Below are 57,671 nucleotides of genomic sequence, written 5' to 3'. Positions count from 1 at the left end.
CCACGGATGAAGGAAGATCTTGCCTGCCTTGTACGCCACAAAGTCGAAATTGCGATAACCAGCGTGGGCTCGTCGGCCCCGACAATCGAACCGCTCCACGAAATCGGATGTTTCGTGTTTGCCGTCGTTGCATCGCTACAACATGCGGAGAAAGCCATCGAGACCGGTGCCGACGGTTTGGTCCTGCTTAGTGCAGGAGCTGGAGGTCATACGGGCTGGGCCAATCCGTTCGCGTTTGCTCGCACAATTCGTACGTGGTTTGACGGTCCTATCGCACTTGGGGGCGGAATCGTCGATGGCGTCTCTGTCGCCGCGGCACGTCTGCTTGGATGTGATCTCGCCTACATGGGCACGCGCTTCATCGCGACCCAGGAGAGTATGGCAAGCGATGCGTACCGGCAAATGTTGGTCGATAGCTCGATCGATGACGTCGTTCTAACTAGGGCCTTTACTGGGCTCAATGCCAATATGCTCCGCCCTTCGATAGTAGCCGCAGGTCTCGACCCGGCCAAACTCGACGAGGCAGTTTCAGCATCGCGTGCGACGGAGATGTATGGCGGGGGAAATTGTCGCAACGCACCGCGCCGCTGGATCGACATCTGGAGTGCTGGCCATTCCGCCTCAGGTGTGCGCACGGTTCTGGGTGCCGCCGAACTAGTGCGGGAAGTGGCCGATGGATACGAAGCGGCTTTGGCGGTCAAGATCCAATGAGTGCTGCGAGGGCGAGTGACATTGCACTCTGCAGGTACTATAGCGCGACAGTCTGGATGGGAAGCCGCATTGCCTGGCCGGAGATCTTCCTGAATGCTGAGTTGTTGCCTCACGTAATTGAGTATGGCGACGCGCAAGGAACTGACGTCTGCTTTGGCACGGCGCTACAGGATGTCGAGCGGCGTCGAAAAGGGCCGCATCTTCGACGAGTTCGTTGCGATCACGGGCTTCCATCTGAAGCATGGGATGCGGTTGCCGCGCTGCGAGTCCGAGGACCAGACAGAGCGTCGCCGCAATCGTTCGCGGATTTAACAAGACGCGGAGCGAATGCGCTGATACTGCTTTGGGAGGCTGCAGACCGGGGGTGCGGGAAGCGTCTGAAGCCCCTGCTGCCGTTCTTGATTGAATCGATGGAGCGGCACGGCCACATCGACCTGGCGTCAGAAATTCGGGCTAAATTATTGTCGATGAGTGCGGCGACGATCGACCGGGCACTTCGATGCGTTCGTGAGCAAAGTGGTCGGCCGCGTCGTCGCTCTGTAGCAAGTGCTCTGCGATGGGCATCCCTATTCGTACTTCAGCGATTGGGGGCTCCGGCGCCTGGATTCGTCGAGGCCGATCTTGTTGCCCACAGCGGCCCTTTGGCGCGCGGCAGTTTCGTCCACAGGCTCGTTCTCACGGACATCGCCACCGGCTGGACAGAATGCGCGCCACTTCTGGTCGTGAGCAGAAGCTGTTGAGCACCGTTTCAGACCGAACTTCGTAAACAGCTACCGTTTGCGCTCCTGCGTCTGGACACCGACACGACTCTGTGATCATCAATGAGACCTTGAAGGTCTATTGGGGACACGCTGGTATCGTCTTCACGCGCTGTCGCCCCTATCGCAAGAGCGATCAGGCCTTCGTCGAGCAGAAGAAGGGCGCGGTGGTCCGACGAATGGTCGGCCACCGTCGAGTCGAGGGGCTCGAAGCGGCTGCTTTGCTGGCTCAGTTCGGCCCGGCTTGTTCGTGAACGTTTTCCAGCCGTCGTTCAAATTGATACGAAAGGAGCGCGACAGAGCACGTGTCCACAAAACGTATAGCGCACCGGCGACCCCACATCAGCGGCTGATTGCCGAAGCAAGAACACCTGATGCCATCCGCGCAAGCGTCAATGAAATGTATGCCCGCCAGGATCCGGTCGCCTTACTGCGCAATATCCGAGCCGTGCAGGAGAAGTTGGCCAGTCTCACCGCCGCCGCCCAACCGCGGCGCCACCGATCGAACAGTGTTTTGTCGAGCTTGCGAATCGCGTGGAAAGAAGGTCGGTCCGCCCGACCGACAGAAATTGCGAAGCCGAAGCGTGAGCGACGACGCCCTGATCCGCTCCCAAGGCTACGCCACAGCTGCGCGAATGGTTCGAGGCCGAGCCGTGGCGAACCGGCAGCGAACTCCTTTGCAAGCTTCAGGCAGAATCCCCCGGGCTTTACCCGAGCAAAGTACTCGGAACTCTTCAACGTCGTCTCAATTCGTGGCGCAGCGAGCAAGCAAGCGCACTGTTGTTTAGCTCCCGTGAAAACGTCGCACAAACCGAGGTGACCGACACATCACCGGAAGGCCCGTCGCTGCTGGATGAAGGACCGGCGGTGTGAAGTAGGACCGGTGATCGACTGTGCTCAAGGCTGGCGCGTTGCGCCACCGTCTTCGGCGGCTCGCGGCCTTGACCACGCCCGATCACCGGTCTGTTGGCTCTGCAAGCGCCCGGTCGAGGACCGAGCTCGACATCGGCGCGCTCGTGAGATGACTACCAGTTGTGGACCGGCTTCCGTCGCTCCGCTGGCCAGCGAGCAAAATAGATGAGGCAATAATAGGTTTACCGGCAACATCGCCACATGCGGCAATACGGCTTCCGATCCAGATTGTCGCGCTATATCTGTTCGCAAAACACGAGGGAATCCTCACGGGGTCCCGAGCCGCGCGACGAAGGCTTCGATGCAGGCGATGCCGCTATATCCATGTCCCGCCTCGGTATGAGGACAGGACATGGCTCGACTAAACGATCTTGCGAGCGCATCACGTGCTGCTTGAGTGCAGTGGGTAGGGAGTACGCGATCGCGAGCTACCGATGCACCCAAGGCGGCCGAACACGAAGAGCGGCAGGGAGCCGTGATAGACAGCGTGTAGATTGGCGGTGGAGCCAGTCCAGACGACGAAAGTCGTCCCGTCAATGACAGAGTGACAAGCGAACTACAAGATAACTCCGCGGCAACGAAAAAAGAGAGGAGCGATCCTATCGGGCCATAGGTGTCGCGCGCCATGGAAAACTGCCCCCTCGGCGCCATGAGGAATTGCCCCCTCCTTGGGTAGCCAAGGAGAGAGCAAATGAACGAGGAGCGAATCACTAGAGGCTCGTCGTGGAGTGATCCACGGGGGCAGGTAATGAAGACGCCGGATGACGTGGCGGAGATGTTGCGCCTGAGGGCGTGCGGATGGGGGCTGAAGCGGATTGCGCGCGAGCTGGGCTGCAGCCATCACACGGTGAAGGGTTATGTGGCGGCGGGCGGGGTGAAGCCGTTTAAGTCGCCCGATAGGCCGCAACGGCTCCATGGCCTTGAGGGCTGGCTGCGTGAGAGGTTCATTCGCCATCGTGGCAATGCGGACGTGGTGCGCCAGGATCTATTGAATGAGAAAGGCGTGACCGTCAGCCGGCGAACGCTGCAGCGCACGGTGCAGCCTTATCGGCAGGCGCTGAAGGCGGAGGCGCTTGCGACGACGCGGTTCGAGACACCTCCGGGTCGCCAGCTGCAAATCGACTTCGGGGAGCGTCTGGTCGAGATCGGCGGAACGAAGGTCAAGGCATTCGTGTTCGTGGCGACGCTCGGACATTCGCGACGGCTCCATGTGCGAGCGTTCCGGGCCGAAAAGCAAGAACACTGGTTTGCCGGGCTCGAGAGCACATTCACCACCTTCAGCGGTGTACCCGAGGAAGTGCTGATGGATAACCCACGCGCACTTGTGGTGCGCCACGACGCGGTGAGCCGGCGGTTCAGTTCAACGACAGGCTGATTGCCTTCTCGAAGCACTGGGGCTTCCGTCCTCGCGCCTGCGCACCATATCGGGCACGCACAAAGGGCAAGACGGAGAATGGCGTTGGCTATGTGAAGAAGAACGCGATCGCAGGTCATTCCTTTCCAAGTTGGGACGCATTTGAGGCCCATCTCGCCAGGTGGGAGCGAGAGGTTGCGAACGTCCGTATCCACGGCACGACCGGCGAAGCACCGATCATCCGCTTCGCACGAGACGAGGCCCACCGGTTAAAACCGCTCGGCGGGCGGCCCTCGTTCGGATCATTGCGCGAGCTAACCCGGATCGTCGGCAATGATTGTGCCATCGAGATCGACACCAATAGTTACTCGGTACCGTGGCGCCTTATTGGTGAGCGGGTCGCGGTGACCGTCGCGGCCGGCGAGGTGCGGATCCGCCATGGCGTGCACCAGGTCGCGGTTCACGAGCAATCGAAGGGGCGCCGGCTGCGGGTCGTCGATCCGATCCATCTCGATGGTGTTGCCGGGCGCAATGGCGCGGTCCGCCGCCCGGAGATTGCAGCGGCGGTGCAGGAATCGTCTCCCCCGCATTCATTGTTGCGTCCGCTTGCCGAATACGAAGCGGTGATCGGGGGAAGCTTCTGATGACGCGCGCAAAGAAGGCAACCGAAGCACCGACTGATCCCCTTGATGCCATGCTGGCGCGATTGCAGCTCTCCGGCATCCGCGATCAGCTTGATAGTTTGCTCGACGAGGCTGCGCGCGCGAACCTGTCGGCGCGTGAGACGCTGATCCTGCTGTGCGAACGTGAGATCGCGCGCAAGGATCATCGTCGCATCGATATGGCGCTGAAGCTTGCACACTTCCCGGCCGTAAAGGAGCTCGCAGGCTTCGACTTCGAGGCGCAGCCCTCGATCGATCCCAAGCAGATCCGCGACTTGGCCGCGTCACGTGGGATCGCCAACGGCGAGAATGTGCTGCTGCTCGGCCCGCCGGGCGTCGGTAAGACGCACTTGTCGATCGCACTCGGGCGAGAAGCGATCCTGGCCGGTTACACCGTGCAGTTCACCACGGCGACGACGCTCGTCGCGGGCCTGGCCAAGGCGCATGGCGAGCGGCGCCTGACGAGAAGCTGCTCGCGCTGGCGAAGCCAAAGCTGCTTATCGTTGACGAGCTCGGCTATCTGCCGCTGGAGCCGGACGCCGCGCATCTGTTCTTCCAACTGGTCAGCCGCCGTTACGAAAGCGGTGCCATGCTGATCACGTCGAACCGCAGCGTTGCCGAATGGGGCACCGTGTTCGCCGATCCCGTGGTCGCCACCGCGATCCTCGACCGGCTCCTGCACCACAGCCACGTGCTGACGATCCGCGGCGACAGCTACCGGCTCCGCGCCAAACGGAAGAGCGGCCTCATCAAGGCGCCGCCCGCCGGTGACGGCCCTCCGGTCGGCTCCGCCTCCCTCCGTCCCGTCACCGGCGGAAACAACCATCAAACGACATCATGAAACCGAGGGTGGGGGCAGTTCTTCATGACGCAAAGGGGGCAGTTCCGGATGGCGTTTGACACATAGGAAAGGCTAGTCGAAGAAACAGAGCCGCAAAGACCGGAAGCGCGGACGTAAACGTCAAGTGTCGCGATTGTTGCGAGTGTTCTGTCGCATTGACGACGCATGTCGCGATGGCCGCGATAGCAGTTGCTGCTGCCGTTGAACTGGCAGTCTTCCAAGGTTCTATCGATAATTTCTCGGGGTCTTGCGATACCGGTTTTTGCCACCCGCGTGGTACGGAATTTGCTGAACTCGTTCCTAGGTCGTCTCGGCTCCGGGAGAAACACATGGTCGATGTGCAAGACATTGTGCTGTCCGCACGAGAAAAACAGTGCTTGCGGTGGGTAGAGGAGGGCAAATCATCCTGGGCAATCGGAGTCATACTCGAAGTTAGCGAGAATACTGTCAATTTTCACCTTAAGAACGCGATGCGAAAGCTGGAAACAACCAGCCGCACTCAGTGCGTTGTCAAGGCGCGCCGCCTCAGGCTTATCTGAGTTATGCGCAGCCCTGCTCCCATTCAGTCCGCGCCGGGCGGCGCCTATCGTAGGGTACCGGAACGAATCCGTTACAATCCGTTCTCGTCTCCTGAGAGCAGCGGGTTGTGCGACCCACGATCATTCCGGGGCGAAATTGCACCAATTCATTGCTGTGCCTTCTGGCGTCGTATCCCTGCGGTTAGACCCAGGTGCGGGCCGAGGAAGCCGCCCGAGAATGATTGGCCGGATCGACCAGTGGGTCTTCCGCAAGAAACACAGCTAGGGGACGATCGCTTACGACTTGGAGAGCAGCGGTAGACCGTCCTTTCGGATTGGACGCTGCGGGTCTGACTTTCCGGAACATCCGACGGTGCCGCTGCCATGATGGTGGGTACTGACAAGGACGCCGCCCCTATCGTCCAGGCCGCCAGGCCGCCGAGCGTTCGCGCTTCATGGAGCAAGCGAGCTCAGCTTTCGCCAATGACATGCGCCATTCCTTGCGGCGGGTTCAAATTGTGTTTGGTGCGCCGCGGATCCGAAACTGCTAGTTGGGGGGGGGAAATGCGCACTTTCCAGCGCAAGCAGACCGGACACCGCCCTTATCGAGCTCGTCAGGACCGCGTGAGCAGTCAGATCGGACACAATCGGAACGTCATTCCGATTCGCGGCGAGAGGGCACGGCGAACCAGATTCTCCGGTCCTCCATTATGTTGTCGCCATGAAGCAAGTTTATGGAGTGTGGCGCTTTGCCAGTTCAAAAGCGTAGAGTTCTTATCGCGCCGTTTGCAAGACGCAGCACATCCCGCTCGCCGGTCTTGGCCGAGCACACCAAACGAGTTCGTAAGCAATCATAGAGCAAGATCCGAGGATTATGTGCCAGGATCGGGTCTGTGTCGACGAAGCGCCAGGCCTTGATAAATGCGGCGCTGACAAGAGCCTCATGGGCCGGGATACGTTCGGGTTGGATTGGAGCCATGATGAAAAACGTCCCAGAGTAGGCTCACACAGAGCGCAACAGTTATTCGGGCGGGAACTCGGGTTCTTTAGAAGTGTAAACGCGATCCGTACCCTAAAACCCTCACAGCATGATGCAGCAATAGTTATAGAGGCGTTCCTTAAACTTATAATGACGGACGTACGGCTTTGAAGAGGGTCCAGCTAGTTTGCCCCCCAGTTTCGCGTCATAACCTCTGTGAGAACCTCATTGTCGATTGTCCCTAGTTCGACGACTCCTCCTCGGGCTCGAACATTAGGTGTGCCGGGTAGCGCCTTGCACCAAACACCTGGTCATCAGTCATGAATCTGGTGTGGACGAGCTTATCGAGAACCAGGCTTGCACGCTGACGCGCATTCCGAAGACCAATGTGCGAAGCTACATCGAGCGGCTCATTTAGCAAGCCAGCAAGCATGGCCGCTTCGCTCAAGTCGATATCCTGAGCGCGTTTGTCGAAATAGAGCCGTGCCGCCTCACTCACCCCGAAGATGCCAGCTCCGATCTGCACACGGTTTAGATAGATCTTTAGGAGTTCATCCTTGGCGAGCCGCCATTCGAGCCAAATCGCGACAAGTGCCTCGTGAATCCTGTCCTCGACAGTGCCTCCATTTGACGGGAATAGAATGCTCGCAACCTGCTGCTAACTGTCGAGTGTACGCCGTCTATGCCCGAATTAGCATGGAATGAGCGGGCGATAGCGGCAAGGTCAATCCCGAAATGGCTGTAGAAGCGGCGGTCCTCGGTCGCAAGCGTCGCCTTGACTAAGACCTCCGGAACCTCTTGCAGTGCAATCGAGCTATACGTAGCGCAAGCGCTGGTCTGACCCGCGCGGCAGTCCGGCAGACACACTGTGGGGTCAGAGTCCTCGCCCCCATTCTGACCCGCGGTCTCATGAAAAACCGGGATTGTCACGATGAATGACAGTATCAGACTAATGATCCCGAACGTGAGAGTCTCCGAAAGCGGCTCGACGATTACCCAGCGTAACCATCGGCCAACACGCCGCGCACCCCGCATCAGCTCCGCAACCATAGAGGCAATTGAACAGATACGCCTGGCTATTCCAACTATAGGCTGTTGGAGCGCGGCGGTCCGACTTCGCGGCATCATCTAATTCACTTGCTTCTTTCAACTATCTGGAGTTCGCGTGTCGAAAGGCGTGCCGCTGTCGGTATGCCGCTGGGCTTCCTTCAGAGTTCCCATGGTGTTTCATGAAAGCGCCGAAGAAAAGCTCGTGTGGAGCAATCAGACAATTCGGGAGCAGCGACACGCTACGGCTATAACGACACAACGCACCGTGCAAATCGTACGTCAGCTCTGAGGCGATGAGGCCACTACGCTTCCAGTTATCAGGGGGGCGTGAATCGTTTCAGCCGTCACGCTGTATCCTCGATGCCATCTAGTCTAGAGCATTCGATGGTGGTTCGCGCCAAGCAAGTCGCCTGGGGAGCTTCGCTAGTCGGCATCACGGCTGAAGCTGTCACTTTGGTTTATCATTGCTCGCGCGTCCGGGAACTGTGAGCAGTTGTTTACCAGGAGCAGCGGAGTGGGCATAAGCCATATACAGCCGCGCGCGCTCTCGCCGCCTGCGAGAATGCCAGCTGCGGACGGCATAGCCGGCGCCAGACCCGGCAACAAAGACCAGAGCGAGAAAAGCAAATGCCACCATCAAGATATATCCATCTCCAGCGCCGCCTCGCAGATCGCCAATGTGCTGTGCCGTCGTCGTGAGGCGGCTAATGTCTCAGTTGTGCGAATCGAACCGCTAGTTGGTACAACTTGACGCTAGGTACGATTCAAGTCTTTAAGCGGTCTTGGGCGGCATGGTTGCTGGATCACTAAGGACACTGTGTAAGACCAACTCTCCATTCGCCAGCTGTTCGGCTGTTGCACGTTGTACGCTCTCGCGTAGTGCCCTAGCATATGTCCGTTACGCCAGAGAGGTTGACGTCGTCGCCGCCGCGGTGATCGTTCCTCATCTGCGCAAATCCATGCTAGCTTTCGATCTGAACACTCTGCGAGTGCACGTGACTGACAGCACTCGATGCGGATCTGCGTATTTGCAAAAGCAAAGGCTCTCCGGCAGGCTCCCAAGAAAGGCGCTTGTCGAGACGCATGAGTATGGTAGTCGGGAATCTATTTCGGCTTGGCGAATTGCGCAGATGGCGCGTCTGTTGTCGGGCAAGAAGTGTTCGATCGTGCCTAGGCAACCGGGTCGTGCGGGGTGATCCGTCTGAAGCGCGCAACCTGCGCATCTGTGCCAGCCTTTGCTCTAATGACGGAGCAGCGCTGGCTCACTAGAACATGCACCAAAACTGTTCACCGAACGTTCCGGAGCGCTGTCCGGAACGACCTCACTCTGCACTCGGCCCTGCTTTGAAACTGCGAAGCTTATGTGAACTTTCGGGCTCGGGTTGCGACGAGCTACTAGCCCACGGTAATCCCAGATTCGAGCTTGAGCCGAAGCCAACGTCCGTGCCGATATAGTAGCCGAGTCGTAGATCGCTGCCCCGACAGGCTGCGGAGCTTTGGTGTAGAGGGGCTGGACGGCCTGCGCAAGCAGATCTGCGCCGCACGCGGGCGCCACCGCGTCAAGCGCCACAATGCTCACGTTCGCAAGCAACGACTTCTTCATTTCTGCTCTGATGTCTTGAGTGCCACCGAGCCTCTTGCGGTTTAACAACTTCCGCGCGAATTGCTGGAACAGCTTCGCACCCTTTGCCCTAAAGCAATGTTCGAACCGAACGGTGCGTCGGGTTGCGGGTTGTCAGGTCATTTCCACGCGCCCCAATGCTCGGTCGCATGGGGGCACAGCTAGCCTACCTGTGGACGAACGGTGAGCTGCCGATATCAGCGGCTAAAGCACACCGCAAGCCAAATGATGCCCGACCAAACCGCAACGGAGAAGAGCAAGGCGCCTTGCAACGTCCTCGCGCGTATCTCGTGACGCCATCGAAGGAGCTGCGACGAGCAACCGGTGAAGCGCCGACCGCGTACAACAGCTATCACTTCATCGTAATCTGCAAACCGAAAGCGAGAGCGATGCTTGCGAATATACGCCAGCCGCTCAGTGGGTGAGAGGCACTGTGCCCACACCTCCCGCGCCTCATCATCAAGACATGCGCTATTCTCAACGACATCGGAGAGGCGCTCGTCAGGCTTCATGATGCATCCGCTGTATTGCCCGTCGCGGATCGAGTTCTAGGAAAGACGCCGCACCTTCGAAACTCTCAATTTTGGTAGGTTGTTTCCGGAAATCTAGCTCGGCCAGGAGCCGCGAGCTTGATCCTGACGCGAGATCAAATCCGAGTTCGCACTCATTACCGTTCAGTCGTCTCGGGTGAAATCGGTGAGTCACACGTTACGGCCTGCTGTCGGGCTGACTCCACGTGAGCACGCGCGTGGCCTCCATGCGCATCTGTGCTCGATGAACTGGTGGCGGAGCGCGTTCGGCCGCCGCGTGGCGGGCGGGTAATTTCCTTGTTCGCCTCGATACAGTGGACCGTTGAGGTGATCAGAGAAGTATGACTCGGGATGCACGAGCTAAATCCGAGCCTGCAGCATTTCGGCAGGTCTCCTACCAAGCTCTGCCGGCGCCCGGGAAGGACTAGATTCATCAAGTAGAGAGGTTCTGTCGGTCCATTTCATCAGCTTGATGGCTGCTCAGGAGCTCAATCGAAGCGCCGCCTCGGCTAACATCAACCGTGCACAACGAAGTGTCGCGGCAGGCGATCGATGGAGTGGGGCATGCATCAATGGGTCTTGCGATGAGCGCTGCAGACACCGATCTTGCTAATGGGATCCTGACTGGGGCGCGGTTCGCTGGCCATAAACATTCTCATTGCAAAGTCGAGCGAGTTGTATGCTCGGTCGCGGACTTCCTGCGGGAAATCAGGAGCTGCGTCGATCGCAGCGCGCGCGTCGCTCATTATCTTACCTTTTGCGGCAAGTAGCTTAGCGTCTAAAATCAAATGAAGCGTCTCTCGAAGGTCAGGTAAGATTGAGCTGTCGCCATCGATCAATTCTCGAAGCTTCCAAAACATACGCTCGACTGCTACCATCGACGCTAGTGCTGACATCAGTGTTGGTGACATCTAGGCTATCTCCTTCTCCAGCCGGATTCTGGGGACTCTTCCAGCGGAAACGGATCCGTCCCTGGTTGACGCCCGCGCGCGAGGTGACCCTGAACAGGCGAATGCCGGCGGTTTACTTTTCCGCTGCTACGCCCCAGCGGGCGCGAGGCGGACCTTAAAGAGTTACTCAGTGGAACGCGCAAAGATTGCGATTTGTGAGCAAGGCGGCTATTTTTCCTGTGCTCCACGCTGCAACCCAGGATGCGTGCGGTGGCGTGCAAAACCGATAGGATGAGTGCCGTTTTCGGTTTGCCATACGCTGCCAGAGGTATTGGAGGTGGACTTCTACTGCCAAGCGTCTGTGCTCTTTCGCTTGTTCACTTGGATCCCTCTGTTAACGACGCCAAATCGGCTGAGTGATCCCGCTCAAGCAAAGCTGGTCAGCCGATATCCCGTTGCTCGGAGCACCGACGCATTTTGTGATTGCGTGGATGCATCGGATCGAGCTTTCCGATCTGCCGACGGTGTCTGTTGGTCGTGCGCCACGTTGAACACGATCAATCTGTTGATTCTCCATCGACCGCCGGTCGAGCCCAGCAGTGATAGGAAGTTATGTGCGCAGATCGTTTCCATGTGACGGAGTCCGTATCTCGGATTGATTCACTTCGTCTGTCTTACTGTCCTCGCCACTGCACGGCTATGCTGTGCAAACCGTGCATTTCACCCACCAGCGGCCCCCGCGTTTCTCCGCGCGCAACTTGCCGCGGCGGATCCGAGAGAGCACTGCTTCAGGGCTTATGTGATTCATTGCTGCGAACCGCTGAACCGTGAGGTAGTCCTCATGGAGAGGTGGAGGGGTGCTAATGCCGTGCGCAGCCAGCAAAATGCGCAGCGCAGCCAGCTCCGCCAGCACGATCTCGAGCTTGCGTTCGATCTCCTCCGTCCGCTCGGAGCGCTGCCGGGACCGCGTCACGACAGGCTCGCTCTGGCGACAGGCCAGACCTTGGCTTCGTCTGGAATGCGATCGAAGAGCCGGCGCGCCAATGCGCGATCGATGTGAGCCAACTCGGCTGTCCACGCAAACCAATGCTCGGGCAATCTCAACGCACGCAAAATGAGAGATAAGCCATTGATTCCTGTTAAGCCTTCTGTTTGCAGATGCAGCCGAAAGGGTCGCGTGCGCGTAAAAGCCACTTGAACGAGGGGAAGGTTTGGTCGAACCATTCGGCTGCGGCGCTCATCGACGTCGCTATTGCCATTTATTATCAGCGTCATTGGCGAACTTATTGGAGTTCGCTATTGGTCATGGCCCGCGCTCTGCGGCTATGAGCTCGGAGTGAATCGCAGTTGCGGTGTTGAGGCAGGCCTCCAGTGGCAGAGATCCGAAGGCGAGCTGGCAGAGAAGATAGTTGACGCCCGCCTCTTCAACGTGATCGAGAAGAGTTTGGCGCACCGAACCGCGCGTTCCGACAACGCACAGTTCACTCTCAATTGCGGTATCCAAGTTCAGGGGCAGGTTTGACGGAGGCGGGATGTCATTGAGCTCGTACAGGAACTTGAAACTTTTGAGCCATGTTTCGTAGGCAGGCGCGGCGAGGGAACGAGCCGCTGCTTCAGAGCTGGCAATCACGACCATGCGGAGCAACGCGAGAAATGGTGCTAAGCTGTTGGCGTCGCTTTTTGCGTTTCGATTTGCGCGATAGACATCGGTTATTCTGCGAACGGCAGAGGATGGGCCCATGCATGCGAGATTGGCGCCATTTGTCGCCGCCCAGCGGGCGGAGTCTGGCCGATTTGTCGCAATCCATGTCGGGGGACAAGGACGCTGGTAAGGCGAAAGCGTCAAAGGGACGTCGCGCAGCGCAAAATGCTGCCCTTCGTATGAGAGCAGGCCCCCATTCATCGCGCCGACGAAGATTTGGGAAGCTTCCTCGTAACGGCTCGAGGCCACATCGGCTCCAACACCAAAATAGCTCAGTTCGATCGGCAGAGAGCCGCGACCAAGGCCGACCTCAACCCTGCCGCCGCTCAGGTGATCCAACATGCAGATCTCCTCGAATGCACGCAGCGGGTGATAGAGATTGAGCAGCATGACCAAAGGACCGACGCGAAGTCGCCGTGTGCGTTGTATGACGCTTGACAGAAACAAATTCGGCGACGGACCCAGTCCATGCGGAGTGCAATGATGCTCCGCCAGATGATAGGCATAGAAACCGAGCCGGTCGTAGGCCTCCGCTAGGATAAGGCGGTCAGCGTATTGCCGGGTGATATTGCGGCCGTCGTCGTCAAGATGATCAAAGATGCCGCAGGTCAGATTTGAGGGAACATCGTTTCTCACTCAGTTATCTCCTATATAGAGAGGACCGGAGTCCGCGGGTTTCGGGAGTGCAAGAGGCGCTCGCTGGCAATGCGCTGTATTATTGCGAAGCCGTTCACAAAGTTCGTAATGCGGCGACTGGAGAACAACTGACCGAGGGCTGTGTCGCGGAGCTGCATCATGTGTGGGTCCGGATCGATTACGACGGAGATCTGTGAGATGAGTGGAAGGGACCCCTAGCCACGACATCCCACTTTCCTAAGAACGCTGCCGACGGCCGCAAGAAACGCATCCATCTGACGCTTTGTACCGATGCTAACCCGAATGCACTCTTCCAGGCCGGCATCCGGAAAGAAGGCAACAAGGACTCTCTGGTCTTGCAACGCCGCCTGCCACCATCTGCCACCCTGGCCTACCGGCACACGGGCGAGGAGGAAGTTCGCGTGGGAAGGCGTTACAGAGAACCCAAATTCAGAGAGGGCGGCGGCTACGCGCTGGCGCTCAAGCCTGACGTGGCGATGGTTCTCCTCATAGGCGTCGCGATGCGCAAGGACGCTCATCCCCACGGCGTGAGCGACCACATTCATGTTGAAAACATTCTGCATGTTGCGAAGCCGCCCGATCAGCTCGTGATGGCCGAAACCGAAGCCGACGCGAATGCCAGCGGCCGAATAACTCTTGGAAAATGTGCGCAGGACCAGAAGATTCGAATGGCACTCAACGAGGCGTAGGCCGTCCTCAGGTGCGAAATCGACGTAAGCTTCGTCCAGTACGATCAATCGGTCAGATCGTGCAACGAGGCGTTCGATCTCAGCGAGCGGAATAAAGGTTCCGGTCGGATTGTTCGGATTGGCCAGCAGAATGAACTTGGCCTGTTTAGCCGCACCGAAAAGCAGCTCGTCCATCGGCAAGCAGTCCGGTTCAGACCAGGGAATTTCAATGAAGCGGGCCCCTTGCAACATGGCAAGCTTGCGATTGAATGAAAAACCCGGCGACATCATTGCAACGTGGTCGCCCGGGGCAAGAAAGGCTCTGTAAATCAGGCTGAGGAGTTCAGACGATCCATTGCCAGCGATCACGCGATCAGTTGCTATGCCATACGCAGCTGCGGCCGCTTGCCTCAAGCTGACATTGTCGTCTTCTGGATAGCGGTATTGCAGCTCGAGAGCTGCAATTGCGCTTCGCATCACGACGCCTGGCAAAGGAAAGGGGTTCTCGTTCGTGTTTAGTTTCACGCAATTGTTGTCGGTGGTGGGCCGCCCGGACGGTAGAGCATTCAATTCCCGAGCCACCGGCGAGAGCGCGGAAAGCATAGTCTGCAACTTTGCATCCAAAGTGGTGTCTCCCTTTTTGTCGACGAGAGTAGTTGAGGGCGTTCGGCGAGCCTACGTGGGTGCGTGCGCTTTGTTCGGACCCGAGAAGCGCGAGGCCCGCGTGAATGTGAGTGTTGGGAGGCGGACTTGGCTCTAAGGGCCGTACCGGATCAGACTCCGTCTCAAGGTCCGAAAGCGATCAGCACGGATCAGGCGTCGCACGGCGTTTTCCGAGCCAATACCTGCTTCCAGGAAAGGGATGGAAGGCCACGTCCCTCGACCGAACAGCGCAGCTAACGATTGGCTCGAACTCGCGCAATCCGCAGACGGACTGCGCGTGACTGACATCGTTTCACGACGTACGTTCGTTCTAAAGAGGTCCTGACAGCTCTCTCCCGAGAGCGAGGCGGGCATCAAGTTCACTGGCTGGAAAAGGACACCGGTCTTCGTCGGCCTTACGAATGTGGATGTGATGCTCACTGCAGTGGCACCAGACGAATGGGAACGTACTCTTCGGGCGGCCCTGCGGGCGCGCACGATAGCTGTGATAGCATTGCTGCGAGGGTGAGAAATGCTGCGACTGCGGCGATTGCGAGGCACGTGAGCAGCGCGTAATCGATATATCGAGGATGGTTCATCATTCGAACGCTTCGTACGGTGTTGGCACGGGCGGTCAGTTCTGCTCGACCGCTTCGACGGTATTGTCGCGCCAGCGGTAAACGATGAGGTCAGGAGAGGCATTGTCTCCCCTGGGGTCGAATCTAACAGTGCCAATAGCCGTATCGATTGACTCGGAGCGGAGGGCCACAGCAACCCGCATAGCATCGAAGGTGCCGGCCCGTTTGACGAAGTCGGCCCATGCTTGAACCGCGGCATAAGCGTAGAGCGTGTAACCTGCGGCGGTTAGGCTCGAACCCTTGAGCTTGGCGACAGCAGCTGCGCCTGCAGCATTCTTCGTCGGGTCCGGCATAAAGGTAAAGAGCGTGCCGTTCGCGGCCTCGCCGGCAATGGCCCAAAAGTCGGTTGTCATCAGCGGATCGTTGGCGATCACGGTCAGACGTGCGCCCGCCTCCGCGGCTTGACGCACGATCAGGCCGATCTCGTTGTAATAGCCGCCGATATAGACGAGCTGGAGTCCCTCTCGCTTCAGTCGCGAAACGAGAGCGGTATAATCCTTCTCGCCTGCAACATAGCTTTGTCGAACGGGATGCTCGCCGGCTACACGAAGGCGCGATTCAACGATATCGGCGATACCCCTGCCTGCTGTGCTCTTGTCGTCGAGGACTGCGAGCTTTGCACCTTGGTGATGCCGCGCGATGTATTCGGCGGCAACTCTGCCTTGCTGGTCATCGCGGCCGCAAATCCGAAACAGGGTCGTTAGGCCACGCTCTGTCAGACGGGGATTGGTGGACCCAGGTGAAATCTGAATTACCTCGGCTTCGGCGTATATGTCTGAAGCCGGAATCGACGAAGATGAACAGAAGTGACCAACGACGAGCTTGATTCCGTCAGTTGTCAGGCGATTGGCAACAGCGACAGCCTGCTTGGGATCGCATGCGTCGTCGGCGATTCTCAATATGAGCCTTGTGTCAGGCAGCAGACCCGAAGCATTTATCGAATCCACAGCTGCGGCCGCTCCATCGCGTATCTGCGCGCCGAGCGCCGCAGTGCTTCCCGTCATCGGACCCGCTATGGCAATGTAAACATCTTTTGCCCTGGCGCTCGAGCTCAGGGCCACGGAAAGGAGCGCAGCAGCTGCAAGCCTGTGAATGCGAAGGATCGTCATATATGACTCCCGGTGTCTCGCGAGACGACTTGGTCTGCTTCGCCATTCTGGTGTGACGCGGCGGCCAACAATCTGGCGCAATGATGTTTGGAGCGAACTCAGGTTGCGTACGAATAGGCTCAGGTTGTTGCCAGGTTGGGCCATAAGCTTCGGGCGGCCACGGACGAGCAGACGCTCCGACACTGGTCAGGAGAAGGGGTCGTCTAGGGGCTGACAGGACCAATATCGAACATTCTGCTGATACCCGGTAGATTCGCCAGTCTCCCGTGCTCGACAGGCGTGTGCCGAGCAGGCGCTTGGAAGGCGCGTACGACCATCCATCGACTTGTTCTCGTCGAGAACTCTCACCGAGAACTTCCGAAACTAATGCCGATCAAAGGAGTCTCCCTCGGTTCAACCGGCGCTCTGTCTGTCGCCCCGTCGCTGCGTCGATGCTTTAGAAGGTACAATGTGACGCTACGTACGAATCAAGTACTTCGAAGCGTGCTCGTTGGGGTTGATTGCCAAGATCGACAGAGCGAAAGACCCAACCGACAACGCAGAGTCCGAGGCGACTGCTAGGGACAAACCATCCGCGGTCAGACAGGATCACCATCACCTCATCCGGTCTAGAGACATTTCAGTAATAGGGCGTCGCAACGGGTGCGCTCAACTCTTTCCCAGCTGGTCCTCCAGCGCGGCGAGGGCGAGATCGAGGTATCGCATGAGGCTCGCATCCCAGCCGGCGAGATTGTGTGGTTCGGTCAATCGCGTCAGCACCTTAAGTATCATCGAGACAGTCGAATCAACCCCTGCGATCTCAGTCAGCAGCGAACGGGCCTGACGCGCGATTGCATTTGCCCGCTCGCAGCACGGAGGCTCACCCTGGTCCATGCAGCTTCGTAGCTCGTCCCGAATCTTTCGCCACCGATCTTCGCGGCTAGCGTTAGAGGCGCACGTGCAGATGGCAGAGGGGGTACTACGCTCCTCAATCCGCGACATGGCATCTAGCGTGGCCGGCAGCCCGTCGACACTGACTTCTGTCTCACCTTGCGTCGTCATAGTGCGCAATCGATCCCGTAATAATGTCGCGCGCGCGACTTGAAGCTCAATCCGCTCCAGATGGTTTCGCAACAGGTCCGTGAGAGATGTCCGCCCCTCGATCGCCTTGCGGATCTCAGGAAGCGAGAAGCCGAGCTCACGTAGAGCACGAATCTGGGAGACGCGTTGTAGGCTTTCCCGATCGTACATGCGGTGACCGCCACAGGTACGTTCCGACACCGTCAATAACCCGGTATGTTCGTAATGATGCAGAGTGCGTACGGTTACACCGGTCGCCTCTGCAAGTTCTCCAATACGCCATCGGCGCCGTCGTGGTATCGCGTTTGTCATGATCCTCAATTTGCAAGCCTACAACCTGACGTCACGTGAGAATCAAGTTATTTCAATGATCTAGATGATGCGTCTCTTGCTGCAGGCCCCAGAAGGTTAGAGTGCATGCCGGTGCTCAAGCGGCCGAGACAAGTGCAAGCATCAAGTACGCGAGCGACGCCAATTCGTCCCGCGCTGCGCGTTGCATCACCAGTCTGGCGATCGCCACGCGATTCTCGCTAGTTCGCATGCATGACGGTAAAGACGCGATCGCTTGATCGAACAGCCTTCCCAAGCTCGCGAGATCATCGGGATCGTAGACTCCGCTCGGCTTTTCCAACAGAAACCTCCTTTGGTGATTGCACTCGCGCCGCACGTGACGAAGCCGTTTGGCTGTGGTGGGGCAAAAAGGAGACGGAGCGGCGACGTGCGTGAAAGAATGTGACAGGTGCGTCCACGTGATGCCGTTGTGCAACAGGGCGTTTGCTTCCTCTGCCCGACAGTGCGCTAATCCAAAGTGTGCAATGCCTCCTCGATCCTGCAGCAGCGGTGGCTATTCTGCGGCCTGATCATCAGGAAAGCGAAAGCATGTGCGTGACAGCCCGCCGAGACACGGCCTCCCGAAACGGCGAACCTAGACATAGCACTGATCTCATCGGATGGCTCTCTTTCAGTCGCAATCCTTGCCGTGACGTCTATCACCTAGGCGCGCGGCGCGGTTGATTGGGTTGATCATCGCGGATCAATCGCACCAGCAGTCGTGGCGCGGCGGCGGGCTTGGCGCCTATCAGCTTTTTCGATCGTCCGCTAGCCCCGTTGTGGCACTGTGGGATCAAAGGCGTTGCTCGCGTGATCGCTGCCCAGGTTTTGAGTGCCGGAAGATGATGGCTGCTCTTCAACTGCGCAGGTCCGCCGCCGTAAACGTCGGGAGTATGACGGAAGGCGAGCTCAAGACCATTCGTGAAGGCATCATCTCAACGCAGGTTTACCTCAAGCGTCTGGCAAAACGTTGCTCGCAATTAAGGACCGGGTCTTCGAATGATCGTGCCATATCCGTTGCATGTGGCGGCACTCAAACGCGTCTACGGCCGCCCCAGGCGCCACGCGCTCACGCCCGGGGAAAGCCTTGGCATAACTAATACAGCAATAACTTGCGTGTTTAGGCTTGCGCCGGCTCGGTGTCGCGGAGCGCAGTACATCGGACGGCCCTCGGCAGATGTAATCCACCCGAAGTGCAAGGATTCCTAGCGACACTGCCTTTGCAGAATCACTTGGCAAGCCTTTGGTAGCCTCGCTATACGGCAGAGATGCTGTAGCTTGGTGGAGGAGTTTAATGCGCGTCTTAAGACCGTGCTCAAGTCAAAGCGACTCCCCAGATCGGGGGGCAGTGTCTGGCGGATTCGCCGTAAGAATCCCATCGAACATAAGGCTCGACGGCGAGCTGTCGCGGTATTGGCTTGCTCGTCCGGCCGCTCACTCACTCAATTCCAGCCTCTAACAGTATCGCTTTGGCAAGCGCGCTGGACATAGATGCTTCGAGTAAGATAGGCAAATCATCTTGCCGCAGCAAAGGAGCCCTTCGGGGTTAGCGGTGCGAGGCAGCAGCTCGAGATGGACGGCGGTGGCGCGGTGTGAGTCACGCCGCGATCTTTCGAAAAACACGATTGTTGCGACGTCGGAAAGAAGGACCCCGCGCCGATGATCCGATTTGGCTCGGGTGAACATGTCGGCCGAAATGATCGAAAGCTGGAGGAGGAGCAGGCTTGGCGAGTGGGAGCGGCGAGCGCTTACGCGGCCGCACCTTGTCACAGTTGCGGTCCTCTCATCATGAACACTCCTCACCGCAACGCGCGCGCACGGGAAAAGTGCCGCCAGCTGATGTCACTTGATTCCGGGTTGATCCTGCGGTCTGCAAGCTTGCAGTTGCACTCGATCACGCGGCATCGCGCGCATGGAGAGGAACATAAGCGCCGTCGAGAGAGGAAGTGTTCCGAATTTCCATTGTGACATTGTGCAAAGACACGCAGTCTTCCCCGCCCATCCGGGTTTGCGCGAGCAGGCGGTTGGCTTTGGGGTGCGCGATCGTGGGCGGCGTTTGCGTTCAGCTTTCATGTTGATTCGACCGGAACGAGCAGGAAGCGCCTCTGCCGGTCATCAGCCATTTGTATCTAGTGGCGCGCTTCGGGACTAACTCCATCGCTGTTGAAGGCAATGAGATCCACCCTTCAGGCAAACAGCGATGCGGGTTCGCTACCAGATGAAGCCTGCAACTTCGATCGGAGGTGCTGGCCTTGAACCTGACGCGGCGTGCGATTCAAGCGAGTTTGGTGCTGAGGCCGAACATTGTTCGCCGGACACGCCACATAATTTTGCGTACTCTGAAGCTGGCGCATGCACCTGTGATGCGGTCCCGTCCGAATCAGCGGAAAGTCCTTAGCAAGCGAGCTGTGTGATGCGCGGGATCGTCACGGCACCGCGAGTCAATCGGCTGCGACCCGACCAAATTACGCTTAAGCGCGCTTTTTTTCACTATGCCAAACGTCAATCAGACGACCGGGGGCTTCGGGCCTGGCGTAAGTCCGGTTAGCGGGAGCAGGCCGCAACCGGCCCGAACAGTCCTAGGACGGGCCGTGACATTGGCTGATCTCGGACGGAGAGACCATCGTGGATGCCTGCTGCAAGAATATGTTGCGCAACCACATGCTTCCAGGATCAGTATTATGAGTGGCCGGCCATTGGACGGCCTCTGTGAATGTGAGAAGTCGCAGGGGAGGTTCGACAACCCGCAGCGGCATCGTCTGTGCGAAATGGCTGACCAATCTTGAGGGCATGCTCGCTATACGGTTGGTGCCCAATAACATAGGCGGAATCATGCCAAAACCCTGCACCGCGACCTCGGTGCGTATCTTGAAACCATGCTCGAGCAAGAGCCATTCGTGGAAGGAGGGCCTCAGGGAGCGTCCGAACTGGGCTTCCACGTGCCCGATCGAGATGTATTTCTCAAACGTGAGACGCGAAGCGAGCTGCTTGTTCATGGGGCAGCCCACGCAGACGAAAGTGTCCTCGAACAGAGCCGCCTTCGGATGCGCGCTCGACATGAACATCTGCGGATACATGAGAAAATCGACTTCACCGCGCCGGAGAAGCTCATCGGGTTCCTCTGCGGGCGGCAGCAACTCGAAACTGATTGTTGGTGCCTCCCGCGCGACGCGGTCCACGACCCCTCGAAGAAACACGACAGTCATGAAGTCGGACAGGATGATCCTGAATCGCCGATTCGATTGAGACGGATCGAAGCCGTCTGGAGAAATAATGGAGTGCTGAATGTGAGCGAGAGCCTCGCGAATTGGGGCTGCGAGCGCTTCAGCCCGCGGCGTTGGGACAAGCTTCCGTCCTTTCATGGTGAATAGCTCATCGCGAAAGTAAGTGCGAAGCCGCGCGACGGCGGCACTCATGGCAGGTTGACTGAGGTTGATGCTTCTTGCCGCCGTAGTGAGATTGCCTTGCGTCACCAGGGCGTCGAACGCGACGAGGAGATTCAGATCAAGGCCCTTGAAACGCATAATCCGGAGCGATCCACGCTGTGAATGTGTTCTATCGATATAATCGATTTTACCATTTGTACCGAATGAGGATAGCAAACGATAGTTTAGCGAGATGTCAGATCCATCAGAATGGTTACAAACCGTTGCGCGTCTCAGCCCAGCGCTAGGTATCAATCAAGACGTCTCGATCGAGCGGTCGCAGTTTCGCGCGTGTTGCGCAAGCCATATCGCCGTGAGCTAGCACGATCGGAATCCGCAAAATTGCGTGGGCGTATACGACGAGCAAACCATCGTATGGCTTCGCCAACCCATTCTATATCCACCGTGTACCGCCGTAGAATTGAGCGAACCCTCAACCAGGCCGTAGATTGCTGTCCGGTCGCACCCCTCCGGTTGCGGGTGCCAAATGTGCCTTGGTCGCATCCGATTGGATTGCGTCCTTGCGACGGTGAAATCGTGCGGAACATGCAAGCGAAGGCGTCCTTGGCGAATCTGATGAAAGTTGCGCACACGCGCGACGTGGTCGCGATTGTGAATGCAGATCAGTCAGTGCGTGAAGATCTGACGGATATGGTGTTTTCCGCAGGTTACGTGCCGGAACCATTCGAGAGCGCAGAGGGGTTCTCGAAATCAGACCGCCGTTCGATCACGTCGTGCTTGATCGCGGACATGCACTCGAGCGCGATGAGTGGCCTCGAGCTCTTCGATCATCTGGTTGCATCCGGAGGCGCGATTCCCACCGTTCTGCTCACAGGCCATTCCGAACACGATGTGAGGCGAGGCCCTGGACTCCAGTTCATGAACGAGCCTTTCGAAGGTAGCGAACTGCTGGCCTGCGTCAGGAGCCAGATAGCGAACAGGAATGACGCCCTATGAACATGATCGTGCCCGAATCCACACGAGGTGTTTCGGTGCGCCCTCCAGTCCGTTGGAGGTTGTGCTGGGAGAATGACCTTGAACTTGCTGACCATATTGAATTATCCGACTTCTTCCGGAAGACCTATGGTCCGACCGGGGAATTCAATGCAAAGCCCTTTGAAGGTCATCGAAGCTGGGCCGGCGCAAGGCCTGAAATTCGGGCAATCGGCTACGATGATCGTGGCGTTGCGATTCACATCGCGGCACTACGCCGCTTCATAAAAATTGGTCAGACCGATCTGCTCGTGGCTGAACTCGGATTGTACGGGGTTCGCCCGGATCTGGAGGGGCTTGGAATAACCCACTCGATCCGAGTGATGTATCCCGTATTGCGAGATCTTGGCGTGCCGTTCGGCTTTGGCACGGTCCGAGCTGCCCTGCAGAAACATATTACCAGGCTGCTCGGGCGACAGGGATTGGCGACTGTTCTGCCAGGGCTTCGCGTCCGGTCCGCTCGTCCGGACATCTACCTCACTGTGCCTCCGACGCGTGTGGAGGACGTGGTCGGCCTCGTTCTGCCGATTGCGAGACCCATGAGCGAATGGCCGGCGGGTGACACGATCGAACGGAACGGGCCAGAACTGTGAGGTCCACAAACGACGCGACTGAAGCGCGGAGCGACTACGCCGATGCCGGCGGAGAGCCTTGCGTCTATCTGAGCTTTGATGATGGTCCCAACCCGCTTTGCACGCCGGCTATCCTGGATGTTCTGGCGCAGCATCGGACGCCCGCCACCTTCTGCGTGATCGGTGCATACGCGGCGGCCCAGCCGCAGCTGATCCAGCGCATCATTGCAGAAAGGCACGAGGTCGCAAACCACACAATGACGCACCCGGACTTGGCCAAATGCATAGCGGATGAGGTGGAATACGAGATCCTCACGACGAATAAGGTCATTGGAATGGCCTGCCCCGGGGCCTCTGTGCGGCACATGCGTGCGCCGTACGGGATCTGGAGCAAGGAGGCCTTCGCCGTGTCGGCGAAGGCCGAACTGGCAGCCCTGCACTGGTCAGTCGACCCGCAAGACTGGTCGCGTCCCGGCGTCGAGGCGATTGTTGCCGCGGTGCTGGCCTCGGTCAAGCCGGGCGCAATCGTGCTCCTGCACGACGGTTGCCCTCCCGACGAGTTGGGACGCTGCCCTCATGCTGGTCAGCGCGACCAGACCGTGACGGCGCTCGCCCAACTCATTCCAGCACTGCATGACCGTGGATTTGCAATCCGGTCGCTTCCTCAACCTCACTGAATAGATCGATTCCCATGAGCCTGCTTGCCACCATCAGCACCGCTGCTGTTGCCTCCTACGCGTTGCTCTCCAGCGTCCACAAGAGCGCGCAGGCGCTTTATGCGCTGCGAAGCGACGCTCCACTGCCGCCGTACGACCGGGTCGACGCCGATGCTCTGCCCAGCGTCGATGTCATCGTGCCCTGCTTCAACGAGGACCCGCGCACGCTGGCGGCCTGCCTGAAGTCTATCGCAAGTCAGGATTACCCAGGGCGATTGCAGGTCTACGTGGTCGACGACGGCTCGGCAAATGTCGGCGCAGTGGCCGCGGTCCACGCGAGCTACGCGTATGACCCGAGATTCACCATCATTCTGCTGCCAAGCAATGTTGGAAAACGCAAGGCGCAGATCGCAGCGATTCGCCGCTCATTCGGCGATCTCGTGCTCAACGTCGACTCCGACACGGAAATCGACAGCGACGTGGTCAGCAAGCTCGTGCGCAAGATGCAGGATCCAGCCGTCGGCGCGGCCATGGGCCAATTGAAGGCCAGCAACCGAAACGACAGCTGGCTGACCCGATTGATCGACATGGAGTACTGGTTGGCTTGCAACGAGGAGCGCGCGGCGCAGACGCGGTTTGGTGCCGTCATGTGCTGCTGTGGGCCGTGCGCCATGTACCGGCGCTCCGCGCTGCTGTTGCTGCTCGAGCAATACGAGACGCAGTTCTTCCGGGGAAAACCCAGCGATTTCGGTGAGGACCGTCATCTGACCATCCTCATGCTCAAGGCAGGGTTCCGAACGGAGTACGTTCCGGACGCCATCGCCGCCACGGTGGTACCGGACACGCTCTTGCCGTATCTGCGCCAACAGCTCCGCTGGGCGCGCAGCACCTACCGCGACACCCTGCTCGGTTTGCACCTGCTGCCCGGCCTCGACCGGTACCTCACGCTGGACGTGATTGGACAGAACCTCGGCCCGCTGCTGCTCGCCATCTCATCGATTGCCGCGCTCGCTCAGCTCGCGCTCACGGGCACGGTGCCCTGGTGGACCGGTCTGACCATCGTCGCGATGACTCTGATTCGATGCAGCGTGGCCGCCCTGCGCGCCGGCGAGCTTCGATTTCTCGGCTTCTCGCTGCACACCCCGATCAACATCTTCCTCCTGCTCCCGATGAAAGCCTATGCGCTCTGTACCTTGGGCAACAGCGATTGGCTCTCGCGCAAAATAGCGAAATCACCATACGTTGATGAATCCAAGGCCTCGACCGAAGACGCGACAACTGGACCAAGCCTTAATCCCGGATTGGAAATGCCTGGCGCAATTCGCAGGGCAGGTCTTTCGCGCGCTCCATCGCAGCTGATCGCGCCGGATGGCATTGCGGCCGAGACTGAGTGAGCAGCTTTGTAGGAGATTAGGTCGTGAACGTGCACCAGACATATCAATCGTTGGAACGGGAGCTGTCTAATGAGGATCCGTGGCGGCTCGACGACAATCCGTTCGAACGTGAGCGTCACACCCAATTGCTGCGGCTGTCGCTGTCGAACAGCGCCGTCTCAAATGGCCTCGAAATCGGGTGCGCGGCCGGTGCGTTTACAGAGAAGCTTGCTCCTCACTGCAAACGGCTCACGGTCATCGATGTTATGCCGCGAGCGATCGGTCGAGCGGTCCAGCGGACCAAGAGGTGGTCGCATATCAGCTGGGCGGCGACTGACATTCTGCAGTTCTCGGCCGCAGAGCGGTTCGATCTGATCGTGGTCGCCGAAGTGCTCTATTATCTCGAAGACATGACACAAATGCGTACTGCAGTCGACAACATGGTCAAGATGCTTGCTCCGGGTGGGCATCTGGTCTTCGGATCTGCACGTGATGCGACCTGCAAGCGGTGGGGGCATGTCGCTGGCGCCGAGACGGTCATCACGATCTTGACTGAAGCGCTCATTGAGGTCGAACGCGTGCAGTGCCAGGGGCAGTCGGCTGACGAAGACTGCCTTTTGGTCCGCTTTCGGAATCCGGAGCCATCTTCGATCCCACCCAACGGCCAAGGCTGAGAGGAGCCACTATGCTTATCTGCGGTATCAAGTTGACGCATGATGGGGCCGTCGCTCTGATTGAGGACGGGCGAGTGGTGTTCTGCGTCGAGCAGGAGAAGCTGAACAATAATCCGCGTTATCAAACCATCGACAACCTGGATTCCGTTGTTAGCGCCTTGGCGGAGCACGGGCTCGATCCGAGCGATGTCGATCAGTTCGTCATTGATGGTTGGGATGGAGAGTTCGAATCCCAGTTTGAAGTTCTTAGTGGGACGACGACCGTCAAGCTCAAGGGCGCGCCGTATATCGAACGCCAAGGCGATAGCCCCCTCGCGTCCCGCGATCGCATCGGCCTTATGCTTGATGGGAAACTATATCCCTATCAAAGCTATCCGCATGTCACCGGGCACGTAGCATCCGCATACTGCACCAGCTCGTTTGCCAAATCCGCACAATCTGCTTTCTGCTTGGTGTGGGACGGCTGCATGTTTCCGCGCCTCTACTATGTCGAGCCGCACGGGATTCGGTTCATCGAGTGCCTGTTTCCGATGATAGGCCACGCCTATGCGACGGCAGGACATCACTTTGGACCTTACAGGCGGGCGGACCGGACCAGCTGGGATCTCGGCATCGCCGGCAAGCTGATGGCCTATATCGCACTGGGAGCTCCCGACGAGGAGATAATTGCGACGTTTCAGGAGCTTTATCACGCGCACTTTGCCACGGATGCTGAGGGCGCTTGTCATAAGCTTGCACAGATCAACAGCTCACTATCACCACTTGAAGCTCTGCACGACTTCTTCGATGCGTGCGCACTGCGATTGAAGGCCAAGCAGGCCGAAGACATCCTTGCGTCATTTCACGTCTTTCTAGAGCGCCTGCTGGTTCGCACAATTGCTGATGTTGTGCAGCGACATTCGGATCTTGCGGGGGGGCGTAACCTCTGCATAGCCGGCGGCTGTGGCCTGAATATCAAGTGGAATAGTGCATTTCGTGCGACCGGTCTGTTCGACCACGTGTGGGTGCCGCCCTTTCCGAACGACAGCGGCTCAGCGATCGGTGCTGCTTGCTCTGCACTGGCGGCACAGCAAGGCTTTAGAGCTCTGGAATGGACGGTCTACAGTGGACCGGCCGTTCGTCCCAGCGAAGTCCCGCCCGGATGGGACGGCGCGCCCTGCACTATGGGCGAACTTGCGGCAATCCTCGCGAGTGACAAGCCCGTGATCTTCCTTGCCGGGCGTGCCGAGCTCGGACCACGTGCGTTGGGTGGCAGAAGCATTCTCGCGGCTGCGAGCTGGGAGGGAATGAAAGACCATCTCAACGACGTCAAGCTTCGAGAGCATTTCAGGCCGGTAGCGCCGATATGCCTGGAGGATCGTGCTGCGGAGATTTTTAGCCCCGGAATACCCGATCCGTACATGCTGTTCGATCACCAGACGCGACCGGAATGGCGGGACAAAATTCCCGCCGTCGTGCATCTCGATGGATCTGCTCGCCTACAGACGGTTTCCAGAACATCTCAGCATAAAGTGGTCGAGCTTCTCATCGCGTACGAAAAGCTCACAGCCATTCCGCTGCTTTGCAATACCAGCGCCAATCTGCATGGACGCGGCTTTTTCCCGGATGCTGCCGCCGCGTGCCAGTGGGGACGCGTCGATCACGTGTGGTGTGACGGCCTGCTTTGGACGAAGAAACACGCAACAAAGGACGCGGTGCGAACAACGTCCGGCGCGATCGCGTAAGCAAATGTCAAGCCCGGCAATCGACCTTTTCGAGGTGAGTAAGTCCTACAAGGACCGGACGGTCGTGGACGCTCTTTCGTTTACGGTCTCGCCAGGAGAGTGCTTCGGTCTGCTGGGACCAAACGGCGCGGGTAAAAGCACGCTTGCGCGATTGATCCTCGGTGTTGCATCGCCCGACGCAGGTAAGATCTACGTGCTTGGCGAGCCGGTGCCGGCACGTGCGCCGTTGGCGCGTCGGGGCATCGGGGTTGTCCCACAGTTCGATAACCTCGATCTTCAGCTCACCGTGCGCGAAAACTTGCTCGTATTCGGTCGCTACTTCGGCATGAGCGCGACCGAGGTCAAAGCGGTGACGCCGTCACTGCTCGAATTCGCTCGCTTGGAGAACAAGGCGGACGCGCGCGTCGCCGAACTGTCCGGCGGCATGAAGCGGCGACTGACGCTGGCACGTGCCCTCATTAACGACCCGCAGCTCTTGGTGCTTGACGAGCCGACGACTGGCCTCGATCCGCACGGCCGGCACCTCATCTGGGAACGCTTGCGCTGGCTATTAGCGCGCGGCAAAACGATTCTTCTCACCACCCATTTCATGGAGGAGGCGGAGCGATTGTGCGACCGCCTGTGCGTGCTTGAGCACGGCGGCAAGATCGCCGAAGGGCAGCCTCATGCTCTGATCGAGCAGCAGATCGGGTGTCAGGTGATCGAGATTTACGGTGGTAACCCGCATGAGTTGCTGCCGCTGGTCAGAACCCAAGTGCAGCACGCTGAGGTGAGCGGGGAGACGCTGTTTTGCTATGCCGCGGATCCCGAGCAGGTGCGTCGCCGGCTTGCCAACCGTCCGGATCTCCGTCTTCTGCAGCGACCTCCAAATCTGGAGGATGTCTTCTTGCGGCTAACCGGGCGAGAGATGAAGGATTGAACGATGTGGCAACGTTTTGCGCCCGCGCTCCCTGCTAATCCATGGAACTGGATCGCGGTATGGCGCCGCAACTTTCTGGTCTGGCGGAAAGTCGCTCTGGCATCGATTCTTGGGAATCTGGCCGAGCCGATGAGCTCTCTGTTCGGTCTTGGCTTTGGCCTCGGAATGATCGTAGGTGGCGTTGAGGGAACTTCATACATTGCGTTTCTGGCGGCTGGCATGGTCGCCACAAGCGCAATGGTCTCCTCAACCTTTGAAACCATCTATGGGGCTTACGCTCGCATGCAGACAGGTTGCACGTGGGAGGCGGTGCTCTGTACGCCTCTCACGCTCGGCGACATTGTTCTAGGTGAAGTGGCATGGGCAGCAAGCAAGGCCTTGCTCGCCGGGACCGCGATCACGATTGTTGCCGTCGCGCTGGGGTATGCAGAGTGGTCGTCCATTCCCTATGCGTTACCAGCCATCGCCCTCACTGGCGTTGCTTTCGCGAGCCTCGCAATGGTCGTTTCCGCTCTTGCACCGAGCCACGACTATTTCATCTTCTACCAATCCCTTATCCTCACGCCCATGATGTATTTGAGCGGGGCGATCTTCCCAATCAGCCAGCTGCCAGGTTCATTTCAACGCATCGCGGCCTTGTTGCCCCTGACACATTCGGTCGATCTCATTCGTCCAGCAATGCTCGGTCGGCCAGTCGACAGCGTCGGTTTGCATGTGGGCACACTGTGCATCTACGCAGCCATTCCCTTCATCGTCTCAGCTGCGCTGCTTCGGCAACGCCTGATGCGGTGAGAGGAACAAGACCTAAAGCGAAGCGTCGCGCGTGCGAGATCAGACACGGACGTAACGAACTTTCGGTTCGCGGCCGACGCTTATACGAGCCTCGTTTCGTTGGCGATGCCTGCGGCCCCGCGGCGACGTGCAGCCTACTCGCCAAGCAAGCGATATGAAATAGGCCAACAGGCCTCTCAAAATGAACGGAGAACAAGATGCTGTGTCTAGGATTGAGTGGCGGGCTTGACAGGGTCTATGAAAACCCGCTGCAACTACCGAACACGTTTCTGCACGACGGCGCCGCGGTGCTCGTCAAGGACGGTCGCGTGATCGCCGCCGTTGAAGAGGAGCGCCTCAACCGCATCAAACATTCGAACAAGCTCCCGAGCAGTGCGATTGAATACTGTCTAGCAGCCGCGGGTGTGGAGCTTCGCGACGTCGATCGTATTGCGTTCTACGCGACTGAAGCCTACTGCAATTCGATGCTCGAACGGTTGTTCATCTCACAACCTGAGATCTCAATTCCGCTGGATGCGAATCTCCTGTTGCGGCACCTTCTCGCGGCAGAGTTCGGTACCCAAGTTGACCCTTCGCGGGTGTCATTCGTAGGCCATCATCAGGCCCATGCCGTAAGCGCTTTGGCAATGTCCGGTTTTGAAGAAAGCCTGGTTCTCGCGATCGACGGCTGTGGCGACTTCCTCTCGGGTCTGTTGGCGGTGGGGTCGGGCACCGAAATGACCGAGCTCATGACGTTTCCAGAGACCAACTCTCTCGGACTGTTCTATCTGGAAACGATCCGATACCTCGGCTACGGCCTGTTCGACGAATATAAGGTCATGGGATTGGCTCCTTATGGAGATCCCGCTCGCTATCGCGAGCTTTTCTCCCAATTTTATGAGCTCTCCCCCAACGGTGCCTACCGCGTTCACCTCGACCGTATCGGCCCGGCATTGCTGCGCAATATCGAGGTCCGGCGAAAGGGAATGCCGTTCACGCAACAACACCGAGATGTGAGCGCTTCATTGCAGGAGGCGCTGGAGCGGATCGTCTTTCACATTCTTCGGCATTATCGTGAGCAGACCGGAATGAAACGGTTGTGCCTGGCTGGCGGGGTAGCCCACAACTGCACGCTAAACGGAAAACTGCTGTACTCAGGGCTGTTCGAAGAGATTTTTGTGCAGCCGGCCTCGCATGATGCCGGATGCGCATTGGGTGCGGCGATGATGGTGTCAAAGGAGGCCGGGCAGGCTCCGCCCCGCGAGCGACTACAGGCGGTTTATTGGGGGCCCGATGTCGGCAGCGACGACAGCATTGAACAGGAACTGAAGGGATGGGCCGGACACCTCGAGATTGAACGGACCGCTGACGTCGCAGCCAGAGCAGCCGAGTGGATCGCTGATGGCGCTGTGATCGGGTGGGTACAGGGCCGGTCCGAGTTCGGTCCTCGTGCGCTCGGCAACCGCAGCATTCTTGCGGACCCGAGGCCGGCGGCAAACAAGGACCGGATCAATGCGATGGTCAAGAAGCGCGAGAGTTATCGACCGTTCGCGCCATCGGTTCTCGAGGAGGATGCGGGCGCGTTCTTTGAATTGCCGGATGGTCGCGCAGAATATCCCTTCATGAATTTCGTCGTGCGCGTGCGCGAATCCATGCGTGCATTGCTGGGCGCGATCACGCATATCGATGGTACGGCTCGGCTGCAAACGGTGTCCCGCACGAGCAATGCCGCCTATTGGGAACTTATCAGTGCGTTCAAAGCTCGAACGGGCGTCCCGATTCTGCTTAATACGTCGTTCAACAACAATGCCGAACCGATCGTAGATTCCGTTGCCGATGCGATTACGGCGTTTTTGTCGACCGAACTGGATGGCCTTGTGGTCGGGTCATTCCTCATCAAAAAGCGGGCAACAACGCTCGAAAATTGGACCGCGCTCGCTGTGTCACTGCCGCCCCATGTATCTCTTTACCGGGTTCGCGCTCATGCGGGCCGAGACCGCCAGGAGACAATCTGCGAGATCCGCATGGGTCACTCCAGCCATGACAGCGTACGCGTCTCGCATGACCTATTCGACATGCTGATGCAAATCGAGAAGGAAGCTGTTCTGGCCGATCTTCTCGCCAGGGTCACCTCTGACAGGACCAGGCGCGAAGCTCTCCTGAACGAACTGCGCGGGCTGTGGGATCAGCGTCGTATTCGGCTGCATCCGTCACAGACTGGGCCGTCGTAAAAGGTGCGTAATGTGACACCTCTAGCATGACCTGCCAATCGCAGTGCCGTGCAGGATGAGTTTGCGGGTTGGGTGACTTGCGTCCAGGTGACCAGCGCCCGGCGTGGATCGGCATCGCAGATGAGCTGGTGCGCCACACTCGCGCAACGAGAAAGGTTTGATAACGTGACGAAGGAACGCTTTGTTGTTTCTCGGAGGCGCACCGGCTTTGGTGATTGCCTCTGGTCGTTGGCATCAGCCTGGTCGTACGCGCAGCGGACCGGGCGAACGCTCGTTATTGACTGGCGCGGTTCCTGTTATGTCGACGAACCGTTCAGCAATGCCTTTCCGGTGTTCTTCGAGCCGGTTGAGGAGATCGCTGGCGTGCAGGTGATTTGCGATGACAGGGTCAACCAGCTCTCGTTTCCCGGCCCCTTCTTCCCGCCGTGGTGGAATAGGCCATCGATCGACCGTATCAATCGTCCGGACGAGCAGATCTTCCGAGAACGTGACGAACTGACTGAGCTGTTCCAAGCAGGAGACGATAACGAGGCCAACACCATTGTCTGTGACGCTTGCCTGATGTGGCGTTGTGGTGAGGAAGCCGAACGACTGATCTTCCGAAACATCAAACTCAGGTCTGAGATTCGAGCGCGGATAGAGGACTTGTATGAGCAACACTTTAGCGGCCATAGTATCATCGGCGTTCATGTTCGGCACGGCAATGGCGAAGATATCATGGGGCATGCTCCGTACTGGGCCGATTCGGAGCTCGCTCTTCGTCAGGTCTGCATGGCAATCCGTAAAGCCATGGCTTTGCCATATCCAAAGCCTGTTAAGATCTTCCTGTGCACGGATAGCGCACAGGTGCTCGATCACATATCGGGTCTGTTTCCCGATATCTTCGCCGTACCAAAACGGTTCCAGGCCGATCTGGCAGGGCCGTTGCATAGTGCGGAAATGGGAATTGAAGGTGGAGCTTCCGCGCTCATCGACATGTATCTTCTTGCGCGATGCGCCACCGTGATCCGCTTTCCCCCCACCAGCGCCTTTACGCGCTATGCCCGTCTGCTCGTGCCACGCATTATTGAATTCGATCTGAGCAATCCGGAGCAGTTGACCCTGGTCGATAATCCATACGAGCATTTCGCGGCTTCATGAGGTGCCGCGAATCTGAACCTGAGCAATCGTCGCCTAGATCGTCCGCCTGATACTGCTGGCTTCCACAGCATCGGGTTTCGCAACGTCCGCAGCTGAGGGCTGACCGACGCTCTGCCGGGATGCAGTGGTACAGCGAATGTCCGGCGAAGCGTAGGCCAATGCCGGCGAGCGTCGGCGGCCTTGTCCCGGGATACGTCGGACCGCGACGTGTAAGTCGACTGGCCGGAGAAAAGGTTAGGGTCCCGGCATCGCCGGGCCGAAACCGCCATCGGTGGCCACGCGGTGAAGAGCACGGCAATGGTGGCCCGGGCCGCCGAGGAATCTGACGTAGCAGACGGTCACGTCAGAATGTCCCAGCAGCAAGGACGGGCGTCAGGTAGATGTATCGCCGTTTCTGCGTTAATCCCTTCGCGGTCAGCTCGTCTTCTGGACGACGGCCTTGTTCATGCGCTGGTTGCGAAATACTTTCGACCGCAGCTGATCAACGGCACGAGCCCCAGCCCATCGATGTCGAACCAGAGCCGCATCTGCGGCGGCGCGTCCAACCGAGGAAATTGAACGAACTGGCCATCGATCCTGATCTCCGCACAAGGCAGCTAAACTATCTCCGCCAATTCGAATGAGCCACAGACCACCCCTGGAGCGCGACGCGGTCAACGCGCCCGGGGGCTTGACGCGGCGTTGCTGTTGTCGAAAAGCAAACAGGGCAGATGTTCAGAACCTGCCATTTGTCGCAAAAGTGCGCCCCTTATGCCCTGCGTGGCTTTGGCCCGGATCCTGCACCAGGTGCATAGCCGATGGGAGCGGAAGGGAGCCGCGTGTGAATCTAGATCTACCAGATGACAAAGCGGTCGTACCTCAATCGTCGGCAACGGACCCTAGCGGTCCAATTCACGCCGATCGAGCGGGCCGTCCGCTGCGTGAGCGAAAGACGCTGGTATTGACCGGGGCATCGCGCGGTATCGGTCGCGCCACCGGAAAATTGTTTTCGAAAGCCGCTTGGCGCATCATTTCTTGCGCGCGCCAACCATTGGACGCGGCGCATCGCCCATCAGACTCAGAGGGCGACAGCTATATCGAAGTCGACCTGGGCGATCATCGGATGCTGCCGCGCGTGATTGCCGAGATCAAGGAGCGCCTTGCTGGCGCACCGTTGCACGGACTGGTAAACAATGCCGGAAACTCACCAAAAGCGGCAAACGGTACCAGGCTGACATCGCTGGCGACCTCAGTCGACACCTGGATGAGCGTGTTCCACCTCAATCTGGTGGCACCGATCCTACTCGCTCAAGGCCTGTTCGACGAATTAAAAAGGGCGTCAGGCTCGATCGTCAACGTGACCTCGATCGCCGGCTCGCGGGTGCATCCATTTGCGGGCTCGGCATATGCGACTTCGAAAGCTGCGCTCGCTTGTCTCACGCGCGAAATGGCGCACGATTACGCCGCGCATGGCATTCGCGTCAATGCGATCGCGCCCGGCGAAATCAAGACGGGCATTTTGTCGCCTGACACGGAAGCGCATCTTGTGCCAAAGATCCCACTCCGCCGAGTGGGTACACCCGAAGAGGTCGCCAAGGTCATTTTCTTCCTATGTTCAGATGCGGCAAGTTATGTCACCGGCGCCGAAGTGCCGATCAATGGCGGGCAACACTTATAATTCAATCAGCCCCCAAGAGCCCCGGCTGTTCTGAGCTTCATCGATGGAAGTCATGTTGGCCGGGGTGAATCCGCGCAGCGAGTTGGAAAACAAAGCGGCAAAGCGAGTTACTCTAAGTGCTGCCGACGTGCCATGAAGAGGGGTAATCTCTCGTCCCGCCCTGAGAACAGGATGTCAGATCGGGCATGCAACACGAATCCAACAAGTCCGATGGGGAGGATCGAGAAAGGAACGGAGAAGTCGTGATGCTAGACAGCATTTCCCTGCGCGAAAAGCCAAACTCAACCTCCGACGCGGACGCTTCCGCTTGTATTGTGCGGTCCCAAGAGAAATCGCTAAGCACGATTGTTGAAATAGCGCACACGCTCACTGGCCTATGTCGGCTCGAGGCTAAGCTGGCGAGCGTCATCGAGCGCCTGGGATCGCTCGTGCGGATGCGGCGCGGCATCGTATGTCTGTTCGAGCATGACGGCGGGCCGGAGATCATCGTAGAGGACGGCAGGAGCGAAGACCGCGATGCGCGCTGCCGGGTGCGCTTGCCGCAAGGAGCAATCGATCAAATCGTCGCGTCGGGGCAGCCGCTCGTCGTGGAGAATGTAGCGCTGCATTCGGCCTTCAGTTCTTCGGAGATCGATATGCTAAATGCCGGCGGTCATACGCGTGTTGCGTTCATCGGCGTTCCCATAGATGTTGACGGCAAAGTTGTGGGTACGCTGAGCATCGACCGCATCGCGGACAATGGAACGCGTGCGCAGCTCGAGGACGACCTCGGTCTTCTGACGATGGTCGCCAGCCTGCTGGGCCAGACGACGAAGCTGCATTGCTCGTTTGTGCGCGATCGCGGACGTCTTATGGACGAGGAGTTCCGGCTGCAGAAGCAACTTTCCGAGCTCAAGCCTCATGGGCGGGACCGTAAGAAGGTCCAAGTCGAGGGAATTATCGGCGACAGCCCGGCGCTGCGCGCGCTACTTGACAAGATCGAGGTGATCTCAAAATCAAATAGCACGGTTTTGTTGCGTGGCGAATCGGGTACCGGCAAAGAGCTGGTCGCGAAGGCTATTCACGAGCGTTCAGCGCGCGCCAAACGCCCCTTTATCAAGCTGAATTGCGCAGCCCTCACAGAGACGGTGCTGGAATCCGAATTGTTCGGACACGAGAAGGGGGCGTTTACGGGCGCATTCAACGCGCGCAAGGGGCGCTTCGAGATCGCCGACAAGGGAACGTTGTTTCTGGATGAGATTGGAGAGATCTCGGGCTCGTTCCAGGCGAAGCTCCTGCGCGTGCTTCAGGAGCAGGAATTCGAGCGGGTGGGCGGCAATCAGACGATCAAAGTCGACGTCCGCGTGATTGCGGCCACGAACAAGAATCTTGAAGAGGCGGTGGCCAGGAACGAGTTTCGTGCCGATCTCTATTACCGCATCAGCGTGGTTCCTCTGCTATTGCCGCCGCTGCGCGAAAGACGCACTGATATTCCGCTTCTCGCCGCTCGTTTTTTGAAGAACTTCAACGATGAGAACGGCCGTGCCCTGGTATTCGATTCAAGTGCGATTGAGGTCCTCATGAATTGCGGATTTCCCGGCAACGTCCGTGAGCTCGAAAACTGCGTGCAGCGGACCGCGACGCTAGCGCTAGGATCGTCGATCGTAAGAGATGATTTTGCGTGCTGCCATGGGCAATGCCTGTCGGCCTTGCTATGGAAGGGTGGACCGGCGGAAGTGGCGCGACAGCCGAGCCCGACAATCGCACCGCCCGCGAGGCTGAGCATGCCGGCAACGGAAGCCGCGACACCCGTTCGGCCGGTGAGCAGCGAGCTGACGCCGCTAGGGCCGCCTGGGCGCCCCGTGGTAGGTGCCGCGAAAGTCACCGATCGCGAGCGCGTCATCGCAGCCATGGAAAGATCCGGGTGGGTACAGGCGAAGGCGGCGCGCCTGCTTGGACTGACCCCACGCCAGATTGGCTACGCCTTGCGAAGACACGGCATCGAGATCAAACGCTTCTGAGCCAAGCGTCGAGCTCGCTCCTCTCTCTCTCGCTCGGCCGACTGGCATAGGAGAGCGTGGAAAAGAGGGCGGTCGCCAGCTCGGATGCATGATCGGGATGCTAGCGTTGTGCCTTGGGTTGGGATTTACTCGCCGGCGACGCGTAGGGCGTCTTCGCTTAGCCCAGTCTTGTCATCGTCTGTTTGCAACCTACGCGTCCTGAAAATGGCTTTGGCGTCGAAGCGGCGCGTGATCGCTGCGGCTCCGTTGCCGCCCCTGACTCCGATCAGCTTGAGATCACGCCGGTGCGTAAACCATCGCAGTTGCGACAACCGGCTCGTCGTCAGCCTGCATTCATTCCTCGTTGGCGAAATGCCTTGGATGGTATGACATTTGCTGCGTCGGGAGTCGGCTCGGCATCTTAGGAGAAGTACATGCACAGCATCGTCTGCATCAAACAAGTCCCCGACTCCGCGCAAATCCGCGTGCACCCTGTTACGAATACGATCATGCGCCAGGGCGTGCCGACAATCATCAACCCCTATGATCTCTTCGCATTGGAAGCTGCGCTCGAGCTAAGAGATCAATTCGGCGGCGAAGTCACCGTCCTGACAATGGGACCGCCGTCAGCCGAAGAATCTCTCCGAAAGGCACTGACATTTGGTGCCGATCGCGCTGTCCTGCTCACCGACCGTAGCTTCGCGGGCTCGGATACGCTGGCGACGAGTTACGCGTTGGCGAGCGCGATTCGCAACATCGGCAAGGAATATGGCCCACCGGACGTCATATTCACCGGCAAGCAGACGATCGACGGCGATACGGCGCAGGTGGGACCTGGCATTGCAAGGCGGCTCGGGGTCCAGCAGCTCACTTATGTTTCCACGATCAAAGCGTTGGACCTCAAGCTACGGACCATCGAGGCCGAACGGCGCTGCGAAGGGGGCGTGCAGGTGTTGGGTTCCAAGCTGCCGTGTCTCGTCAGCATGTTAGAGGCAACAAATCAAATTCGCCGCGGCGCAATGATAGATGCGTTGCGTGCCGCCCGCACCACAATCGTAAAATGGAGCGCCCAAAGTGCTGGCGTGGATGACATGGCCAATTGCGGTCTGAGGGGATCGCCGACCGTGGTCAAGCGTGTGTTCGCGCCCTCCGCGCGAGCGGAGAAGGCGACGTGGGTGGAGGCGGCCGAGCAGCCGGCCCAAGCATTGATCGACGCTATGTTCAAGCGCAACCCTATGCTCGAAACGGAGCTCGCACAGCTCGCCTCATCTGCGCAAGCTCGCGGTGCGTGAAGTCACGGCTGATCGAGCGCAGCGAGCAACAGCCTGGGTCTGGTTACGCATTGGCCCATCGCTCGTTGTACAGGCACGACCAAACTTCTCGACCACTCCCCGCCAGATGCGACAAGAAGGTGAGCCTTCAACCTGCGTATCCGAGCGCCGAGAGGTCGGTATCGGACCAGGATACAAGACGGCCCGCTACGCTAACGTTTGTCGCTACCTGCGAGACGACCAGTCCGCTGGGGAATTCACGCAGCCCGAGGATGTGCGCCTTCGAGTGTTGTGGCGGCCGCACAGAATATCAGAGCGTGGAGCTCGCGCGAGGGATCCCGGTCCTCGCGCGAAATCCGCCGTGTTTCACGCAACTGCAAGTGCGGGCAGCACACCGTCCGACCACCGGACGGAATCGAGGTTGGCTGATAAGCTAAGCCTTTCCCGGCCAACATCACCGCCAGCTCGTCCCTATATTGCCCCAGATCACATAGGAAGAACCGTGATCGGCAGAACGGCCGCGCAGCATCGTCAAAATCACCGCGGGGATAGTCGCGCACCAACTTCAGTTCAGCCTTCGGCCCCCAACGTCCCGCGGGCGCGCGTGCTAACGCGTGGTAAATTGCGCGCTTACCGCCGGGTTAGGCCGCTCGGGTCGCAACGGCTTTCGCAACTCTCTTGGTGTTTCCTGGATAAATCGTGAGCGCGGCGATAATGCCGAGCAAAGCCGCAAACATCAACCAGAAACCGGGCGACGCCTTGTCATCTGTCCGGTCGATCAGCCAAGTCGATGCAAGCGGCGTAAACGTGCCAAACAGAGCCGCGGCGAGTGCGAACGCCAAAGAAAAGCAAGTTGTGCGAATGTGCTTCGGCACAATTTCGACCAGAGCGCCCAACATGGCGCCGCTATAGGTGCCAAAGTAAAACGAGAACATCATCTCCACGATCAGCATCTTGCCAAAGGTTGGGTCCGTTACAAGCCAAGACAACGCCGGATATGCAGTCACCAAGGCTAGGCCGGCAATGGTCAGCAGGACCGGTTTCCGGCCGATTCTGTCGGAAATCGCGCCGCCAATTGGGTTCCACATGAAGTTCGTCACCGCGACCAAAAGCGTCACCAAGAGCGTGTTCTGCGTGGACAACTGCAATACGTGCCTGCCGAACGTAGGCGTGTACACCGTCACGAAATAGAATGTCGTGGTCGTCAGCATCGCGATCATCATGCCGAGAATGACGATGCGCCAGTTCGCAAGTGTGGAGGCAAAGACCTCGCGGGCCGTTGGGTGGTTCTTCATGACCAGAAACTCCGGAGTTTCCTCCAGCGTCCGGCGCAGGAAGAAGATAAGCGGTACGATCAAGCAGCCAAGGAAGAACGGGATCCGCCAGCCCCAAGCGGCAACCATTTCGGCCGGAAGTGCTTCGCTCAAAAAATATCCTATAAGAGCCGCGACAAAGATCGCAACCTGCTGGCTCGAGGACTGGAAAGATGTGTAAAAGCCGCGGTTGCCCGGAGTGGCAATCTCGGAGAGGTAAACGGAAACACCACCAACCTCAACGCCGGCAGAAAAGCCCTGCAACAGCCGTCCGAACAGCACGATCGCAGGTGCGGCAATGCCGATTGTCGCGTAGCCCGGACAAAAGGCGATGATGATGGTGCCAATGGCCATGATCGAAAGCGTGATGATCAGGCCTTGCCGACGGCCAATCTGGTCAATATAGGCTCCAAGCACGATCGCACCAACAGGTCGCATCAAGGCACCCAGCCAGAACACACCGAAGGTGTTAAGCAGTGAAGCGGTTTCGCTTCCTGATGGAAAGAACGCGTTTCCGATCGCACTGGCGTAGAACCCGAACAAGAAGAAATCGAACTGCTCGAGGAAGTTGCCGCTCGTGGCACGTAAGATGGCGCCAATGCGCGATTTGGCATTTGAGGCGTGCGCAATGGGCGCTGGTGACATGGCGAGTTTCCTCTCGATTTTGAAATGGCCGCTTCCGGAGAAAATCTCACCGCAGCCGCGTGCAGTTTCATGGCCGCGAATCGGCCATCAGGGCACTATCGACCAAGCCGTAAGCGCCTGACGTTTCCGGCATATTTTCGGCAATTGCCGCAACCCTCACAATTTTCGCTCGTCATTCCGCTCGTGCAGCAGGAGTGGCTCTCAAGCTACTGAACCCTGGGGCAATTCTCGGCGCCAAGGTTGGCGACAAGGCTGTTGTCTGTGGGGTGGCCGAAGTTCTCATCAAGCGTACCGATATGCAGTGAAAGGGGAAGGACGAGATCGGTGGCATACGAGCCGCAGCGAGGAGCTCCGTGAGATGTCGTGCTAGAACAGCTCGCGAGCCTGCGATTGGGGCCGAACCGCGCTATTATCTCACCCGATCTCCAGCGATGTCGATATGCTCAAAGTTAACCGGTGGTTCGCCGGAAAGGATTTTGTGAGCGCGCTGGCGATCAAGCGCGGCGCCGACGGCCATGCTTGGAAACAGCCACGTTGTCGTTCGAGCGAGGCGCGCCTCGTACTTCGAGGGGCGCTCCGGTTCGTATGTGGTCCAAACCCGGCGTCTCCGTAAACAGGGCCAAGAACAGGCACAAGCCTCGCGGTGGCATCGGGGCCTGGAGCTGGGCGGCACATCGTGATACGATCTGACCGCGGCTCGCGCATTCGGAATCTGACCACGACAACTGAGGTCGCATCACTTTGCCTTATTCGACGGTTACCGATTTCGCGAGATTTCGGGGTTGGTCGACGTCCGTGCCTATGAGGAGGGCCGTGTGGTAGGCCAGGAGCTGCACCGGAATCGCATAGACAATCGAGGTGAATGTCGCACCCATCTCCGGCAGCACAATGGTCGCGAGTGAATCCATGGACACGTCTGCGGCTCCCCTAGCGTCGGTTATCAAGATAATCTTGCCACCGCGTGCAGCGACCTCCTGCATGTTCGAGATGGTCTTTTCGAACACCCGGTCGGAAGGAGCGATGACGATTACGGGAACACTCTCGTCGACCAAGGCGATCGGGCCGTGCTTGAGCTCCCCGGCCGCATAGCCCTCGGCGTGAATATAGGATATCTCCTTCAGCTTCAGTGCCCCTTCCATGGCCAGTGGAAACGAGGTACCGCGACCAAGATATAGCACGTCACGCGATTTGGTGATGTCGCGTGCGAGCTTCTCGATCTGCGGCTCGTTGGCCAGCGCCGCTGAAACGAGCCGAGGAATTTCGATCAGCTCGCGTACCAGATCGATGCTGTCGCCCTCCGACAATTCACCTCGCGCATTGCCCGCGGCGACCGCAAGCGCCGCCAGGACGGCGAGCTGGCATGTGAACGCCTTGGTCGAGGCAACGCCGATTTCGGGCCCCGCGAATGTCGGCAACACTGTCCCGCTTTCGCGCGCAATGGTCGAACTCAGTACGTTCACGATCGAGAGGGTATGCAGACCTTGCGATTTGGCGTAGCGGAGCGCGGCCAGGGTATCGGCGGTCTCGCCGGACTGCGAGATGAAGATCGCAAGATCTCCTTGGCGCATCGGTGCCTCACGATACCGAAATTCGGAGGCGACATCGAGCTCGACCGGAATACGAGCCAGCCGCTCGAACCAGTATTTGGCGATGTGGCCGGCGTAGCCGGCCGTACCGCAAGCCGTGACCGAGATATGTCCGATCTCATTGAAGTCGAACGGAAGCTCCTGCGGCAGTGCCACGCTCTCGCTGGCAATATCGACGTAATGCGCAAGCGTATGCCCGATCACCTCCGGCTGTTCGTGGATTTCCTTCGCCATGAAGTGGCGGTAGTTCGCTTTCTCGACGAGAGCCGACGACGCGCCAGAGTTCACCAGATCCCGGCGGACGACTGTGCCTTGTGCGTCGTAGACCACGCTGAAGTTGCGGTTGAGCACAGCCCAATCGCCATCCTCAAGGTAGGTGATCAAGTCGGTAAGGGGCGCGAGCGCGATAGCATCCGATCCGAGATACATTTCGCCTTCGCCATGCCCGATCGCCAGTGGTGAGCCCTTGCGCGCACCGATCATGAGGTCGTGTTGGCCCTTGAACAGGATTGCAAGCGCAAACGCGCCCACTAGCCGCGGCAGCGACGCTTTTACTGCCTCCTGCGGCGAGCAGCCATTCTTCAGATAACAGTCGATGAGATGTGCCACCACCTCCGTGTCTGTTTCAGAGGCGAAACAGGCGCCATGCTGTTTCAGCTCCGCGCGCAGCTCCCGGAAATTCTCGATTATGCCGTTATGGACGACTGCAACATTGTCCGTTGCATGCGGATGAGCGTTGTGTTCGGTTGGCTTGCCATGAGTAGCCCAGCGCGTGTGCCCAATCCCGACATGGCCTGAAAGCGGATGGCAGCGAACACGTGTCTCAAGGTTTTTCAGCTTTCCCTCGGCGCGTCGAAGCTCGATATGATTTCCTTTGAGCGTTCCGATGCCAGCTGAGTCGTAGCCGCGATATTCCAGTCGTTTAAGTGAATCGATGAGGCGATCCGCGACCGGACCGCGCCCCAAGATGCCTACAATTCCGCACATGGTAACCAGTTTACCTCAACTTCAAAACAGAGCGTCTCGCAAGACGCGCCTGACCAATTCGCTCGCTATTTATCGACCGGTGTAGTCGTGCCGGCCTTCCATCGCGCACGCGTCACTCGGCGTGCGCGAGCTCAAAGCAACACCGGAAACCCAATCGAAGTCGCCAGACGATCCGAAGCAACTTTCTGGGAATCGGACAATGAGCGCCGTCAGCAATTAACAGCTGCATGATTCTCTCCTTTGTCCGATTTGGCCGATACCGCTAAGAAGTCCTGATAGGTCTGCCGCATTCCATCTGTAAGCCATGTCCTCGCGCGCCAGCCGAGCTTTGCGAGGCGGCTGACGTCGAGCAGCTTGCGCGGCGTGCCGTCGGGGCGCGAGGTGTCGAAGGCGATCTCGCCGCTGTAGCCGACGATCTCTGCGACGACGCGCGCGAACTCGGCGATGGTGACGTCCTCGCCGGTGCCGATGTTGATCAGCTCTGCTCCCGAATAGGTCTTCATCAGGTACACGCAGGCGTCTGCCATGTCGTCGACATAGAGGAATTCGCGCCGTGGCGTGCCGGTGCCCCACACGGCAACGCTCTTGGCACCCGCGACCTTCGCCTCGTGGAAGCGCCGGATCAGCGCCGCGACGACATGGCTCAGTTCGGGATGATAATTGTCGCCGGGGCCGTAGAGATTGGTCGGCATCACGCTGATGAAGTCGCTGCCATACTGGCTGCGATAGGCCTCCACCATCTTGATCCCGGCGAGTTTTGCAATTGCATAGGGCTCGTTGGTCGGTTCCAGCGGGCCTGATAGCACCGTGTCCTCGCGCAAGGGCTGCGGCGCCAGCTTCGGATAGATGCAGGAGGAGCCCAAAAACATCAGTTTCTCGGCGCCATTGAGATACGCGGCATGGATCACGTTCGCCGCGATCGCGATGTTGTCATAGATGAATTCGGCACGCAGCGTGTCGTTGGCGACAATGCCGCCGACCTTGGCGGCAGCAACGAAGATCACCTCTGGCCGCGTCTTGGCGAACCAGTCGAACACGGCCGCCTGGTTGCACAGATCAACCTCGCGCCGGTCCACGGTGACGAGCTTGACGTCCTCCCGCGCCAGCCGGCGCGCAAGCGCGCTGCCGACCATGCCGCGATGGCCGGCTACGTAGACACTCTTGCCTGTCAGCTCAAACGGAGCGTTTGCCACTCGTCGCGTCCCGTTTTGCTACCGCCAGATCGCTCGCCATCATCTCCGCGACGAGCTCTGCAAAGCTCCGCTTCGGCCTCCAGCCGAGCACCTCGCGCGCCTTGCTGGCGTCGCCGACGAGGAGATCGACCTCGCTGGGCCGGAAATAGGTCGGATCGATCTTCACCACCGTCTTGCCGCTCATCTCGTCCACGCCGGTCTCCTCGACGCCTGTCCCGCGCCATGCGATGCGGCGACCGAGCTGGGCGAACGATAGCTCGACCATCTCGCGCACCGAGTGCATCTCGCCGGTGGCGAGCACGAAATCGTCGGGCTTGTCGGCTTGCAGGATCTTGTGCATGCCCTCGACGTAGTCGCGCGCATGGCCCCAGTCGCGCTTGGCTTCGAGATTGCCGAGATAGAGCGTCTCCTCCAGCCCGACCTCGATACGGGCGACAGCGCGCGTGATCTTGCGGGTCACAAACGTCTCGCCGCGGATCGGGCTCTCGTGATTGAACAGGATACCGTTGCTCGCGAACATGCCATAGGCTTCGCGGTAATTCACCGTGATCCAGTAGCCGTAGAGCTTTGCGACGCCGTAAGGCGAGCGCGGATAGAACGGCGTGGTCTCCTTCTGCGGGATCTCTTGGACGAGGCCGTAGAGCTCCGAAGTCGACGCCTGGTAGAACCGCGTCTCCTTCTCTATGCCGAGGATGCGGATCGCTTCCAGCAGGCGGAGTACGCCGATGCCGTCGGCATTGGCCGTGTATTCCGGGCTCTCGAAGCTGACGGCGACGTGGCTCTGGGCGGCGAGATTGTAGATCTCGGTCGGCCGGATCTGCTGCACCAGGCGGATCAGATTGCTCGAATCGGTCATATCGCCGTAGTGCATCAGGAACGGCACGTCGCCGACATGCGGATCCTGGTAGAGATGATCAACGCGCGCGGTGTTGAACGAGGACGAGCGCCGCTTGATGCCGTGCACGACATAGCCGAGCGACAGCAGATGTTCGGAAAGATAGGCGCCGTCCTGGCCGGTCACGCCGGTGATTAGAGCGACCCGCCGTTTGCTCTCTTGGCTTAACAAATGATTCCTCTGCGCAGGCTAATGTCGTTCCCCGATCGACGACGTCAATCGCGGCTGGCTCTTCGAAATGCGGAAGCGTCACGCTCTCGAACTGCCGAAGTGTGGACCTCTACAGGTATTGCGTCGATTGCTCAACTGTACGGAGGTAAACCTCCCACCTCGAAAGAGTTTTGAAGGACTATACGAAAGTTTGTAGTCCGGCAGATTTCGTTCGGCCTTCGTCAGGCGCTTCTCTATTGCTTGAGTGCGCTCAATGAATTGCGGCGCAGTCAAAAGGTAAGCAGACCGTTCGGCCGAGAAGCGTTCTGCAGTCTCTCCATGCTCAGCTCGCGCGTCGAGCCAAGGAGTGTCCCTCATTTCTTGTCCTTGCCTAGAAATTTCGAGTCTTGCTGTTCATCCAGTGCAACTGCGAGCAAGCCCGGCAAACAAAGCCTTGAAAGTTGTTCTCTGTCGCGCAGTCCGTATCATCGATCAATCTCGGGACGATCGTGTTGGTGGTCGGACAAGCATAGGTGAAGGCGCGCATATTGCAGTCCCACGGCAGAAACACGCGGGATGAGCTGATCGTGGAGGGAGCCGACTCGGGCTGTTTAAGCACGCGCCGCCTGCTCGAATGCGCCAAAAGGGGCGTGAGCTTCGAGGCGCGCCATCGAAATGGATCGCTGGCTTATCGGGTTTGAACGCCGCCGAGATCAAGCTTCGATCGCTCGCGTGTCTAAACTTCCACATCATTTCCGTTCCAAGGCGATCACATGAGGTTTCCAATGCTCGTTCGTCGGGTGTTGAGGGGCTCGTTGCCTGCATCGGCGTTCGGCCCTGGGGCAATCGTCAGGCCTGCATCTCGAGCAGGCCCAGCTCGCGGAGCTAGCGGCAGCTCTCTTGCTGCCGCAATCAGCCGCTACCCATGCCGCGCGCTCGTCCCGGACTACTCGTTGTCATCTAGTCTGCTTTTCGTTTAAGGACGGGCGCGTCCGTCCGACCATGGCATGACGTGCATTCGGACATGGTGATAAGCGCACCATGATGACGGCTTTTGGCGCGGTCCCGTCACAATTGGTTCCCCGCACATATACGCCCTTCCAGGATCGCCATTCTTGAAGCCAACAATTGCCCGACATTGGCCCTCACAATGGTCGACGAGCAACACCGTGTTGGATCCATCGGGTCTTCTCACATCACCGCTCCAGGATAGCGCATCAGTCTCGCGGCGGCTCGTTGGCACTTGGCGCTCGCAACCGTATTTCGAAGTCTCCAATGCTGGATTGGTCCTTCTTACATCTGGGCAATCGTGACCTCATGCGACTTGGCGATTTGCGTAGACAGAACAGGAACAGCGTCCTTCGCACTCAGCGCGATCCTCAGCCGCTTTGGCAGAACACCTCTCATGACACGCGATCGGCTTGCTCCGCTTTTGTCCACAGGAATTCTAGGGCGACTGAAGATTGGAGCCAACTAGCAGGGGCACTCTACAATCTGACGCTACGTACGATTCAATCCCCTGCGGGGGTTATCGCGGGAATATGTCACGCCAGGAGCCAGCCGCGACGGGAGGAGGGCGGGAGGCGCTGCGCCAAAGCGGCTGGCTTTCGCTATTCGTCCTCCGCGGAATTGCGCAGCCAGGGTCTGCTCAAGTGTGCCGGCATAGCCACGCCGCGGCAGTGAGGCTGCTGGTCGTGGCAATGAGCGATCACGCGTGTCAATGAAGTTCTTGTAAGGTCCATGGAATAGGAGCGCGCTCGCCGGCCGAATCAAGCGTCCATGGCGAGGATGCTCTGTGGCATCTGTGCGAATTGGCGCCTCGTCTATCCGGCCGAGCTCTCCCGCTACACTGTCTGGATGGGGCTGTTTCCCGGGATTTCTCGGGGCTGGCGCCGCTGGGCAGAATGGGAAACGAGATCCATCGGCAGCGGTTATTCTGGTAATGAGTGCAATTCCCGTCAAGGCACTGAGCAGTGACTTTGCCGTTCCAGACAACTTGGACGATGGACCTCGAAAGGCGCCGTCAGGTGCAGGCCGCGTCAGGTCAACGATGATTGCGGGTTCGATCCATGTGGGGGCCGTCATGCGTTGGAAGACGGCGCCCAAGCGGTGCTCAGCCCTGGACCCGTTCAGAGCATCGCGGTTTAAGTCCGGATTGGTGCGTTTGCTACAATCGTGGCTGGTCTCCAACAGTTGCTATGGGCGCGTGCAACTCCAGAGCGGCCACGGAAAAGGCGGAAAGTCTGCCGGCAATCAAACGGCTGTTGGAACGAGCGGCGCAGCCCATGCTCTCTGATCGCCGGGCAGGGCCTCGTAGGCGCCGATCGGCGCTCCTCCCCATTCATCTTGAGGCGCGAGCGACTGTTAAGCCGGCATTCTCCAGTGCATCCAAGATCCTATCAGCAACCACCCGTGGATCGCGCTGGTCCTCTATGCTCACGCTACAGGCCAGGGTAGCTGCCATGATCGCGTGAGCCGTTTTGCGCTGGAGGCTGTCGTACTCGGCATACTCGCCGCAAATGTTGCAGGTGATCACTGGTCGGCCGGCCCAGGGGTCGTGCATTGCGATCTCGCACCAGTTATCTCCGTGACATTTCTGGCAGAGCATAATTAGAGAGTTCCTTGTGGTTTGAGCTCGCGCTACGTGGTCGTCTGTTGAACGACTGCTTGGCATCCAAAGCTGCAGAAGCCACTGCACTCTGGAGGCGCTGTTGCCGTCCCGAAAAACACGATGGACGCGGGCTCCGGAGCAATCCGCCCGAAAGGGCTGCGGCGTGAGCGAACAGTTGATGAATCTTTGCCGAGAGCGGCGGCGATGACGCGCCTCCGTGCTCTTCTGGAAAATCCGTTGAACGCAGAGCGCCGAGCATCTGCAGAGCTCTGCCGCGGCCGTTCATTGTACCACTCGACATAGTGCCGCCCGTCAAAACCTCGCTACTCACTACGCGTGGATCATTGCCTTTGATGGCTGAAAGTACGACCAGAAATCCGCTCCGCTGAACGAGCTTGCGAGCCTATCTCGATCACCTCGCGCCTAAAGTGTGGTGCCGTTGGTCGCGCCGCTTGCTCGCGTCATCCTGCATTGAGTTATCGTCCTTTGGAGCAGCGCAGCCCTTCGTGCCTTACGAGCGGTGTGCCGCCGTGTTCCGTTTGCTTTAAAACGCCGCATGACATGGTGTTCGTCGTCGGTCACCTAGCGCTGTCCAATTGCCGATAGCCGCAGCGGCTCGATGACAGATCGCCACTTCGGGCCACTTGGCTAACCCATTCGCCAAGTATGCGAACTCTTGCTCGGTGAAACGCGCAGTCCCGGTGAGGCGGCGCAGGACCTCCTGGGAGATTACGACGGCGACTTCGCGACAGGTGACCTCTTTCGGCCAGTGACTGAACGCACGCATGAGCTGAGCAAGCTCCTGCTCGCTAAAATCACAAACCTGGAAAGTGCGGCGAAGAATCTCCTGCGCGATGGCTACCGTCGTATGGCGAGAGATCTCCTCTTGTCGCCATTTGCTGAAGCCGTTGGCGAGGATCGCCAGTGCTCGACGCGTAAAATGAGAAAGCCGGTCGGAACGGCAGGCCCGAGAAAGGACCTCGTGCGCGATCGCAGTCTTAGCTTCGCGCAGCGGAACTTCCGTTGGCCATTTGCTGAAGCCGTTCAACAGAATAGCCAGTCCTTGCTGCGTAAAATCACAGAGCTGACCGGCCCGTCGGGCGCGGTAAACGACCTCCCGGGCGAGCGCAGCCGTCGCGTCGCGAAGAGACAGCTGTTGTGGCCACTTGCTGAACCCATTTACGAGGTTCGCCAGTGCCTGTTCAGTAATGCAGGAGACGCCGTCGGCGCGGTCACAGCGGGCGAGCACTTCACCGGCAATTTCAATTGTGGCTTGGCGGCAGCTCGGGTCCTGCCGCCATTTGCTAAAACCGTTTACCAGCACCCCGAGTTCCTGGTAACGAAAATAAGAGAGGCGCTCGGCACCGCGAGCGTGACGGATGACTTGATCCGCGATCGCGACGCTCGCCGCGAGACAGGCAACCTCCGCCGTCCATTTGCTGAAGCCGTTTACCAGACTCGCCAACTCATGGTGATCGACGGAAAGCCCGCGACGAACGAGTTCTCCTGCAATCTTGGCGGTGGCTTGCCGAGGCGCGAGCTCGCCCGGCCACCTGCTGAATCCGTTTACGAGCTTAGCCAGGCGCTGCTGACTGAAATCGGAGAGCTGATCGGAGCGGCGGAGAAGTTCGTTGCTGATCGCGATCGCTGCCTTGCGACAACTCGAATCTTCCGGCCGCTTGCTAAAGACGCTGATCAGATTCGCCAGCTGTTCCTGGGTAAAATCGGAGAGTCGATCGCTTCGGCGCACAAGCTCATCTGCGACGATCACAACTGCCGTGTGAAAGCGTTCCTCTCCTAGCCATTTTCCGGCGCCGTTCACGAGCAATGATAGATGCCGCGGGGTGAGCGCTGCGAGGCGATCATCCGAACGCGTACGGCAAGAAATCTCAGTCGCGATCCTGAGAGCGGCTTCACGAACCGCCGGTTGATCCGGCCACTTGCTAAAGCCGCTTATCAGCAATGATAGGTGCTGGCCGGTTAGGTCCTGGAGCGGCTCGCTCTTGTCGCGGCAAACTTCAGCAATTCTGATCATGCCATCGCGGCAGTCGGAAGACGCAGGATGGCGGCCAAATGAACACGCAAAGAGCGAAAGTGATGTGAAGTCGACTTGTTCCATCAGTGCATCACTAAGGCGGGAGAGCTGAGCCGCCAGAGCTTTGGAAAGATCGGTACCTGCCTGACCGCCAGACTGCCGGCTGAGCGCATCACATATTGTGGCGTATTTCGATGCTAGCTTGAGGCGGATGTCTTCCTCAAATCGTGGAACAAATGCGATCCTGAACGCAGTCGCGGCCTTTCGCAGGAAGCGTGCGCGATTTGATCTCGTGAGTTGCTTGGAATCGTCGAATAGTGAACCTGAGAATGCGCGCACGTCCTGACAACGGCAAGCGTGGCTGATTGTTGCGAGAAGCTCATCGAGTGTGGCCATCGTTCGATTTGGTGGCTCTGAGTGCTCCGCGCGAACGTGCTGCTCGAAGCGGAGCCGGTCGAGTGAGACTGCTTGTTCAGGGCGCGTCATCTGTCGACCCTTCCCTGGCCAGGATCTCGAGCTGAAATCGGATCGCGACATTGCTCACGCAAGCTGACTCGAGTTCGGACAGGTAGCGCTGGCGCCCTCACCCCGTAATGTCTGCTGCACAGGCCAAGTGCGTTCCGTCTGCAAGCCGTCGCTCCCAAGCCATCGGCAGGCGATCGTGGACGCTCGCCCGCAAGAAGACCCTACAATCTGACGCTGCGTCCGATTCAAGCCATTTATGTCGAGAGCCGCGCATTTCGCGCAGAATTCTGCGTGAACGGCCGGTGAAGCCAAATCTCGTCCATCATGCCGCGTGGCCCTTCCAATCGGCCTTCTCAACCGAGGGATTGCAGTGAAGCTTACTCGCCGCGCTTACGTTGCGCCCAGCGGCTTGTCGCATGTCGGACATTAACAAAGCGAGTGACAGCGCTAACGGCAAATGAGGTGCTTTTGTGAAAGCCAGCCTACGGGATCTTACGTAGGGCCCGTGTCGCATTTTCTTGATCTAAACATTGCATCCTCTTTTGCATGAAGCAGAAAAATCTATTCTCAGACGCCAAACATTGGCGAGGCCGTGCCGAAGCGACCCGACTAAAAGCGGAGTCGATCGAAGACGACACATCTAGATGCAGGCTCCTCAAGGTCGCTGAGGAATATGACAAGCTGGCTCGCCTCGCGGAGGGGCGGCAAAGAAGTGAGCTTGACGGGCAGTTCTGATCGCTACCGGAGCGAACTGTGACTGCGGCCACCGAAGTCTCGCCGTGTTGGAGCTCGAGGCCCTCTAGGGCTGAACTGCGAAACTTCGTCACGCGTTCCCTGGCCGTGGATCCATTGTGACCGGCCACATAGATGACGCATTGACGGTGTCTCAGGCGGTAAGCCGGCCAACCGCTCGACATGAAAAGGACTGAGATGAAAGCCCACCCTCAGATCGTCGCAAGAGCAAAGCCTCTCGTTGACGAGCTGGCGATACATTCGCGTCGCTTTGCATCATGTGCTGAAGCCGATGACGTTTGTTTGGTGCCAAACTAGCCGGTTCGCCGGATCATGCCGCGCCAAATGGCCTCCGCCGCCATTGTTGCTCTAAGGCATTTCAGTCGGTTCTGGCATTAAGCACGGTTAGCCGAACGCCATACCTTGCGGACTTGTTTAGGCGAAGGGGCGGCAGCAGCTCCTGCAGGCCCGGCTTGCCGCGACAACCATCGTAGATGTCTGTGCCGATTGTCTGCATGAGGCAAGTTCGCAACGAAGGCACGAATGACGAGAAAATCCAAGGAAAGATTCAGATGTCGAAAGATAAACTGCAGGAGAAACTCTCCGCTGGACGATCCGGACAAAGCCGATGTTCGTCTTCCAACTAAGTTTGGTGCAGATGGTCCGCAGTAGTTGGGATTGCCCATGCCGGCGCGGCGGCCGGTCAATGTATGAGTCGGACGACACGAGTGGTGCCGGATTCGACCCTATCGGTCAAAAGAGGGAGGAGGTGTGAGGAAGCAAATTGTAGAAAGGCTCGAAGCGGGACGCGTGCGCGATGGCCGGTTCGCCACCGCACCCGGATCTGGTCCTTCCGGTCTCTTCTTCGTGCAGGGGCCTTGTGGCTGCCAGCTCAAGATCATCGGCTTCGTTCGTCCGGGATGGGAGCATGTCTCTGTGTCGACGCCTCGGCGATCTCCAAATTGGGAGGAGATGTGTCTCGCCAAAGATCTGTTTTGGCATCAGGAGGAATGCGTGATGCAGCTGCATCCTCCTCAGTCACAGTATGTGAACAACAGTCGCTATTGCCTGCATCTCTGGAGGCCGACCCGTCAGGTCATTCCGATGCCTCCGTCAGCCTTCGTGGGCATCGTCGGGCTGGGGCCGTCTGAAGCGGCAATTCTGTTTGCGCAGATGAGTGCCATGTCTTAACGGACCCGGCCGCATCGATGCCAAGTAGAGCGGCGGCACGTAATCGAGAGCGCAGTGGCGCTGGAGCCTAGGCGGCCACAGGCCCGCCAAGGGCCCGCGGGCACCACTCTGCGCACCAAAGGCCGCTGCGCTTCTCAAGGCGGCAAGGCACGCCGCAGAATCGGCTCGTCTATTGTGCGCAATATGACGCGCATAACAACGCCAGCGAGAAATCGGCCAGGTGACGAATTAGAGCGGATCGGTCGATCCGGTACACATTGCGGGCGGCCAAATCCTCGCATCAGTAAAGGACCTACGGGGCGCAACTACGTACGCATCGGTTAGTGACCTGGGTGAGGCGCGTCGGGCAGCGTTGTTGCGCGTGCCTCGATGCTGCGATCAAATCCTGGAAGGCGGGCCGGCTATTAGCCTGATATGCGCGCGATGGCCCGCGCAACTCGGCGATATTTCTCCTTCAATACCGGGCAAGAGTGCGTTTCCGGAGCTGCGCATGTGGGTGTTGCTTGTATCCAGTGGACTGAAGGCAGCTCGCTTGATGGATCGGTCTGACGTGGTCTCCGCCGCGCAACGGGCCAAGGCCGCCGGGGCGACCCGCTTCTGCGTGGCCGCGGCCTGGCGCAATCCAAAGGACCGCGACCTCGATCAGGTCTGCGATATTATTGCCGCCGTTAAAGATTTTGGCATGGAGACGTGCGTAATGCTCGGCATGCTCACGCCAAAGCACGCCGCACGGCTCGCCGACGCCGGCCTCGATTTCCACAATCACAACGTGGACACCTCGCCTGAGTTCTACCGCAGCATCATCACGACCCGGACCTTGCAAGAGCCAATCGACACTCTTACGCCCGTGCGCCAGGCGGGCATCAAAATCTGCTGCGGCGGGATTATTGGCATCGGTGACGACGCCGAGGACCGTCTCGGCATGCTGCTACTGCTCGCCAATCTTCCGAACCATCCGGAAAGCATCCGGATCAAGCTCTGCAACGAGGTGAATGGCGTGCCGGCGAGGTTCACGGCGGAGCGTCCCGATCCGATTGCACTGGTGCGCCTGGTGGCGACCGCGCGGATCATGGTGCCCAACAGCGTCATACGGTTGGCCGCCGGGCGTGAGTACATGACTGATGAACTCCAGGCCCTATGCTTCTTGGCTGGTGCGAATTCCATCTTTGTCGGCGATGTGTTGCTGACGACCAAAAATCCGCAAGTTGACCGGGATGCAAGTGTGCTAGCCCGGCTCGGTATTATGTCTGACCCGCTTAAGTCATCCAGAACAATGGGCGTGGCGCGCGCAAGCCATCAGCGTAGGTAAAGAAATGCAGATTGTCCTGATTGAAGGGAACGATTCATTGCACCTCGGTCACTGAATCCGACCTGCACTATGAAGGCTCGATCTCGATTGATCGCGCGCTGCTGGACGCGGCCGGTATCCGATTAACGTTCGCGTCGAACTGTACAACCTCGAGACGGGAACACTCTTTGCAACGTTTGTGACAGAAGCGCCACAAGGGGCCGGCACCGTAGACGTAAACGGTGCGGCGGCGCGACTGGCGATGCCCGCAGATAAGATAAGTATTGTTGCATACGCGTCACTTGACGAGGAGGATGCGAGCATCTTCAGGCCGCGCATTGTGCCGGCTGATCGAGAAAATCCCATCCTGCAAGTTTGAACCCACAAGCCAACGCGGAAGACCCTGTCCGGCCCGTTGGGAGTTTTGCGGCGTCCATCGTTGCTCAGCGAGTGATGAATTAATTCCGTCATTGCGGGTATGTTGCTGTGCTGACAAGGCTGCGCAACAAGACGACCTGCTCGTCCTTGATTCGCCGGTTCACGCCAGTATTCATGAAGGAGCGCGAACGGGCCGAGCAGCGTTTCGAATCAGTGCTCATAACAATCCGCGGGCTATCGAAAGCGCAATTTGCGACTGGCGCCCCGCCGCAGGAGCCGGGCGGGTCTGGATCGTAGTCGAGAGCCTCTACAGCATGGATGGCGAAGTCGCACCGCTTGGAGACCTGCTCGGGATCGCGCACCTGCACGACGCGTTCATGGTTGTCGACGAAGCTCATGCAACGGGCGTTTACGGCGAGCAAGGGCGAGGGCTCACGGCGGCCTATGAAGGACGCGAGAATCTACTCGTTGTTCATACCTGCGGTAAGGCGCTCGGAGCTTCCGGCGCGCTTGTCACCGCCTCTGGCGTGCTGCGCACGATCAATCGCTGTCGCCCGTTCATCTTCGCGACCGCTCGGTCGCTGTTGATGGCGGTGGCCGTGCGGGAGTCTCTGTTGATCCTGCAGGAGGAGCCGGAGCGAAGAACGGCTGACGAAGCTGGTCGCGTTCACGCATCGGGAGATGGCTGTGCGAGGCGAGAGAAGTCCTTCGAATTCGCAGATCCTGCCCTATATCGTTGGCGAGAATCGTTTTGAAGGGGAGACCGATAGCCAGCTGGTTGCACGGCTGAGCGGTCTTCCGGCTGATCGGATCGTTCCGGAGCCTTACCGCCTTAAAATACCCGCTTCCCCGCATCATTCGGCCGAGATAGACGGAATTCGCATCGACCCCGGATTCGCTCATCGGGCCGCAGCCCGGGAAGCGACCGCTCGTCATCGAAGGCGCCGGCGGGCTGATGGTGCCGCTGAACCGTAGCCCACTCTACATCGACATCTTCGAGCGGTGGCGGCTTCCCGTCGTGCTCCGCGCCCGCACGCTACTCGGGACCATCAATCACTCCCTGCTGCCGATTGAGGGGTTGCGAAAGCGCCAGATCGACATTCTTGGGATCGCATTATCGGGGAAAGAAATGCTGAAACTGAAAGCGCAATTTGTGACATCGCGCGGGTGCGTTGGTTAGGCCGACTGCCCTGGATTTCTCCTCTGACGGCAGACAGCCTCGTCTTCAAAGAGTCGTTCGTTTCCAGCGACTTCCAGCCATGAAGTCAAACAACCGGTGGCCAATCTGGCATCCATTCGCGCAGCATGCGCTTCACCAGAGATGACCAAGGTTGTGCGTAGCGACGGTGCTTATCTCCACACTGCGGATGATCATCGAATCATAGATGCAGTCGCATCCTGGTGGGTCGTCACTCACGGCCATTGCCATCCGCAGATCGTGAGCGCGATTCACGAACAGGCCGGCAAATTGAAGCGAGTCATTTTCGCCGGCTACACGCATGATCCTGCCGAGGAGGTCGCTCGGCTCCTTTTGAAACTCATACCCCAAGGCTTGGACCATGTGTTCTACTCGGACAGTGGCTCAGCCGCTTGAAGTCGCCCTTGAACATGGCACTCGGCTATTGGCACAATAGAGGCAAACAGGGAACACGCATCGTTGTCATGCAGCACCCCTATCACGGCGACACGTTCGGCGCGATGTCGATTGGTGCCCGCGGTGTCTTCAACGCGGCGTACGGACCGCTCCTGTTCGACCTGACCTCAATGCCATTCCCTGCGAGCGGTCGTGAGCAGGCAACGCTTGATGCGCTTGAATCAGCATGTCGACACGAAAATCGCGCAGCCCTTATTGTCGAGCCTGGTGTTGAGGCAGGCGGAATGCTGAGGTACCAAACTTGGGTGCTAAGTGAGATGAAGCGGATCTGCGAGGCGTCGGACGTCCTGTTCATTGCCGATGAGGTCATGACGGGCTGGAGCCCGCACCGGAACAATCTTCGCCTGTGAGCAGGCCAATGTTGTGCCAGATCGAGCGTGCTATTCAAGGGCCTCACGGTAGGGGCGCTGCCGCTCGCTGTGACACTGTGCTGGCCAGGGATTTTCGATGCTCATTACTCGAAAGACCGTACACGCACATTCCTTCACTCGAGTTCGTCCACGGCAAATCCGCTGGCCTGTGCCGCCGCCAAGGCTAACCTGGAATTGTGGAAAGACAAGTCAGACGCATTGCTGCGCTAGCAACCATGCAAGAGCAGGCAATTGAACCATTCCGCGGCGATCCGCGCTTTGCAAACGTTCGCCGTAGCGGCACCGTCACAGTGCACTCGATCTGAAGACGAAAGATACCGGCCATTCGCAGGCGTCGGCCCGAGGCTTCACGCCTTCTTTAAAGTGCGCAATCTCTTGCTGCGCCCACTCGGTAATACGATCTATGTGATGCCGCCATATTGTGTAACACCAGGAGACCTGCACGAAATATATGCGGGCGTCTATGACGCTGCCGATGCGCTGGCCTGAAGACGCGCGCGGCTCCGCAAGACTAAGGAGTCTGAGTTGTCGTCGGCTTCCGGAACGAGTTGAGAGTGCCTTGCCATAAGGTGCCGAAATGGACGATGGTTACTCGCATGTTACGTTACTCTATGCCGACCGGCTCGGCCGGTGGACGCCGACGCCGCCCGATCGGGCTTCGAACGCTATTCCGGCGGCAGCACAAGGCGATGCCATCGCAACATCCTGCCGTACTCGGACGATCAAATGCATACAGCTAGTTCATTGCGGGTTTGGCTCGCGGGAGACCTGACCGCGGTGGCATTCCAAGGACGAGCTGAGACAGATATGGAACGCCGCGAACAGTCGAGCGGACCACTAGCGCGATCGCAACAATTGCCGCCCCGAGCAGACCCGCGATGATCAACTGGGTCGTGAGATCCCAAAGTTCTCCGAGCTGTATGAAATCCATTAGACGGAACACGGTACCCTGGACAAGGTAGAGCAGCAGCGTGGTCTGGCCCAACTCCATAGCTATAAAGCGGGCGATTCGGGTTGAGTGGCTAAAGCGCCAGCATTGCAGCAAGAGTTCGATGGCGATTGCTGAGGCAGCTGCAGCGCCAACAAACATCAGAAGCACGTCTTTGGCCGACCGAAAATCGTGAATTAGTCCAAGATTATTGTAGACATAAGTGTCCTTGCCCCAGGCTACAAAACATACGCAAGTCAAGACCGAGAGAAATAAAATCAAGAGCGGCTTGTGAGATCGCGATGTAGTCGTCCATCGTTCGTTCGATTGAGCAAACAAGAATCCCAAGCAGAAGAACGGGTAAGTGAACCTGATCAAGGGTGATATGGAGAACGTCAGAGGAACGAGTGCAATCAGTATCGCTGAGCCAGATATGACCAACGATCGGTGGCTCAGCCTGGTGAGTATCTTGATGAGAAGGTAAGAAACAAACGTGGCCCAGATGAACCAGTATGTGCCGGCAAGATCGTCTACAAATTCGAAAAGTCCGGTAGTTAGGCTGGTCGCGCGCCACAATGCCGCTGACTTAGCTGTCTCCATGAGCGCCCACCAAAACAGCATGGGCAGTAAGAGCTGCGTCGCACGGGCGATGGCGGCCTGAGTGAACGACTTCTGCAGCAACGATCGAGAAGAAAGATAGCCGCTTATCGCCATAAAGAGTGGCATGTGAAACATATAGATTGCTTTGTAGTACGGCGAATACCAAAAGCCGCCGTCTCGATAGATGACATACTGGATCAGGTGCCCAACGATTACCAAGACAATGAGCGCACCTTTCGCGAAATCTAAGCTCAGATCTCGATCGCTTGCCCCGGTCGTGCGCGAGCTCGGGGCCATTATTCCAGTCACGCGTTGCAATCTATCAAACATCTAGATATCTGTTGTTGATGAGCCGGCGGCCCGTTGTCCGCTTCTTCTGCCTCATTTTTGGTTGAAACGAAAGGTGATGGTGGGAGTTTTTGGAAGGGCAACAAGCTCAACTGGTTAGGCCTTGAGGAACTAGCCGTGGGCCGAGCATCTCTGTACGCCTCAGCAAACTGTGCGGCAGAGAGCCGATATTTGGTTTGAGACGCTGGGCTAGCAGTGCGGGCACGGCATGCTAGTTGCAGACGCGGCTCTGGGAGGAAGACTGTCGCACTCAGTCTCCCACTCAGCCCGACGCATCTCGGACCCGGCAGATGCGTCGGGCTTCTTCGGTTCGCCCAGCATAGTCGACATTTGGTCCCGTCGACGCCGGGGTGATCAAGCTAACGGGGCGTCTGATAGCTGAACTCGATCACGCCAACTTGGGGCTATGGCATCGGGCTGGGGGGCACACGGATATCGGTGCTCCGAGTTGTGGAGCAAAAGCCGAGGACCAACGCTTTTGAATTGAGCTGCTCGTTCGGCTTCGTGCAACTCACGCCTGAACCGCGCTTGCCGTGACGACTTTTGTCGTAAAGCCGCCGCCGCAGTGATTGCTGCCGCATTTATGGTGTAAACGGCTCGGCTGGATCGCAGCTGCGGAATGTCTACGGTCCTGACAAAGTCCGCACCCGTGTGATGGACCCGTGCTCATGAAGGCCAGGCGTGAAACGGGCTGCGCGTGTGGAGTACCATCTCTAGCTGAAGCTCGTCGCTTATGTGCATCCGGGGGAGGCCTGGTTGATCGTACTTGGGCGGATGACCAACTGCGTTCGAGCAACATGACCTAATGCTCCAAGAAGCCCAGATCTAACGCAGGAGTGCGTGAAAGAGCACGGTCAGATGCGCGTGCGCGACGTCGCCGAGGCAGGCTTCTCGATCAATATCAGCTGAGCTTGGCGTGGGGATGAGGCGGTAGATCGCAGCGGCGGGCGGACTCTCCTCACTTGTGGACTGGCTTAGATGCGATCGTCATTCAATAACTCTTCGCGCAGCACTTTGAAGGCCTACTACACCATTCGACTCCGCTCCGCCAACGAGGTCGCCTTCGGCGGACCTAGGGGGCTCCACACTCACGTGTTGCGGACTAAGCAGGGAGCAAGGCGTTCTTCGCGCACCAGCGACTCAGCGGATCACAAACAGCGCTGGCGTTCAGGCGTTAGCTCCACATTATTGCCTCACAACCCCTGACCGTTTCGGCGCGAAGCAAGGGCCGACGCCAGTGTCGTTGACGGCGATGCTGTCGCTAGGACCAGTGTCTCTCGTGTGC

32 protein-coding genes and 8 pseudogenes (1 of these 40 only partly in view) are annotated in these 57,671 nt (G+C 58.7%); 24 read left to right on the top strand and 16 right to left on the bottom strand.

Going from position 1 to position 57,671, the window contains the following annotated elements; translation table 11 throughout:
* The 5 genes and pseudogenes from AC0L3C_RS26805 to AC0L3C_RS26785 form a co-directional block, all read left to right on the top strand.
* On the top strand, window positions 1-711 hold the 3' portion of the coding sequence (locus tag AC0L3C_RS26805) for an NAD(P)H-dependent flavin oxidoreductase (RefSeq protein ID WP_473409407.1). Its footprint begins 186 nt before the window's first position; the window shows 711 of its 897 coding nt (coding positions 187-897); its start codon lies beyond the left edge, outside the window; the stop codon is at window positions 709-711.
* A 123-nt stretch (window positions 712-834) separates the two neighbouring features.
* Window positions 835-2,342: pseudogene (locus AC0L3C_RS26800) on the top strand (ISNCY family transposase).
* A 730-nt stretch (window positions 2,343-3,072) separates the two neighbouring features.
* A pseudogene (istA, locus tag AC0L3C_RS26795) lies at window positions 3,073-4,379 on the top strand (IS21 family transposase).
* Window positions 4,379-5,238 (top strand): annotated as a pseudogene (gene istB, locus AC0L3C_RS26790) (IS21-like element helper ATPase IstB). Before istA ends, istB begins: the two co-directional pseudogenes overlap by 1 nt.
* A gap of 347 nt (window positions 5,239-5,585) precedes the next feature.
* A pseudogene (locus AC0L3C_RS26785) lies at window positions 5,586-5,777 on the top strand (response regulator transcription factor); the annotation flags it as partial.
* A 1,199-nt stretch (window positions 5,778-6,976) separates the two neighbouring features.
* Here the strand turns inward: AC0L3C_RS26785 and AC0L3C_RS26780 are convergent.
* The 10 genes and pseudogenes from AC0L3C_RS26780 to AC0L3C_RS26735 form a co-directional block, all read right to left on the bottom strand.
* Window positions 6,977-7,381: pseudogene (locus AC0L3C_RS26780) on the bottom strand (transglycosylase domain-containing protein); the annotation flags it as partial.
* A complete protein-coding gene (locus tag AC0L3C_RS26775) occupies window positions 7,279-7,770 on the bottom strand; it encodes a transglycosylase domain-containing protein (RefSeq protein ID WP_473409406.1) in 492 nt (163 codons plus the stop codon). The gene AC0L3C_RS26775 and the pseudogene AC0L3C_RS26780, both read right to left, overlap by 103 nt.
* A gap of 2,735 nt (window positions 7,771-10,505) precedes the next feature.
* Window positions 10,506-10,847 carry a hypothetical protein gene (locus AC0L3C_RS26770; protein WP_473409401.1) on the bottom strand — a complete coding sequence of 114 codons (342 nt, stop codon included), beginning with the start codon at window positions 10,845-10,847 and terminating at the stop codon, window positions 10,506-10,508.
* 948 nt (window positions 10,848-11,795) lie between these two features.
* Window positions 11,796-12,101 (bottom strand): hypothetical protein, encoded by a 306-nt coding sequence (locus tag AC0L3C_RS26765; protein WP_473409400.1) that lies wholly within the window; start codon window positions 12,099-12,101, stop codon window positions 11,796-11,798.
* A gap of 28 nt (window positions 12,102-12,129) precedes the next feature.
* Window positions 12,130-13,164, bottom strand: a complete 1,035-nt coding sequence (locus AC0L3C_RS26760; RefSeq protein ID WP_473409398.1) for an LLM class flavin-dependent oxidoreductase — start codon at window positions 13,162-13,164, stop codon at window positions 12,130-12,132.
* Between the two features lie 215 nt (window positions 13,165-13,379).
* Window positions 13,380-14,456: a histidinol-phosphate transaminase gene (hisC, locus tag AC0L3C_RS26755; protein ID WP_473409405.1), complete on the bottom strand. Its 1,077-nt coding sequence runs from the start codon at window positions 14,454-14,456 to the stop codon at window positions 13,380-13,382.
* 673 nt (window positions 14,457-15,129) lie between these two features.
* On the bottom strand, window positions 15,130-16,242 hold the full coding sequence (locus AC0L3C_RS26750) for a branched-chain amino acid ABC transporter substrate-binding protein (RefSeq protein WP_473409397.1): 1,113 nt from the start codon (window positions 16,240-16,242) through the stop codon (window positions 15,130-15,132).
* Window positions 16,243-16,890: 648 nt separating this feature from the next.
* A complete protein-coding gene (locus AC0L3C_RS26745; RefSeq protein ID WP_317245131.1) occupies window positions 16,891-17,613 on the bottom strand; it encodes a MerR family transcriptional regulator in 723 nt (240 codons plus the stop codon).
* A 115-nt stretch (window positions 17,614-17,728) separates the two neighbouring features.
* Entirely contained in the window at window positions 17,729-17,932 is a 204-nt protein-coding gene (locus tag AC0L3C_RS26740; protein WP_085348244.1) for a hypothetical protein, read from the bottom strand.
* A gap of 2,278 nt (window positions 17,933-20,210) precedes the next feature.
* On the bottom strand, window positions 20,211-21,155 hold the full coding sequence (locus tag AC0L3C_RS26735; protein WP_085348245.1) for a LysR family transcriptional regulator: 945 nt from the start codon (window positions 21,153-21,155) through the stop codon (window positions 20,211-20,213).
* A gap of 465 nt (window positions 21,156-21,620) precedes the next feature.
* Between AC0L3C_RS26735 and AC0L3C_RS26730 the strand changes: the two genes are divergently transcribed.
* The 13 genes from AC0L3C_RS26730 (at window position 21,621) to AC0L3C_RS26670 (ending at window position 37,037) form a co-directional block, all read left to right on the top strand.
* Entirely contained in the window at window positions 21,621-22,013 is a 393-nt protein-coding gene (locus tag AC0L3C_RS26730; RefSeq protein WP_473409396.1) for a response regulator transcription factor, read from the top strand.
* Complete coding sequence (locus tag AC0L3C_RS26725) at window positions 22,010-22,642, top strand: NodA family N-acyltransferase (RefSeq protein WP_473409395.1); 633 nt, start codon at window positions 22,010-22,012, stop codon at window positions 22,640-22,642. Before AC0L3C_RS26730 ends, AC0L3C_RS26725 begins: the two co-directional genes overlap by 4 nt.
* On the top strand, window positions 22,639-23,298 hold the full coding sequence (gene nodB, locus AC0L3C_RS26720) for a chitooligosaccharide deacetylase NodB (protein ID WP_473409394.1): 660 nt from the start codon (window positions 22,639-22,641) through the stop codon (window positions 23,296-23,298). Before AC0L3C_RS26725 ends, nodB begins: the two co-directional genes overlap by 4 nt.
* A gap of 14 nt (window positions 23,299-23,312) precedes the next feature.
* Window positions 23,313-24,671 (top strand): chitooligosaccharide synthase NodC, encoded by a 1,359-nt coding sequence (gene nodC, locus AC0L3C_RS26715; RefSeq protein WP_473409393.1) that lies wholly within the window; start codon window positions 23,313-23,315, stop codon window positions 24,669-24,671.
* 23 nt (window positions 24,672-24,694) lie between these two features.
* Window positions 24,695-25,324: a nodulation methyltransferase NodS gene (gene nodS, locus AC0L3C_RS26710; RefSeq protein WP_473409392.1), complete on the top strand. Its 630-nt coding sequence runs from the start codon at window positions 24,695-24,697 to the stop codon at window positions 25,322-25,324.
* Between the two features lie 11 nt (window positions 25,325-25,335).
* Complete coding sequence (gene nodU, locus AC0L3C_RS26705) at window positions 25,336-27,048, top strand: nodulation protein NodU (protein ID WP_473409391.1); 1,713 nt, start codon at window positions 25,336-25,338, stop codon at window positions 27,046-27,048.
* A gap of 4 nt (window positions 27,049-27,052) precedes the next feature.
* Entirely contained in the window at window positions 27,053-27,967 is a 915-nt protein-coding gene (nodI, locus tag AC0L3C_RS26700; RefSeq protein WP_231189077.1) for a nodulation factor ABC transporter ATP-binding protein NodI, read from the top strand.
* A gap of 3 nt (window positions 27,968-27,970) precedes the next feature.
* On the top strand, window positions 27,971-28,759 hold the full coding sequence (locus AC0L3C_RS26695; protein WP_231189075.1) for an ABC transporter permease: 789 nt from the start codon (window positions 27,971-27,973) through the stop codon (window positions 28,757-28,759).
* 197 nt (window positions 28,760-28,956) lie between these two features.
* On the top strand, window positions 28,957-30,969 hold the full coding sequence (locus AC0L3C_RS26690; RefSeq protein WP_473409390.1) for a carbamoyltransferase family protein: 2,013 nt from the start codon (window positions 28,957-28,959) through the stop codon (window positions 30,967-30,969).
* A 120-nt stretch (window positions 30,970-31,089) separates the two neighbouring features.
* Complete coding sequence (locus tag AC0L3C_RS26685; RefSeq protein ID WP_473409389.1) at window positions 31,090-32,109, top strand: nodulation protein NodZ; 1,020 nt, start codon at window positions 31,090-31,092, stop codon at window positions 32,107-32,109.
* Between the two features lie 820 nt (window positions 32,110-32,929).
* Complete coding sequence (locus AC0L3C_RS26680) at window positions 32,930-33,766, top strand: SDR family NAD(P)-dependent oxidoreductase (protein ID WP_473409388.1); 837 nt, start codon at window positions 32,930-32,932, stop codon at window positions 33,764-33,766.
* Between the two features lie 185 nt (window positions 33,767-33,951).
* Window positions 33,952-35,766, top strand: a complete 1,815-nt coding sequence (gene nifA, locus AC0L3C_RS26675) for a nif-specific transcriptional activator NifA (RefSeq protein WP_473409387.1) — start codon at window positions 33,952-33,954, stop codon at window positions 35,764-35,766.
* Window positions 35,767-36,179: 413 nt separating this feature from the next.
* Window positions 36,180-37,037: an electron transfer flavoprotein subunit beta/FixA family protein gene (locus tag AC0L3C_RS26670; RefSeq protein WP_007605808.1), complete on the top strand. Its 858-nt coding sequence runs from the start codon at window positions 36,180-36,182 to the stop codon at window positions 37,035-37,037.
* Window positions 37,038-37,657: 620 nt separating this feature from the next.
* Here AC0L3C_RS26670 and tcuC read toward each other — a convergent pair.
* From tcuC to AC0L3C_RS26645, 5 genes are all read right to left on the bottom strand, one after another.
* Complete coding sequence (gene tcuC, locus AC0L3C_RS26665; RefSeq protein ID WP_473409386.1) at window positions 37,658-38,974, bottom strand: tricarballylate/proton symporter TcuC; 1,317 nt, start codon at window positions 38,972-38,974, stop codon at window positions 37,658-37,660.
* A gap of 746 nt (window positions 38,975-39,720) precedes the next feature.
* Window positions 39,721-41,547, bottom strand: coding sequence for a glutamine--fructose-6-phosphate transaminase (isomerizing) (gene glmS, locus AC0L3C_RS26660; RefSeq protein ID WP_473409385.1), 1,827 nt, complete (start codon window positions 41,545-41,547; stop codon window positions 39,721-39,723).
* A gap of 209 nt (window positions 41,548-41,756) precedes the next feature.
* Window positions 41,757-42,740, bottom strand: a complete 984-nt coding sequence (gene fcl, locus AC0L3C_RS26655) for a GDP-L-fucose synthase (protein WP_473409384.1) — start codon at window positions 42,738-42,740, stop codon at window positions 41,757-41,759.
* Window positions 42,721-43,806: a GDP-mannose 4,6-dehydratase gene (gene gmd, locus AC0L3C_RS26650; protein ID WP_456766026.1), complete on the bottom strand. Its 1,086-nt coding sequence runs from the start codon at window positions 43,804-43,806 to the stop codon at window positions 42,721-42,723. The genes fcl and gmd overlap by 20 nt, the downstream gene beginning before the upstream one ends.
* A gap of 3,134 nt (window positions 43,807-46,940) precedes the next feature.
* Window positions 46,941-48,827 (bottom strand): hypothetical protein, encoded by a 1,887-nt coding sequence (locus AC0L3C_RS26645; protein ID WP_473409383.1) that lies wholly within the window; start codon window positions 48,825-48,827, stop codon window positions 46,941-46,943.
* A 1,572-nt stretch (window positions 48,828-50,399) separates the two neighbouring features.
* Here AC0L3C_RS26645 and AC0L3C_RS26640 point away from each other — a divergent pair.
* From AC0L3C_RS26640 to AC0L3C_RS26615, 6 genes and pseudogenes are all read left to right on the top strand, one after another.
* Complete coding sequence (locus tag AC0L3C_RS26640) at window positions 50,400-50,819, top strand: DUF7694 domain-containing protein (protein WP_094183635.1); 420 nt, start codon at window positions 50,400-50,402, stop codon at window positions 50,817-50,819.
* Window positions 50,820-51,309: 490 nt separating this feature from the next.
* Window positions 51,310-52,128 (top strand): biotin synthase BioB, encoded by an 819-nt coding sequence (gene bioB, locus AC0L3C_RS26635; RefSeq protein WP_473409382.1) that lies wholly within the window; start codon window positions 51,310-51,312, stop codon window positions 52,126-52,128.
* A gap of 20 nt (window positions 52,129-52,148) precedes the next feature.
* Window positions 52,149-52,486: pseudogene (locus AC0L3C_RS26630) on the top strand (aspartate 1-decarboxylase).
* Window positions 52,422-53,240 (top strand): aminotransferase class I/II-fold pyridoxal phosphate-dependent enzyme, encoded by an 819-nt coding sequence (locus tag AC0L3C_RS26625; RefSeq protein WP_473409380.1) that lies wholly within the window; start codon window positions 52,422-52,424, stop codon window positions 53,238-53,240. The pseudogene AC0L3C_RS26630 and the gene AC0L3C_RS26625 overlap by 65 nt, the downstream one beginning before the upstream one ends.
* Window positions 53,239-53,748: pseudogene (gene bioD / locus AC0L3C_RS26620) on the top strand (ATP-dependent dethiobiotin synthetase BioD); the annotation flags it as partial. The gene AC0L3C_RS26625 and the pseudogene bioD, both read left to right, overlap by 2 nt.
* Window positions 53,745-54,999: pseudogene (locus AC0L3C_RS26615) on the top strand (adenosylmethionine--8-amino-7-oxononanoate transaminase). The pseudogenes bioD and AC0L3C_RS26615, both read left to right, overlap by 4 nt.
* 247 nt (window positions 55,000-55,246) lie before the next feature.
* On the opposite strand, the gene nolL reads toward AC0L3C_RS26615, so the two are convergent.
* The gene (nolL, locus tag AC0L3C_RS26610) at window positions 55,247-56,368 is read right to left on the bottom strand and encodes a nodulation factor fucose acetyltransferase NolL (protein ID WP_473409379.1); all 1,122 of its coding nucleotides are present in this window, start codon (window positions 56,366-56,368) and stop codon (window positions 55,247-55,249) included.
* Window positions 56,369-57,671 lie beyond the last annotated feature (1,303 nt).

This window comes from Bradyrhizobium sp. WSM4872, assembly GCF_055811715.1.
The sequence above is the reverse complement of the archived record's forward strand: the minus strand, read 5'-3'. Positions and strand labels throughout refer to the sequence as shown.

Excerpts from the sequence above, each read along its gene's own strand:
- nodI (WP_231189077.1), top strand. The coding sequence starts at position 27,053 with ATGTCAAGCCCGGCAATCGACCTTTTCGAGGTGAGTAAGTCCTACAAG.
- nodU (WP_473409391.1), top strand. The coding sequence starts at position 25,336 with ATGCTTATCTGCGGTATCAAGTTGACGCATGATGGGGCCGTCGCTCTG.
- AC0L3C_RS26625 (WP_473409380.1), top strand. The coding sequence starts at position 52,422 with ATGCGAGCATCTTCAGGCCGCGCATTGTGCCGGCTGATCGAGAAAATC.
- AC0L3C_RS26770 (WP_473409401.1), bottom strand. The coding sequence starts at position 10,847 with ATGTCACCAACACTGATGTCAGCACTAGCGTCGATGGTAGCAGTCGAG.
- AC0L3C_RS26745 (WP_317245131.1), bottom strand. The coding sequence starts at position 17,613 with ATGACAAACGCGATACCACGACGGCGCCGATGGCGTATTGGAGAACTT.
- AC0L3C_RS26765 (WP_473409400.1), bottom strand. The coding sequence starts at position 12,101 with ATGACGCTGATAATAAATGGCAATAGCGACGTCGATGAGCGCCGCAGC.
- AC0L3C_RS26690 (WP_473409390.1), top strand. The coding sequence starts at position 28,957 with ATGCTGTGTCTAGGATTGAGTGGCGGGCTTGACAGGGTCTATGAAAAC.
- bioB (WP_473409382.1), top strand. The coding sequence starts at position 51,310 with ATGTGGGTGTTGCTTGTATCCAGTGGACTGAAGGCAGCTCGCTTGATG.
- nolL (WP_473409379.1), bottom strand. The coding sequence starts at position 56,368 with ATGTTTGATAGATTGCAACGCGTGACTGGAATAATGGCCCCGAGCTCG.
- tcuC (WP_473409386.1), bottom strand. The coding sequence starts at position 38,974 with ATGTCACCAGCGCCCATTGCGCACGCCTCAAATGCCAAATCGCGCATT.
- AC0L3C_RS26735 (WP_085348245.1), bottom strand. The coding sequence starts at position 21,155 with ATGCGTTTCAAGGGCCTTGATCTGAATCTCCTCGTCGCGTTCGACGCC.
- AC0L3C_RS26685 (WP_473409389.1), top strand. The coding sequence starts at position 31,090 with ATGAGCTGGTGCGCCACACTCGCGCAACGAGAAAGGTTTGATAACGTG.
- nodC (WP_473409393.1), top strand. The coding sequence starts at position 23,313 with ATGAGCCTGCTTGCCACCATCAGCACCGCTGCTGTTGCCTCCTACGCG.
- glmS (WP_473409385.1), bottom strand. The coding sequence starts at position 41,547 with ATGTGCGGAATTGTAGGCATCTTGGGGCGCGGTCCGGTCGCGGATCGC.
- hisC (WP_473409405.1), bottom strand. The coding sequence starts at position 14,456 with ATGCTTTCCGCGCTCTCGCCGGTGGCTCGGGAATTGAATGCTCTACCG.
- AC0L3C_RS26645 (WP_473409383.1), bottom strand. The coding sequence starts at position 48,827 with ATGGCCACACTCGATGAGCTTCTCGCAACAATCAGCCACGCTTGCCGT.
- AC0L3C_RS26750 (WP_473409397.1), bottom strand. The coding sequence starts at position 16,242 with ATGACGATCCTTCGCATTCACAGGCTTGCAGCTGCTGCGCTCCTTTCC.
- AC0L3C_RS26695 (WP_231189075.1), top strand. The coding sequence starts at position 27,971 with ATGTGGCAACGTTTTGCGCCCGCGCTCCCTGCTAATCCATGGAACTGG.
- AC0L3C_RS26775 (WP_473409406.1), bottom strand. The coding sequence starts at position 7,770 with ATGCGGGGTGCGCGGCGTGTTGGCCGATGGTTACGCTGGGTAATCGTC.
- AC0L3C_RS26670 (WP_007605808.1), top strand. The coding sequence starts at position 36,180 with ATGCACAGCATCGTCTGCATCAAACAAGTCCCCGACTCCGCGCAAATC.
- AC0L3C_RS26725 (WP_473409395.1), top strand. The coding sequence starts at position 22,010 with ATGAACATGATCGTGCCCGAATCCACACGAGGTGTTTCGGTGCGCCCT.
- nifA (WP_473409387.1), top strand. The coding sequence starts at position 33,952 with ATGCAACACGAATCCAACAAGTCCGATGGGGAGGATCGAGAAAGGAAC.